The following is a 56,373-nucleotide window of genomic DNA, read 5'->3' on the forward strand; positions in this document are numbered from 1 at the left end:
GATCGCGAGCTGCTCGACGACATCCACGTACTCGCAGCCGCCGTAGTAGCGCTTGCCGGGATAGCCTTCGGCGTACTTGTTGGTGAGCTGCGAACCCTGCGCGGCCATCACGGCCGGCGACGTGTAGTTCTCCGACGCGATGAGCTCGATGTGCTCTTCCTGGCGGCGGTTCTCGAGTTCGATCGCCTTGAAGAGTTCGGGATCGACGTTGGCGATGGTGCTTTCGGCTCTGTCAAACATACGGGTTCCGTTAAGTGTGTTCAGGTTGACCGGGTCTCGCGCCGAACGCGTAGCGGGTACGCGGCGCTGCTGGCGAAGAGGCCAGCCTTGACGTGGCGGAAAAAGGTGCCGCACACGCGAGGCAGGACAGCCACGGCCCGTAAAGGCCCAGCAGCGCTTAGTGAAGCGCGCGATATCTGGCTGCCCAGGCGAACGGCAAAACGGCACCCTGCGCTTCACGGTGGGTCGTTCCACCTTGAGCCCCCGTTTGAACCGCGCTGCGTTCAACGCTGTGTCCAACACATGCAGCTTGAAGGGCAATTATTACAGCCGTTGCCATTCGGGGCCCCTATCGCCAGTCACGCAGGGATTGAGCGCGTTAGTGTATTGGATGCGCCCGGAATAGGCAACCTGGGAGGCGGCTGCAGCGCCCGCCGCGTGCCGCGCTGCGGGGGCCGGCGCGCGCCCTTCCAAACCCCCGCCGAGGCCCGGCTCGCCCGTGTTCTGACGCTTCCTTGCCGCAGCGCCGCATTACAAGTAGGCTCTCCCCTTTCTTCGCGTTCCACTGACTTGGGAGCAACCATGATCGTCTTCGTCACCGGCGCATCCGCGGGATTCGGCGCCGCCATCGCCCGGGCCTACGTCAAGGGCGGGCACCGCGTCGTCGCTACGGCGCGCCGCAAGGACCGACTCGACGCCCTCGCCACGGAACTGGGCGACGCCCTCCTGCCGTTCGAACTCGACGTGCGCGACCGCGCCGCCGTCGAGGCAGCGCCCGCTACGCTGCCGCCCGAATTCGCCGATGTCGACGTGCTTATCAACAACGCCGGCCTCGCGCTGGGCGTGGACCCCGCGCACAAAGCCGACCTCGACGACTGGGAGACCATGATCGACACCAACTGCACCGGTCTCGTGCGGGTCACCCACGCCTTTCTGCCGGGCATGATCGCGCGCAACCGCGGACACGTCGTCAATCTGGGATCGTCGGCGGGAAACTGGCCCTATGCTGGCGGCAATGTCTATGGCGCGACCAAGGCGTTCGTGCGCCAATTCAGCCTCAATCTGCGCGCGGATCTCGCCGGAACCGCGCTGCGTGTGACGAATATCGAGCCGGGCCTGTGCGGCGGCACCGAGTTCTCCAGCGTGCGCTATCGCGGCGACGACGCGAAAGCGGCCAACGTCTATAAGGATGTTCAGCCGCTCACCCCCGAGGACGTCGCCGACTCCATCTACTGGATCACCTCGCGTCCCGCGCACGTGAACATCAATACGATCGAGTTGATGCCGGTTGCACAGGCCTTTGCAGGCCTCAGCGTCCATCGCGGCTGAACGCTGCCTTTGCCTTCCGCCATCGGTCTTACGAACGGCGTGAGCGCAGCGCGTTCCGGTAGAATGCGCGGCATGGAAAGATCTACCCGCACCCCGGATGCGACCCCATCACAGGCCGCAGCCGGTTTTACCTGGCCGGTACGCGTCTATTACGAAGATACCGACGCCGGCGGCATCGTGTTTTACGCGAACTACCTGAAGTTCTTCGAACGCGCGCGCACCGAATGGCTGCGCGCGTGCGGCGTCGACCAGCGCAAGCTCGCCGAGGAGTCCGGTGAACTGTTTGTCGTGTGCAACACCACGCTCGACTACAAGTCACCCGCCCGCCTCGACGACGTCGTGACGATCGTGACCCGAGTTGCCAAATTGGGCCGCGTAGCCGTCGATTTCATGCAGACAGCGTGGCGCGGCGACACGTTGTTAGTCAGCGGAAAGATTCGCGTAGCCTGCGTGAATGGCGCAGAGATGCGCCCTGCAGCTATTCCTGACCACGTTTTTGAAGCTTTGGAGCGTGGTGTGAAGAAAGTCTTGCCGGCTGTGTCAACGGCGCCGCAGTAATTGCCGTTGATACGACGCCAGTGAACTCGCGTCGGTCGATTCAAGACCAGCCTGGGTTTGGATGCGACGGCGCGATGTCTTTCCATTGGCCTTCGGAAAGATTCGCGTTGCCTTGCAGCCGCTCGCCCCTTCCGGGACGTAATCAAGAACCTCTATGAACACTACACAAGATCTGTCGATCCTTTCTCTCGTTCTTAATGCGAGCGTACTGGCACAAGCGGTGATGGGATTGCTGCTGTTGATGTCCCTGATTTCCTGGACCTTCATCTTCCGCAAGTGGTTTGCCATTCGCCGCGCGCGCACGCAGACCGAAGTCTTCGAGCGCGAATTCTGGTCGGGCGGCGACCTGCAGGCGCTCTACCAGAGCGCGGCCAACAACCGTCACACGATCGGCGCGCTCGAGCGTATCTTTGAGTCGGGCATGCGTGAATTTCTCAAAGCCAAGGAGAAGCGCCTGAACGATCCGAGCCTCGTGCTCGACGGCGCGCGCCGCGCCATGCGCGCGGCTTTCCAGCGCGAAATGGATGCGCTCGAGGCCAACCTTTCGTTCCTCGCGTCGGTGGGCTCGGTGAGCCCGTACATTGGTCTCTTCGGCACGGTCTGGGGGATCATGAACGCGTTCCGCGGTCTCGCGAACGTGCAGCAGGCCACGCTCGCGAACGTCGCGCCCGGCATTGCCGAAGCGCTGACAGCCACCGCGATCGGTCTGTTCGCCGCCATCCCGGCGGTGGTTGCGTACAACAGCTACGCGCACGACATCGACCGCCTCGCGATCCGCTTCGAGACGTTCATCGAAGAATTTTCGAACATCCTGCAACGTCAGGCCCACTAATCTTCACCAGCTAGCAAGGAGTCGAAGATGGGAGGCTCAGTTCGTTCGAGCATGCGAGGCAGCCGCTCGCGCCGCGCGATGGCCGACATCAACGTCGTGCCGTATATCGACGTGATGCTGGTGTTGCTCGTGATCTTCATGGTGACGGCGCCGCTGGTCGCGCCGTCCATCGTCAATCTGCCCACTGTTGGCGGCGCAAGCCAGCAGCAGCAGACGCCGCCCGTCGTGGTCAATATTCGCCCCGACGGCAATCTGAGCGTACGCTACAAAGATGATTCCGGCGCGACGCAGCAGCAAAACATGTCGCGCGCCGACCTCAACGGCTTCGTCATGGAGCGCGAGCAAAGCCATCCCGACCAGCCCGTCGTGATCGCAGCCGATAAGTCCGTCAAGTATGAGACGGTGATGAACGTGATGTCCGACCTGAAGTCGCGCGGCGTCAAACGTGTCGGACTGCTCGTCAAATCGCAATGATCCGGAACAAAGATACGTATCCGCTGCAGCCTCCGCGCGAGCGGGGCACGGGACGTGCGCTTGCGCTCGCCGTGATCATGCATGTGCTGCTCGGTTTGTTCCTCTACCACGGCATCCGCTGGCAGAACAGCACGCCGGCGGGTGAAGAGGCGGAGCTCTGGACCGAGGTGCCCGATCTGTCGACGCCGCGGCCCGTGCCGCCGCCTCCCGCACCGGTCGCCCCTGCCCCGCCTCCGCCGCAAACGGAAGAAGCCGACATCGCGCTGCAACAGTTAAAGCGTAAGCAGCAGCAAGAGGCTGCGCGCGAAGCGCAACTGGCCGAGCAGCAGCGCCTGAAGGCGCAACAGGAAGCCGATGCGAAGCGCCAGCAGCAACTCGCGGCCCAGCAGGCAGCGCAGCTCGCCCTGCAGCAGAAGCAAGCGAAGCTCAAGCAACAGCAGCAGCAGGAGCAGCAGCAAGCCGCTGCCGAAAAGCTCAAGCAGCAGGAAGCGCTGAAGAAGCAGGCGCAGGAAGACGCGCAAAAGCAGGCGAAACTCGACGCACAGAAGAAGGCCGACGCCGAAAAGGCCGCCAAGGCCAAGGCGCAAGCCGACGCCCAGGCGAAGAAGCTCGACGCCGAGCGGCGCGCGCGCATCGCGCAGATGCAAGGCTCGATGGGCGGCGGCACGGGCACGAGCGGCAACGGTCTCGCGAAAAGCGGCACCGGCAGCGGCTCGGGCGGCAACGCAGCTTCGCCGGGTTATGCGGACAAGGTGCGGCGTCGCGTGCGCCCGAACATCATCTGGGCGGGCGAGACGGCAGGTCTGGAAACCGAGATTTCGGTGCACTGCTCGCCAAGCGGCACGCTGCTTTCGGCCACCATCTCGCGCAGCAGCGGTAATTCGCAGTGGGACGACGCCGCGTTGCGCGCCGTCCAGCGCTCGGATCCCATGCCGGTCGACACGGATGGCAAAACGCCGTCGAACTTTAAAATTACCTTGCGCCCGGCAAGTTAAGGGCGCCCATCGGGACACAGGGAAGCCGTCGCACGGCAGCAGATCACGGAACGATTGGAACGTTTCCCGGTCTGTCTGCTGTTGCACGGTGTGACAAAAATCGCTTTTTGAGGAAACAGCACAGCATGAGTTTGATGACGAAGCTTGGCCTGCGAACTCTCGTCGCGTCTTGCCTGATTGCAGTCGGCGGCGCAGCGAACGCACAACTCAACGTCCTCGTCACCGGCGTGGGCTCTACCCAGTTCCCCATCGCCACGGCTAATTTCGCTGGCGAAGCGAACTCGCCGCAGCAAGTCGCCGCCATCGTGCGCGCCGACCTCGCTCGCAGCGGCAAATTCACCAACATCGACGCCGGCAGCGCGCCGGTCTCGGAAGCCGACTCGGTCGACCTCGGCAGCTGGAAGGCCAAGGGCGCCAACGCGTTCGTGGCGGGCAGCGTCAACAAGCTCCCCAATGGCCAGTACGAAGTGCGCTTCAAGCTGTATGACACGGTGAAAGGCGACAGCCTCGGCGGCCTCGTGCTGCAGAGCCCGCCCAGCGGCCTGCGCATGAGCGCGCACAAGGTTGCTGACTACATCTATCAGAAGCTGTTTGGCGACCGCGGCGTGTTCGCCACGCGCCTGTCTTATGTGATCAAGACGGGCAACCGCTACCAGTTGCAGATTTCGGACTCCGACGGACAAGACGCGCACATCGCGCTGTCGAGCCCGGAGCCCATCATCTCGCCGGCCTGGTCGCCTGACGGCACCAAGGTGGCCTACGTTTCTTTCGAAAAGAAAAAGCCCATCGTCTACGTGCATGACCTGCCCACGGGGCGGCGCGTCATGGTCTCGGACCAGAAGGGCAACAACTCGGCGCCGGCCTGGTCGCCGGACGGCCGCACGCTCGCCGTTGCGCTGTCGCGCACGGGCAACACGCAAATCTTCGCCGTCAACGCCGACGGCTCGGGTCTGCGCCGCCTCACGCAAGGCACGACGATCGACACCGAACCCACCTTCTCTCCTGACGGGCGCTGGATTTACTTCACGAGCGACCGCGGCGGCCAGCCGCAGATCTACAAGATGCCGGCCCAGGGCGAAAGCGCCGGCGCCGCACAACGCGTGACGTTCACCGGCAACTACAACACGAGCCCGAAGGTCAGCCCGGACGGCAAGGAACTGGCGTACATCTCACGCACGGGTGGCGGATTTAAGTTGTACATTCAAGATCTGCAGTCCGGCGTCTCCACGGCGCTCACCGACACGACACATGACGAATCGCCAAGCTTCGCGGCGAACGGTCAGTACATTCTTTACGCCACTCAGGTGAACGGCCGTGGCGTGCTGGCTGCTGTATCGACCGATGGTCGGACGCGGCAAGTTCTGTCCGTTCAGGGCGGCGTCGTGCGCGAGCCGTCCTGGGGTCCTTTTATGCAATAACACTTCAGGAGAGAAAAAATGAAGTCGAATAAAGTCCGCCTGGCCTTGGCCGTCATGATGATCGGTGCGCTGGCCGCATGTAAGTCGGGCGTCAAGACCGAAGGCGAGAACGCCGGCGCAATGAACACTCAGCCGAACCCGAACGCCGTTGCCCAGGTGAACGTCGACGAGCTGAACAACCCGAACAGCCCGCTCGCCAAGCGCAGCGTGTACTTCGACTTCGACAGCTACAGCGTCAAGGACGACTACCAGTCGCTGCTGCAAGCTCACGCTCAGTACCTGAAGACGCATCCGCAGCGTCACGTCCTGATCCAGGGCAACACCGACGAGCGCGGCTCGAGCGAGTACAACCTGGCGCTGGGCCAAAAGCGTGCTGAAGCTGTCCGCCGCGTCCTCGCGCTCGACGGTGTGGGCGACTCACAGATGGAAGCTGTGAGCCTCGGTAAGGAAAAGCCGGTCGCGGCAGGCCACGACGAAGCATCGTGGTCGCAGAACCGCCGTGCTGACCTCGTGTACCAACAGTAATTGAGTATTGGATGAAGGGGCGTATGTCGCACCGTTTCTCCCTGCTGCGGGTAGCCGCAGCCGCCTGCGTAGCCGGAAGCGCCTTCGCGTCGCTGCCGGCTCACGCGGGTCTCTTCGATGACGATCAGGCGCGCCAGGCGATTCTCGACCTGCGCGCGAAGACGGACAATCTGACTAGCCAGCTGTCCGCAGCCCAGCGCACGATCCTCGATCAGTCCAACCACCTCGACCAGCTCAATCAGCAGGTCGCGACGTTGCGCGGACAGAACGAGGACATGGCGAACCAGCTGGCCACCCTGCAGAAGCAACAGAAGGACTACTACACGGACCTGGATACGCGCCTCAAGAAGTTCGAGCCGCAGCAGCAAACCGTGGATGGCCAGCAGGGCACCGTTCAACCCGGTGAGACGGAGGCGTTCAACGCCGCTTCGCAGCAGTTTCGCAACGGCGACTTCAAGCAGGCTGCAACGGCGTTCCGCAGCTTCATCTCGAAGTATCCGCAAAGCCCCTACCAGCCGACCGCGCAATACTGGCTCGGCAATGCGCTCTACGCGCTGAAGGACTACAAGGGGTCGACCGCGACGTGGCAGAACGTGGTCAAGAACTATCCGCAAAATCCGCGTGCGGCCGATTCGCTGCTGGCGATTGCGAACAATCAGATTGAGCAGGGGCAAAAGGCTGCGGCCAAGCGCACGCTCGAGCAGATCGTTTCGCAGTACAGCGGCACGGAAGTGGCGCAGACGGCGCAGAGCAAGCTGTCACAGCTCAAGTAATTGCTCCCCGCGCGAGCTTGGTTGACACGCGCGGAGAGCATCGCTATAATCTCGCTTCTCTTTTGGGTCGTTAGCTCAGCTGGTAGAGCAGCGGACTTTTAATCCGTTGGTCACAGGTTCGAATCCCGTACGGCCTACCAAAGAATAAAAAGCCCAGTCCTCGTGACTGGGCTTTTTGCTTTGATGTTGCCCCTCCCCGCAGTTCCTTCCCCCGTCGCACAGGCCACGTCATCATGAAGTTCTCGACTCTCGCCTGCGCCCTGCTCGCGCTGCTTCTGATCAGCCTGCGCGTCCAGGCGCAAATGCAAGCCCCGCCCGAAAACTACGAATATCTGCGCCGCATTAGCGTGCCCGACGTCGTCATCAACTGCGTCGCCGCGCTCGACGAGTGGGTGCGCCAGGGCCAGCGCTATGATTCGCTGCTCGTGCCGGACCGCCGCGCCCTCACCGCGCATGTCGAAACACCCGCGCCCGATGGCGCCATCATGCGCGTATCGACTTCGGGTGCCATGGCGCAGGCCTCGCCCATCGACACGCTCGTTCATCTGCGCGGCTTCGCCAAGGTACGCGGTAAGTACGCGTGGGAGCCCGTGAAGGCAACCTGCGGCGTCTGGCACTCGCACATCGTCGATGTCGCGCTGAAGCCGCGGCCGGCGCACACCGACTCGACCATCCAGTAAATTCAATTGCACGCGCGCATAAAAAAACCCGTGCGCACGACACGCACGGGTTTTCGCTTTAGCGCGGGTTTCGCCGCGCTTATTCCGCCTTGATGCCTTCGACCTGGATCTGCAGCGTCGTTGCCATCTTGAAGCCATAGGCCTTGCCGTAGGTCACGCCGTAGTCGGCGCGATCGAATTCGGCGCTGGCGTCGGCGCCGCACACTTCACGCTTGAGCATGGGGTTCTGGAAGCATTTGAACGAATCGATCTTGAGGTTCAGCGGCTTCGTGACACCGTGCAGCGTGAACGTGCCAATCACTTCAACCGGCTTGTCGCCGTCGAACTTGATCGACGTGCCCTTGTAGACGGCAGTCGGGTACTTGGCCGCGTCGAGCAGTTCCGCCGAGCTCACGTGCTTGTCGAGTGCCGAGTTGCCGGTGTCGATGGACGAGGCGTCGATGGTCACGTCGACCGTGCCGGTCTTCGCCGTGCGGTCGAGCACGACGGTGCCCGAGCTCTTCGTGAACTTGCCGCGCCAGACCGAGACGCCGCCGAAGTGGTCGGCTTCGAAGCTCGGGAACGTGTGCGACGGGTCAAGGTTGTACGTCGTGGGCGTTGCGAACGCGGGCGTGGCGATAGCGGCGGCCAGCGCGGCGGCGGCAAACAGAGTGGTCTTCATAAAAGCGTGGTTCCTGATACGAATGAGACGGCGAATAAAGTAGCCATAAACGCCGGATGAAACGAACAACCGGCGCGCGTCAGTGCGCGGCGGTCACGATATGAAACTTGATCTGCACGTCATCGGCGACGATCGACGTGTCCTTCCACTCGCCCGAGCCAATGCCGTAGGCGAGGCGCTTGATGGGCAATGCGCCGTCGAACACCTGGTTCGCGCCGTCCTTGCGGTACGTCACCGGCACGACCACATCGGTCGTCTTGCCCCGGATCGTGAGCTTGCCCGCGACCGTGAAGGCGCCGTTCGCGCCCGCCTTGATCTGCGTGGAAACGAAGGTGGCGTGCGGGAAGTGCGCAGCGTCGAACCATTCGTCGCCGGCGACTTCCTTGTTGTAGTCGGGCGAGCCAAGATCGAAGCTCGCCACGTCGACGTCGAGCTTCGCGCTCGATGCCGCGGCGTTGGCCGGGTCGAAATGCACGTCGGCGTTAAAGCGGCTGAAGCGCCCTTCCACTGGCACGTTCATCTGCTTGAACACGGCCGAGACGGAGCTTTTCGCGGCTTCGGCGGCGGCGTCCGCATTCGTTGCGAAGGAGGCGGTGAAAGCCGCGCCGGCGGCAAGCGCCACGCCAAGCGCGACGATGGAAACTTTGGAGGCGAAACGTTGGATCATGGACAGTCGGTTCGCTGTGAGCGGTGAAAAGACGATGAAGCGACGATGAAGCTGCGCACTGCGCTTAGTCGCGCGGCGTGCCGGGTTTACCGGATTTGCCAAAAGAAGGCAGCATGCGCGCGAGGATATTCTGGCGATCGAGCCATTGATGCTTCACGACCGCAAGCACGTGCAGCACCACGACCGCGAGCAACGTGTAGTTGAGCGCGACGTGAACGATCCGCAACGTGCCCTTGAGCGCTTTGTCGGGGCCGATGATCGTGGGCAGCGGCCAGATGCCGAGGTACACGACTTGGATGCCCGCCGCCGAGCTATAGAGATAGCCGGTCACGGGGATCGCGACCATCAGCACGTAAAGCACGAAGTGGCCTGCGTGCGCCGCGCCGCGCTCCCAGCCGTGCATGGAACCCGGCAGCGCGGGCGCGCGATGTGTCGCACGCCACAGGAGGCGCACCAGCACGAGCGCGAGCACGGTCACGCCAATCCACTTGTGCCACGAGAAATAGCGCAGCTTGGTGGGCGTGATGCCGGGGATATCGGTCATGATCCAGCCGAGCGCGAAGCCCCAGACGATCAGCGTGGCGACCAGCCAGTGCAGCAGCATGGCGACGCCGCTGTAGCGGCCAGTGGACTTAACGGAACGATTCATCGGCATGGACATCCTCAACAAGGAAGGCGCACTTTAACCGGCGTCAGCTATTCAAACAATCGTCTAGAATGGATCGTTATCATCTATTTTCTGGATAGGTCGATCCTGGAGCGCTCATGGACCGTTCGCCGAGTCTCGAACAGCTGCGCGCACTGATTGCCGTGGCGGAAACCGGCAGCTTTTCAGCGGCGGCGCGCCAGCTCGATCGCGCGCAGTCGGTGGTGAGCTACACGATCGCCAATCTGGAGGCGCTGCTCGGCGTCGCCCTGTTCGTACGCGGCAAGCGCAAGCCCGAGCTCACAGCCGCGGGGCGGGCGATTCTCGCCGATGCGCGCCGTCTCGATCTGCTGATGGGTCAGCTTAACGCCAAGGCGGCCGGTCTGCAGCGCGGGCTCGAAGGCGAGGTCTCGGTGGCCGTGGACGTGATGTTTCCGTCGCCACGGCTCGTGGAGGCCTTGCAGGCGTTCGCGCTGGCCTTTCCGACCGTGGCGCTGAACCTCACCATGGAGGCGCTCGGCGGCGTGCTCAAGCTCGTGCTCGACGGCGATTGCGCCATCGGCATCAGTGGGCCGAACCAGAACTGGCCGCATGTGATCGAAGCGCGCACGATCGGCACGGTCGAGCTCGTGCTGGTGGCCGCGCCGATTCATCCGCTCGCGCAGGCCGCGCAGCCCGTGCGCATCTCCGACGCGCGCGAGCACACCCAGCTCGTGCTGACCGACCGCAGCCGGCTCACGCTCGGCCAGACTTTCGGGGTGTACAGCAACCGCGCGTGGAAGCTGGGCGACCTCGGTGCGAAGCACCGCCTGTTGCTCGCGGGGCTCGGCTGGGGGTCGATGCCGCGCCATCTCGTCGAGGCCGACCTCGAAGCTGGGCGCCTCGTGCGCATCGCGCTCGCCGACCGCGGCTCGGTGAACTACAACATCTCGCTGATCCACCGCACGGACGCCGCCACCGGCCCCGCGTGCCAGTGGTTGAGCCACTATCTCGCGAGCGGCACGCCGCCCGGCACGCTAGTCGCCGACGCGTACTGAACGCGTCTCGAACGCCAACGGCGAAACCCTCGGCACGCATCCGGGATGCCACGCCCAGTTGCGCCGATACAACCCTCGCGCGACACCCATTTTTCGAGAAACATCGTCGTGCCATGATCGCGCCGCTTGCGCGCCGTCGACCAAGACTTCGGCCGCTCCTTTTGTGCGTTGTCCGGTACGTCTCATGTACACCTTCGTCTGCTGCCTGCTTTCCAATCTCGCTCTGCTCGCCGCCGTGCAACTGGCGTGCGCCATCGCTCGCGCCATGCGCCCCGATCTGCGTGTGCGCGGCACGCTTATGTTCGCCGGCATCATCGCCATTGCCCTGGTGTTCGACGCCGCGCTTACGTTTCTCGTGTTCGCCGACGCGGGCGGCCCGTGGCGCGCGCACAACCCGACCGAAACGTTCTACGCACGCGCGGCCGCCTACCTACTCGCGGTCGTGCTGGCGTTCGTCCTTGCGCGCGTCTGGCGCCGGCGCAGCGCGCGCCGCCAAGCGCCGCCCGATGCGCTTGTGATCGAAACCTCGCCGTACAGCAAGTCGACACTGCCGATGTAAGCACGCCGCCGCGCTCCGACCGCCCTCCTCCTCTTGCTCCGCGATCATGCATTGCGCATGAATCGACAGTGGCACAGCGCTGCGTCTCTCACACGCAGCCTGGTATCAATCCGTCGGCACCCGGGCACGTTCGTCGCACGCTCTCGCCACTTGGCCTATAAATGCACCTGCATGCATGCGACAGAGCGCCGCAGCTCATCGCGAGGCCATTCGCGTGCCTCTCACCTGACTCAATAACCATATCAACATCGTTTCAAGCGAGGACATCTTGGATCTCGAAACAATCCGCACATTCATCATGACCCGGGGCATGGACTTCGGGACCAAGGTCGTCGCGGCGATCGTCTTGTGGATCGTCGGACGCTGGGTCATCAACCTGATCACCGGCTTGCTGCGCAAAGTGCTCTCGCGCAACCAGCGCGTCGACCCCACGCTCGCGCATTACCTCGGCTCGATCCTCGGCGGCTTGCTGAATCTGCTGCTGGTCCTCGCGATCCTCCAGGTGTTCGGAGTGCAGACCACCTCGTTCGCAGCACTGCTCGCGGGCCTCGGTCTCGCCATCGGCACGGCTTGGGGCGGCCTGCTCGCGCACTTCGCGGCGGGCGTCTTCATGCAGGTGCTGCGTCCGTTCAAGGTCGGCGACTTTGTGACGGCCGGCGGCGTGACGGGCACCGTGAAAGAGCTCGGCATCTTCGGCACGACCATCATCTCGCCGGACAACGTCGTGAACATCGTGGGCAACAACAAGATCTTTTCGGACACCATCTCGAACTTCAGCGCCACGCCGGTGCGCCGCGTCGAACTGACCGCGAAGATCGCCAACGGCGTCGACCCCGTCGATGCAGCCAAGCGGCTGCGCGCCGTGGTCGCGGCCATTCCCAACGTGGCGCAGGAACCGGCGCCCGACGTCGAGGTGCTGTCGTTCACGCCCGAAGGTCCGCTCCTGTGCGTGCGGCCTTATACGAGCAACGATCACTACTGGCAGGTGTACTTCGACACCAACCGCGCGATCGTCGAGACCTTCCGTGACGCGGGCTATCCGACGCCGGAAACGCCATCGATCATTCGCCGCGTGGGCTAAAACGCACCACGCTGCACCGCGCCGTCTCGCGCAAAAACAAACGGCATCGTCCTCGCGGGCGATGCCGTTTTTTTCTTGGAGCAGCCGAACCGCCGGGCCACTCTCACGCGCGAACGCGTGCGTCAGTCGTGCTGCGGCGCTATGAGTTGCGGTTGCCGTTCGGCCCGCGCATGGTGCTGTCACGCCCGCTCTTGCGCGTCATCTTCCAGAGCCCGCCGATGAGCACCGGCACGATGGCCGCGCCAATGCCCACGAGCACGATCACGTTCAGATACTGGCGAATGAACGGAATGTTGCCGAAGAAGAAGCCGAGCAGCACGAGCAGCAGCACCCAGAACAGCGCACCCGTGATGTTGAAGAACTGGAAGCGCCGCATGCTCATCTGCGAGACGCCCGCGACGAACGGCGCGAAGGTGCGTACGACCGGAATGAAGCGTGCGAGCACAATGGTCTTGCCGCCGTGGCGTTCGTAGAAATCGTGGGTCTTTTGCAGTGCCGCGCGGTCGAGAAAGCGTTCGAGCACGGGAATGCGCGTATTGAACACCTTCGGTCCGATGGCATGGCCGATCAGATAGTTGACCGTGTTGCCCGAGACCGCCGCCACGATCAGCAAGACCAGCAGCAGGCCAAGATTCATCTCGTGCGTGGCCGCGAACGCGCCGCCGATGAACAGCAGCGAATCGCCGGGCAGGAACGGCAGGACCACGAGCCCGGTTTCGCAAAACACGATCAGGAAAAGGACCGCATAAACCCAGGCGCCGTACTGCTGGATGAAGACTCCGAGAAACTTGTCGATGTGCAAGACGAGATTGGCAAACTGCAGCAGCGTATCCAAAAGTATCCCTTATTGGTCGTGGCCCGGCGCCCGGTTAAAGTGCGCGAGGCCGATGTTGCGCGAGAAGCAAAATTGACCGCGCCATGATACCTAAAGTGCCCCTCGTCACGAAAAATTCCCCCGAAAATCCGCAAAAATCTATCGAAAGCGCACCGAAAGCACCTCGAACGTCGCCAAAACAGGGGACCTAAGCGTGCGCCGGCGCAGCCCGGGGACGCCCGCGCCGAATCGCTATAATTGCGCGCATGTCTTCGAATTCCGATCTTGCCGGCGCTGGCGCAATTCCCGGCAGTGCACCGAGCAGTGCATCCGTCAATGCGCCCGACTCTGCCGACAGCGCAGCCGCCCATGCGACCACCGCAACCGCCGCAGCGGCGGACCCCGCGCACGCCTCGCGCTCCCCACAGCCTGCGCGCGCGATCCAGGCGCTGCCCGACCAACTGATCAGCCAGATCGCGGCGGGCGAAGTGGTCGAGCGCCCTGCCTCGGTCGTGAAAGAGCTGCTCGAAAACGCGCTCGACGCGGGCGCGTCCACGCTGCGCATCCTGCTCGACGAAGGCGGCGTAAAGCGCATCTCGATCGCTGACGACGGCTGCGGCATCCCCGAAGCCGAATTGCCGCTCGCGCTGACGCGCCACGCAACCAGCAAGATCCGCTCGCTCGCCGAACTCGAAAGCGTCGCGACGCTCGGGTTTCGCGGCGAAGCGCTGGCCTCGATCGCCTCGGTGGCCGAGATGTCGATCACGAGCCGCCCCGCCAGCGCCGCGCACGCCGTGAAAATCGACGCCCACACGGGCGCGCTCTCGCCCGCCGCGGGCGGCCAGGGCACCACCATCGAAGTGCGCGAGCTGTACTTCAACACGCCTGCGCGCCGCAAGTTTCTGAAGAGCGAGCAGACCGAGCTCGGCCACTGTCTCGAGATGATCCGCCGCAGCGCGCTCGCACGGCCCGACGTGGCGATCTCGGTGCTGCACAACGGCCGCGCCGTCGAGCACTGGAACGCGAGCGATCCGGCCACGCGCGTCTCGAAGATTCTCGGCGAGACCTTCGCCACCGCGCACCTGCCGCTCGACGAGCGCGCCGGACCGCTCGCCGTCTACGGCTGCGCGGGCCTGCCTACCGCGAGCCGCAATCGCGCCGACCAGCAGTACTTTTTCGTGAACGGCCGCTACGTGCGCGACAAGCTGCTCACGCACGCCGTGCGCGCCGCCTACGAAGACGTGCTCCACGGCGACCGCTATCCGTCGTATGTGCTGTTTCTCGACTTGCCGCCCGAAGCAGTCGACGTGAACGTGCATCCGTCGAAGATCGAGGTGCGCTTTCGCGACTCGCGCTCGATTCACCAGTTCGTGTTCCATGCGGTGCAGCGCGCGCTTGCACGCCACGCGGGTGCATCGCCGGAAACCACCTCGGGCGGCCACGCCGCGCTGATCGAGCCGCGCGCCGCGCCGGGCGCCGGCGTGCTGGGCGGCTCCGTTGGGCTGGCTTCGGGGGCTTCGGGCGCCACCGGCAACGCCGGTGTTTCCGGTGCGCCGTCCGCTAGCTTTGGCACGCCTGGCAAGTTCGGCACCGCCAGCGTCGCGAGCAGCTTCGGCGGCGCGGGAAGCGGCTTTTCCGGTGGCGTGGGAGGCCGCGCTTCGGGATTCGGCTCTAGCAGCTCTAGCGGCAGCGCGAGCGGCAGCTCGGGCGCCAGCGGCAACACCTGGCTACGCCAGTCGCGCATGACGCAAGGCAGCCTGCCCGTCGCGCAGCCGCTTGCGCTCTACGACGCCCTGTTCGGCCGCAAGGACGTCGGCGCAGGCACAGCACAAGGCGCGACAGTGTCCCACGCGGAAGACGCCGGCGCGTCCTTCTCCGCGCAAGCGCCCCAGCCCGCCTTCGACGCTCGCGACGACCATCCGCTCGGCTTCGCGCTCGGCCAGGTGCATGGCATCTACGTGCTCGCGCAAAACGCGCGCGGCCTTGTAATCGTCGACATGCACGCCGCGCACGAACGCATCCTCTACGAGCAGTTCAAGCAGGCGCTCGCCGAGCGCTCGCTCGCGGTCCAGCCGCTGCTGATCCCTATCTCGATGACGGCCGACCCCGTGGAGACCGGCACCGTCGAGGAAGAAAAAGCCACGCTCGAAGCGCTCGGCTTCGATCTCGCGGTGCTCTCGCCCACGTCGATCGCCATCCGCGCGGTACCCGCGCTCCTGAAGGACTCGGACCTGCAAGCGCTCGCGCGCGCGGTGCTCGCCGATCTGCACGCCTATGGCGGCTCGCGCGTGCTGACCGAGCGCCAGCACGAGATGCTCGGCACGCTCGCCTGCCACCACGCGGTGCGCGCGAACCGGCGCCTCACGCTCGACGAGATGAACGCGCTCCTGCGCCAGATGGAAGCGACCGAGCGCGCCGACCAGTGCAATCACGGCCGGCCCACGTGGTATCAGCTCACGCTCGCCGATCTCGACCGGCTCTTCATGCGCGGGCAGTGACACAACACTCATGAAGCCATCCAGCGAAGCATTGCCCATCGCGTGTCTGCTCGGGCCCACGGCCTCGGGCAAGACGGCGGCCGCGCTCACCTATGCCGCCGCACAAGCCAGCGCGGCACACGCTCGCACCGTCGAGATCGTCAGCGTCGATTCGGCGCTCGTGTATCGCGGCATGGACATCGGCACGGCCAAGCCCAGCGCAGAAGAACGCGCGGCGGCCGCGCATCATCTGATCGACATCGTCGATCCCGCAGAGGCCTACTCGGCCGCCAACTTCCGCGCCGATGCCCTGCGCGTGGCCGGCGAGATCGTCGCGCGCGGCAACATTCCCTTGCTCGTGGGCGGCACGATGCTCTACTACAAGGCGCTCACGCAAGGGCTCAACGACCTGCCGGGCGCGGACCCCGCCGTGCGCGCGCAACTCGACGCCGAAGCCGCGCGCGATGGCTGGCCCGCGCTCCACGCGCGCCTGGCGCAAGTCGACCCTGCCACGGCCGCGCGCCTCGCGCCCAACGACTCGCAACGCATCCAGCGTGCGCTCGAAATCTTCATGCTCTCGGGCCAGCCGATGTCGGCGCTGCTCGCCGCTCCGCGCACGAACGCCACGCGCGAAGATGAAGCGGCGCGCTACTGTTTCGTGCCGATCGCGCTCGAACCGTCGGATCGCGGCGTGCTGCACAAGCGCATCGAGCAGCGCTTCGACGCCATGCTCGCCGCCGGCTTCCTCGACGAGGTAAAGGCGCTGCGCGCGCGCGGCGACCTCGATCCGAACCTGCCTTCGATGCGCTGCGTGGGCTATCGCCAGGCCTGGGAATACCTCGACGGCGCGATCGACTACGCCACGATGCGCGACAAGGGCGTGTTCGCCACGCGCCAGCTCTGCAAGCGCCAACTCACGTGGCTGCGCGCGATGCCCGAGCGCATCGTCGTCGACTGCTGCGCGGCCGATGCGACCGCGCAGGCTGTAGCCGCGATCTCGGCGGTCGCACACGCACAGGGCTGAACCCACGAGCGCGGGCGTTGCGCCTGCCCGCCCTCTTCCAGGCCCGCCGCCGCGTTTGTGCATCACAACATTGCCGCCACGCATTTTCCTCGGCGCACCCGCGCACGCGCCTGTGCGTCGTAAAGCACCCGCAGCACGCCACAAAAAACCCGCTGAAGCCGGCTTGACTTTCGCTCGGCCGAATACGATCATTCGTTCATCAATAGATCAATTGCTCGATATCACCGGGCAGCGCATGGATGCGCATCGACACACACCAAGCGCGCATGACGCTATCGGAGGAGACACAGATGGACAGCGAACGCAGCCACGCGAACGTGATCCTGCACATCGGCGCCGGGTCGTTTCATCGTGCGCATCAGGCGTGGTATCTGCATCGCGCGAATCTCGCGCGCCAGCCCGACGAGCCGACCTGGTCGCTCACCGTCGGCAACATCCGCGCCGACATGAACGCCGTCATGGACGCGCTCGCCGCGCAGCACGGCGTCTACACGCTCGAAACGGTCACGCCGCAGGGCGAGCGCGCCTACGAGACGATCCGCTCGATCACGCGCGTGCTGCCGTGGTCGGCCGACCTCGCGACGCTGATCGAGGCAGGCGCGGATCCCGCGTGCAAGATCATCGCGTTCACGGTGACCGAGGGCGGCTATTACCTCGATGAGCACGACCGCCTCGATACCGCGAATCCCGATCTCGCCGCCGACCTCAACGGCGCGCGCGGCACGATCTACGGCGCGCTGGCCGCGATTCTCGAAGCGCGCATGGCGCGCGGCGGCGATCCTGGCAAGTGCGCGGTCACGCTCCAGACCTGCGATAACCTGCGCAGCAACGGCAAGCGTTTTCACGCAGGCATGCGCGAATTCCTCGCGCTGCGCGGTGCAATGGCGCTGCGCGACTGGTTCGACGCCCACACCACCTGCCCCGATTCGATGGTCGACCGCATCACGCCGCGCCCCACGCCCGACGTGCGCGAGCGCGTGAAGGCCGCCACCGGCATCGACGACGCCTGCCCCGTGATGGGTGAGGCCTTCATCCAATGGGTGATCGAAGATCACTTCTGCGCAGGGCGTCCCGCGTGGGAGCGCGCGGGCGCGGAGATGGTCGAATCGGTGATGCCTTACGAGGAGGCCAAGATCCGCATCCTCAACGCGACGCATAGCTGCATCGCGTGGGCAGGCACGCTCGTCGGGCTCGACTACATTCACGAGGGCACCCATGACGCCGACATTCGCACGTTCGCGCGCGAGTACGTGAGCGAGGACGTGATCCCCTGCCTCACGCCGAGCCCGCTCGATCTCGCGAAATACCGCGACGTCGTGCTCGACCGCTTCAGCAATCCGTACATCCAGGACACGAATCAGCGCGTGGCCGCCGATGGATTTTCGAAGATTCCAGGCTTCATCGCGCCAACCATCGCGCAGCGCATCGCGGCCGGCGCCGTGCCAGCCGCCACCACCATCCTGCCCGCACTGTTCCTGCGCTTTCTGCAGCGCTGGAGCAAAGGCACGTTGCCGTACGCGTACCAGGACGGCGTGATGGACGGCCAGGCTGTGAAGCGCATGTTCGAGTCGCAAGACTCGAACGCCGCGCTCGCCGCGTTCAGCGCCGACAAGCTGCTCTGGGGCAGCCTCGCGGGCAGCGCGCCGCTCGCCAGCGCCCTGCGCGACGCGCTCGCGCGCGTGGATGCATGGCTCGCGCAGCGCGGATGCAGCGTCTGAGCATGCGCCGCGCCCCTGGGTCGGCGCGCATGGCGCGGCCCGGCGCGCGCGGCTAAAGTAGCCCCTCCACCCTCACGACCTGCGCGCGCGCCATATCCATGTACCTCGGCATCGACCTCGGCACCTCCGAAGTAAAAGTCCTGCTGCTCGCCCCCGACAGCCGCGTGATCGGCACCGCGGGCTCGCCGTTCACGGTCTCGCGCCCACAACCGCGCTGGGCCGAACAGGATCCCGCCGACTGGTGGGACGGCACGCGCCGTGCGCTCGCCGCGCTACGCGAGAAGCATCCGCGCGAATTTGCCGAGGTGCGCGGCATCGGCCTCTCGGGGCAGATGCACGGCGCGGTGCTGCTCGACAAGAACGACACCGTGCTGCGGCCCGCGATCCTCTGGAATGACATGCGCGCTGTCGACGAATGCGCCGAGCTCACCGCACGCGCGCCGCAACTGCATCGCGTGGCCGGCAATCTGGCGATGCCGGGCTTCACCGCGCCCAAACTGCTGTGGGTCGCGCGCCACGAGCCCGAGCACTTTCGCAGGATGGCCTGCGTGCTGCTGCCCAAGGACTGGCTGCGCCTGAAACTCACGGGCGGCAAAGTCTCCGATCCGTCCGACGCGGCGGGCACGCTGTGGCTCGACGTCGCCAGACGCGACTGGTCCGATGCGCTGCTCGACGCCTGCAACATGACGCGCGCGCAGATGCCAGCGCTCGCCGAGGGCAGCGCGCCTTCAGGCACGCTGCTGCCCGCGCTCGCGCGCGAGTTCGGCCTGCGCGAGGACGTGGTGGTCGCGGCGGGTGGCGGCGACAACGCCACGAGCGCGATCGGCATCGGCGCCGTGCAGCCCGGCGACGGCTTCGTCTCGCTCGGCACCTCGGGCGTGCTGTGCGTGATCGGCGATCGTTTCAGGCCGAATCCGGCCTCGGCCGTGCATGCGTTCTGCCATGCGATTCCCGAGCGCTGGCATCAGATGAGCGTCGTGCTCTCGGCGGCCAGTTGCCTGCGCTGGGTCTGCAAGCTCACCGGCACCGACGAGCCCACGCTGCTCGCCGAAGTCGAGCGCCTCGCGCCGCAAACGCTCGCGCAAGCGCCGCTCTTCTTGCCTTACCTCTCCGGCGAGCGCACGCCGCACAACGACCCCTATGCGCAAGGCGTGTTCTTCGGCATGACGCACGCGACCGACCGCGCGCTGCTTGGCTATGCCGTGCTCGAAGGCGTGACGCTCGCGCTCACCGACGGCCTCGACGCACTGCGCGCAGCGGGCACCGAAGTAGGCCCGCTCTCGATGCTCGGCGGCGGCGCGCGCAGCGCGTATTGGGCGCAGCTAGCAGCCGACGCGTTCGACACCCCCACGCGCCAGCACGGCGGCGGCGAAACGGGTGCGGCGCTTGGCGCGGCGCGCCTCGGCTGGCTCGCGGCGGGCGGCGCGTTCGACGAGGTGCTGGCGAAGGCCCCCGTTGCCGCCGAATACACGCCCGATGCCACGCGCCACGCCGCGCTGCGCGAGCGGCTAGAAGCGTACCGCGCGCTGTATCGGCACGTGCGCCCGCTCTTCGATCCCGCGCGAGAAAGGCTCGCCTGAGGGCGCCGAACGTTTCCAGTACACTTCGCCTCGCCCCAGACCAACCCGCTCACGCATTCGCTGCGAAGCCCGCCCCGATCACCACCGTGCCCAAGTCCACCGAAAAACTCGATCTCGCCACCCGCGCCGCCTGGCTCTACTACGTGGCCGGCAACACCCAGAACGAGATCGCCGAAAAGCTCCAGGTGTCGCGCCCGGTGGCACAGCGCCTCGTGGCGTTCGCGGTCGAGAAGAATCTGATTCGCGTGCGCGTCGATCATCGGCTGGCCGACTGCCTCGCGCTCGCGGACCAGCTCTCGAAACGCTACGGCCTGGCCATGTGCGAAGTGGTGCCCGTGGACGGCGACACGCAAGAAGCCATCGACCGCAAGCTCGCAGTGGCCGGTGCACAGGTCATGGAGCGCTATCTGGGCGAGGAGCGGCCAATGGTCGTGGCGGTGAGCAGCGGGCGCACGCTCAAGGCCGCCGTCGATCAGATCGCGCAGCTCGAACGGCCGCAGCATCGCCTCGTCTCGATGGTGGGTGCGATTGCGCAGGACGGCTCCTCGAACCGCTACGACGTGGCGCTGCATATCTCCGAGAAAACCGGCGGCAAGCATTTTCTGCTGCCCGCGCCGCTCATCGCCGACAACGAGGCCGAGCGCGCACAATGGTGCAATCACCGGCTCTACCGCATCGTCGAGTCACTGTCGGGCGAGGCCGATGTGGCGTTCGTCGGCATCGGCAATATCGGCGAGCATTGCCCGCTGCATGAAGACGGCTTCCTCACTACCGACGAAGTCCACGAGTTGATGCGTCTGGGGGCGATTGCGGAGATGCTCGGCCTGCCGATCGATGCGAACGGCCAGCGCGTGGATTCGCCCACGGGACGGCGCGTGACGAGCCTGCGCCTGGATGCGCCGCCGAAGCGCCCCACCATCGGCTTCGCGGGCGGCGCGCGCAAGCGCGACGCGGTCATCGCAGCGCTCAAGGGCGGCTGGCTCTCGGGGCTCGTGACGGATGAGGAATGTGCGCGGGCGGCGTTGGGGGATAGGGGCTGAGCGTCGCCGGGTTCGGGTTTCCGGGCGCCTGCGGTTGCGTGCCGCGCACAACGCCCCTTCGAGAGCGATCCGGCGCATGTAGGCGCATATCTCTCTCGGACCTCAATTCGATCACCCCCTATATATTGATGTCAAACAATACGTCTTGCGCTGTGGGCGGCTACGCTGCGGTGACCCTCGGCCCGGACTTGCGACGGCCGGAGCCTTCGGTTATCCCGCGGATTTAAACATGGAGAAAAATGGCAATCCCCGCATAGTTAGGGTTCAAAGATGACAGCAATACGAACGATAATTTAACGGAAAGCAAAATGCCGTGGACATACCATCAAGCGAGCGGCAGGCTCGAGCGCAACGGAACAGTGGTTATAGGTGGATACTCAGGTATCGGAGCCGGCAAGAACAATCCAACCATGCAGGCAACGCCAAATGTCGGGCCGATTCCACGAGGGGAATACCGAATAGGAGCGCCGTTCACCCATGCGCACTCCGGTGTCTATACCATGCGTTTAACACCGATCAACGGCACTATCACCTTTGGTCGCGACGGTTTCATGATTCATGGTGACAACGTCGCGCATCCAGGCCTGGCATCGAATGGTTGCGTTATTGAACGAATGGCGGTTCGTAGCCAAATTTGGAGCAGCGGCGATCACATTCTCAAGGTTGTCCAGTGATGCGAAAACTACTCGTGCTTTTATCGATGACGCCAGCAATGTGTTTCGCGAAATTGCCAGCCGGGTTACCTTGTGCCAGTTGGCCCACCAATGTGGCCGAGGTGAAATTGCAGAATGCTGGTGTTTTCAAGATCACCCAGCTGGACGAATCGAAAACAAAAGCGGTCCCGATCGCAATTCAAAGTATCGGAAAAGACCTGTATCGACAAGTTTTCGACATCACGCTTTACGCGCACTCTGGCGAAAAATTCCACGTTGTAACAGTCAACAACGCCTCCTCAACGGAGTGCTCAATGAGCGACGTGGATATCTATGTGGTTTCCCAGAAATTCGATGCGCAAGTTCCTTGATTTGTGCTGAATCCAAATACTGGCGGCTGACCCAAGCGAAAAAAAGCCCGCTCGAAAGCGGGCATATAAGGCCTTGATTCAGGCCCCCTCTGCGACAATCATCGCGGCGCCGCCTCGCTCCCGAAACGGCGCCTCTATCTCAAGCCGCCATCTGCTGCGCGAAGCGGCGCTCGAACGCAATGCCGTCGGCATCGAACAGATGGCAATGATCGGGCGACGCGCCCAGCTTCATCGCCTCGCCGCGTTCGTGCTGCTCAAGCGGCGGAATGCGCGCGATCAGGCCATCCGGAGCAACGGGCGACTCCGCGTAAAGGTACGCTGCGTCGCCGAGGGACTCCACCGTATTGGCCTTCGCGCTCACGCCGTATTCGCCCGTGGCGACATGCATATGCTCGGGGCGGATGCCCACTGTCACCTTGTTGCCTTCGCGCGCGCCTGATGCCGTATTCGGCTCCACCGCCACCTTCTGCGTCTCGCCCGTTTCGTAGCGCACCACAACGCCGTCGCTCGCGACCTGCTGCACGACGCCATCGAGAAAGTTCATCTTCGGCGAGCCGATGAAACCGGCCACGAACCGGTTCACCGGCGCGTGGTAGAGACGGTTCGGACTCCCTACTTGTTCCACATTGCCTGCCGAAAGCACCACGATCTTGTCCGCCAGCGTCATCGCCTCGACCTGGTCATGCGTCACGTAGATCATTGTTGTTTTCAGCTCGTCGTGCAGGCGCGCGAACTCCAGCCGCATCTTCACGCGCAGCGCCGCGTCGAGGTTCGAGAGCGGCTCGTCGAACAGGAACACCTTGGGCTTGCGCGTGATCGCACGCCCGATCGCCACGCGCTGGCGCTGACCGCCGGAAAGCTGCTTGGGCTTGCGGTCGAGCAGATGGTCGATGTGAAGTATCTTCGCGGCGTTCCTCACCGCCGCGTCGATCTCGTCCTTCTTCGTGCCCGCGAGCTTGAGCCCGAACGCCATGTTGTCGTAAAGCGTCATGTGCGGATAGAGCGCGTACGACTGAAATACCATCGCGATGCCGCGCTTGGCCGGCGGCACGTCGTTCATGCGTGCGCCGTCGATCATAAGGTCGCCGCCGCTGATGTCCTCGAGTCCCGCGATCATCCGCATGAGCGTGGTCTTGCCGCAGCCGCTCGGGCCCACGAACACGACGAACTCGCCGTCCGCAATATCGAGGTTCACGTCGCGCAGCACTTCGGTTTCGTCGTAGCGCTTGAGCACGTCTCTCAGGGTCACGCTTGCCATGATGTCTGTCTCCGTTCAATCACGAATCAATTCGCTGTGCAGTTTGCTGCGAAGTTGGCGAAAAGCCGCGCTCATTGCGCGCGAGCCTCCGCCTTCTGTATCCAGTCCGCCACGAGCGCGGGCAGCGCGCGCATGTCGTCGAAAATCTCCTGTGCGCCTACTTCGCGCAATTCGAGCGCGTGCGCGTCGCCGCCCACATGCGCGCCGCCCACGAAGCCCAGCACCGTCATGCCCGCCGCGCGCGCCGCGCTCACACCCGCCACGCTGTCTTCCACCACGAGGCATCCATCGGGCGCCACGCCCAGCCCCTGCGCCGCCGCGAGATAAACGTCCGGCGCGGGCTTCGGCCTTGCCACCATATCGGCGCAATAGATGCGCTCGTTAAAAAAGCGCGCGAGGCCGTTGCGCTCCAGCACGCGGCGCACTACCGCCGCGTAGCTGTTGCTCGCGCAGGCCTTGGTGAGCGTGACGGCCTCCAGTGCCGCGCTCACGCCGGGAAAGAGCGGCGCTTCGGCGGCCTCGGTTTCCGCCACGGCGCGAATCGCGTCGACGTCCTCGGGTGTCAGCCGCCGGCCGAGCGCCTCGCTTGCGCCGCCGAGCACGCGCTCGATGCGCTGCCCGAGCAGCGGCATCAGCACGGGCGCCACCGCAGCGCCTGGCCAGCGCGCTTCGAGCTCGCGCACCAGCACGCGCGCGGCCACGGCTTCACTGTCGATCAGCACGCCGTCGCAGTCGCAGATCAGGGCCTGAATGGGCATGAGTCGAGTCCTTGGGTTGCCTGTTTGCAATGGCTTACTTGACCGCGCCAAACGTAAGGCCGCGCACGAGCTGCTTCTGCGAGAGCCAGCCGACGATCAGCACCGGCGCGACCGCCAACAGCGAAGCCGCTGAGAGTTTCGCCCAGAACAAGCCCTCGGGGCTCGAATACGAGGCGATGAACACGGTAAGCGGCGCCGCGTTCGAGCTCGACAGATTGATACTCCAGAATGCTTCGTTCCACGAAAGAATGATCAGCAGCAGCGCGGTGGACGCGAGCCCCGGCACCGACATCGGCATGAGTAGATAAACGATCTCCTGCCAGGTGGCCGCGCCATCCATACGCCCGGCCTCGAGAATATCCTTGGGAATCTCGTTGAAGTACGTGTAGGCCATCCACACCGCGATCGGCAAATTGATGAGCGTGTAGACGATCACGAGCCCGCTCACCGTATCGAGCAGCCCGGTGTTTTTCCACAGCAGGTAGATCGGCACGAGCACACCCACCGAGGGCATCATCTTGGTGGACAGCATCCACAGCAGAATCCCCTGCGTGCGCCGGTTCGGGAAGAACGCCATCGCGTAGGCGGCCGGTACCGCGAAAATCAGGCAGACGACCGTCACGCCCGCTGAGATCAGCACCGAATTCCACGCGAACGCGAAGTAGTTGCTGCGCGCGAAGACCTCGCGGAAGCTGTCGAGCGTCGGCATGAAGAACAGCGACGGAACATAGGCCTGCTGCTCGGTCTTGAACGCCGTGATCGTCATCCAGAAGATCGGGAAGAACAGCGCGAGCGCGATGATCCATGCGAGCAGGCCCGGCACTACGCGTCCGATGAACTGGAGCGGTGAAGAACGCTTGACGGCATGCGGCGACTCATTTGACGACTTCGGCGCATGAACGGGTGAAGCAGTGACTTGGCTCATTTTTCGTACTCCCCTTTGAGGTTGCGCGCAAGCATGCGCACGAGGAAGAACGACACGATGTTCGCGAGCACGACGGCGAGAATGCCGCCCGCGGACGCAATGCCCACGTCGAACTGTTGCAGGCCCATCGAGTAGATCAGGTAGGTGAGATTGGTGGTCGCGTTGCCGGGGCCGCCGCTCGTGGTCGTGTAGATCTCCGCGAAGATCGAGAGCAAGAAGATGCTTTCCATCATCACCACCACGGCAATCGCGCGGCGCAGGTGCGGCAACGTGATGTAGAAGAACATCGCAATGGCGCCTGCGCCGTCGATGCGCGCGGCCTCCTTCTGCTCCTGGTCGAGCGACTGGATCGCCGTGAAGAGAATGAGGAACGCGAACGGCAACCATTGCCACGCCACGATCATGATGACCGCGGTGAGCGGATAGTCAGCGAACCAGTCGATTGGCGTCATGCCCAGCGCGCGCATCGCGATGGCCACGAGGCCGTACACCGGATGCAGGATCATGTTCTTCCAGATCAACGCGGAAACCGTCGGCATCACGAAAAACGGCGCGATCGCGAACAGGCGCGCCACGCCTTGCCCCACGAACTTGCGGTCGAACAGCACCGCCATCAGCACGCCGCCGACCACGGTGATCACGAGCACTGAAACGATGAGTTCGACCGTGTGGAAGATCGACGGCCAGAACGACGGATCGGTGACGAGGAAGGTGTAGTTGTCGAGGCCTGCAAAGCCCTTGAGATCGGGATTGAGCAGGTTGTAGCGCGTGAACGAATACCATATCGTCATCGCAAGCGGAATTGTCATCCACAGCAGCAGGACGGCGACGGAAGGCGAAACCAGCCAGCGCGACGCCGAGCGGCGCGTCTCTACGCGCTGCGGCTGGGGTACGCGCGCTCGATTGAACATGGGCATGGGAAGATGGAGATGACGCATGAGGACCACCCTTCTCTGTTGTGCGGCGGCTCAGGGCACGCCGCCGTATTGGCTTCGCGAAGGACGCTTCAAGCCGTGCGGCCCGGCGCGCCCTTCGCTTCTACCGCGCAGCGCCTAATGGCGGCGCTTACTTCTGATAGCCGGCCTGCTTCACGGCGCGGTCGGCGGCGGCATTGCCGGCGGCGAGCGCCTGATCGACACTCATCTGGCCCGCCACGGCGCCAGCGATGCTTTGTCCCACGACCGTGCCGAACGACTGAAACTCAGGAATCCCGACGAACTGGACACCCGTGTACGGTACCGGCTTGGCGCTCGGGTGAGTCGGGTCGGCGCTCTGGATCGCCTTCAGCACGAAGTCCGAAAACGGCGCGGCCTGCTTGTACTCGGGGCGCTGATAGGTCGAGACGCGCGTGCCCGACGGCACCGAGGCCCAGCCCTCGTCCTTCGCCACCATCTCGATGTATTGCTTCGAGGTGGACCACTCGATGAACTTCTTCGCGGCGTCCTGCGATTTCGACGATTTCGGCACCGCCAGCGCCCACGACCACAGCCAGTGCGAGCCGTTGGGCGTGACCTCGGTCGGCGCAGCCGCGAAGCCGATCTTGTCGGCCACCTGCGACTGCTGCTTGTTGTAGAGGATCCCCGCCGCAACCGTGGCGTCGATCCACATCGCGCACTTGCCCGACGACATCAGCGTGAGGTTCTCGTTGAAACCGTTCGAGCTCGCTCCCGGCGGGCCGTCCTTCTTCAGCAGATCGACGTAGAAGCTGACTGCCTTCTTCCACTCGGGCGAGGTCAGTTGCGCGTGCCATTTTTCGTCGAACCAGCGGCCGCCGAAGGTGTTCACCACCGTGGTCACATAAGCCATGTTCTCGCCCCAGCCGGCCTTGCCGCGCAAGCAAATGCCATAGGTGCCCTTGGACGGGTCGTTCAGCTTGTCGGCGAAGGTCTTGATCTGGTCGTAGGTCGGCTGCTCGGGCATCGTCAGGCCCTTCGCCGCGAACAGGTCCTTGCGGTAGTACGTCATCGAGCTTTCGACGTAGAACGGCAGCGCGTACAGCGTGCCGTTATACGAGAGACCGTCGCGCGCCGTCTTCACGACATCGTTGAGATCGTAGTCGGCGGGCAGGTTCGTCATGGGCGCGAGCCAGCCGCGCTTGCCCCATTGCGGCGCTTCATAGGTGCCGATCATCATCACGTCGAACTGGCCGCTATTGGTCGTGATGTCGGTCGTGGCTCGCTGGCGCAGCACGTTTTCCTCGAGGATCACCCAGTTCAGCTTGATGCCCGGATTGGCCTTCTCGAAGGCCGGCGAGAGCTTCTTCAACTCGAGCATGTCCGGGTTGTTCAACATCGCAATCGTGACGGTCTGTGCGTGCGCTGCGCCCGCTGCGGCAACGAGGGCGAGCGCGCTCGTCGCTCGCGCGAGGCGCCTGGCGGCGCTCCGTATGGCTGGTTTCATGGCGTTGTCTCCTTCCTTGTTGGCTGCGTGATGTTCGAAACCGCGTATCGTGCTGCATGGGTTGAAGCCGCCGGAACACACCGGAGCCGCTTTCAGCTCATCCAGTTTCCGCCGTCCACATTAAGCGTCTGGGCGGTGATGTAATCGGCGTCGGCCGAGGCGAGGAAAAGCGCGGCACCCGTGAGATCGCCGGGCACGCCCATGCGGCCGAGCGGCACTTCTTCGCCCACGAGCCGCTTCTTCTCGCCCAGCGGCCGGTGCTCGTAACGCGCGAAGAGGGCGTCCACCTGGTCCCACATCGGCGTGTCGACCACGCCCGGCGCAATGCCGTTCACGTTGATCTTGTGCGGCGCCAGCGCGAGCGCCGCCGACTGCGTGTAACTCAGCACTGCCGCCTTGGTTGCACAGTAGTGCGAAACGAGTGCTTCACCGCGTCGGCCCGCTTGCGACGACATATTGATGATCTTGCCGCCCTGCCCTTGCTCGACCATGCGGCGCGCCACTGCCTGCATCAGAAAGAACATGCCCTTCACGTTCACAGCGAAGAGGCGATCGTAAATGTCCCAGGATTCGTCGAGCAGCGGGCGCATATCGAATAGCGCCGCATTGTTGAAGAGGATGTCGATGCGGCCAAAGCGCTCGAGCGTGCCCGCGACAATGCACTCGATGTCCTCGCGACGCGTGACGTCCGCGGAAAGAGCCAGCATCCGTTCGGGAAATTCAGCTACCAGCGCGGGCGCGATGGCATCGGCAGGCTTCACGTCGACTAGCACGCAGCGCGCGCCTTCGTCCAGATAGCGCCGCGCGACCGCCTCGCCAATGCCGCTCGCCGCGCCGGTGAGCACGGCCACCTTGTCCTGCAAACGTCCTGCCGCCGGGTGCGCGGAATGTGCCACAGGGTTGTCTCCATTTGCGTCCGTCGAGCGGTCATGCGAACTATCGCCCGACAACTGATCATTTGCTCTGTTTGTGATCGAATGATCGGCGACGGACGCGTGCATGTCAAGGCAGACATACGCGATTCGCGTCAGATTTCGATGGTGCGGCGCGCAACGGGCTGCTCGGTGGCGTGAGCGCATTTGGCGCGCCTGCTCGATGGGACAAGGAGTCGGTGAATGACTGGCTAGCTGTCTCGCCAACCAATGTGATATGTTATATCATCGCGTCTTAACGGAAATTTGCATCTTCCGGGCGCGCCGCGATTTCGCTCGAACACCACTCAAGCCACGTTCTCACGCCTCGTTCAAGGAATAGGACCATGTCCGCTATCACCTCCGCAGCCCGCATCAGCACGCGCATCGGGCACGCCGTGCGGCGGCCCGGCCGGCTCGCCCAAGCCGCCGCCGCGCTCAAGCGCGGCGTCGTGCCGGCCGTGGCGGCATGCCTCGCGCTCGGCGCGCTGCTCGGGTCCAGCGCGGCCGCCCACGCGGCGGACGCCCCGGGCGCCGCGCTGCCCGTCGTGGCGGCGGAGAACTTCTACGGCGACGTCGTCAAGCAGATCGGCGGTGCATACGTGAACGTGACGAGCATCCTGAGCAACCCCGACCAGGATCCGCACCTCTTCGAGGCGAGCCCGAAGACCGCGCGCGCACTGCAGCACGCGCGTCTCGTGGTCTACAACGGCGCCGACTACGATCCCTGGATGACCAAACTGCTCGCCGCCGCATCCAGCAGTAGCAGCAGCCAGCGCGCAATCGTCGTGGCGGCGGATCTGGTCGGCAAGAAGGCCGGCGACAATCCGCATCTCTGGTATGACCCGCGCACGATGCCCGCCGTCGCGCGCGCCGTGAGCGCCGCACTCGGCGCGGCGGATCCGGCGCACAAGAGCGTGTACGATGCCAACCTTGCGGCTTTTCTCAGCTCGCTCAAGCCCATCGACGACAAGGTCGCCGCGCTGCGCGCGCAGTACAAGGGCCAGCCGGTGACGGCAACCGAGCCGGTGTTTGGCTACATGTCGGACGCCATCGGCCTCGACATGCGCAACCTGCGCTTCCAAATGGCGACGATGAACGACACCGAGGCCAGCGCATCGGATATCGCCGCCTTCGAACGCGATCTGCGCGAGCGCCGCGTGCGCGTGCTGATCTACAACAGCCAGGCGACGGAAGCGCTCACGCGGCGCATGCTGGGCATCGCGCAGCAATCGAAAGTGCCGGCGCTGAGCGTGACCGAAACGCAGCCCGCCGGCGTGAACTTCCAGCAATGGATGCTCGGGCAGCTCGACGCGCTGGCGAAGGCTCTCGCGCAAAAGTAAAGCCATCGCCACGCGGCCGTGACACAGCGGCCGCAATACAGTGGCGATGCACAAGCCACGACGTACAAGCCATACTGGCAGCGATCCCCATAACGCAATCGACAGCAGGGAACAGAAGCGATGACCGAGACCGCGCCCTCCCCCCACGTACACGCGTCGGCACACGCAGCGCCCGCCGCCGGGCATCACGCTCACCACGGACACCGTGCGGCGCAGCCGGTGCTCACGCTTGCGGGCGTGACGCTCACGCTCGGCGAGCGCACGATCCTGCGCGACGCCAATTTCGCGGTGAACCAGGGCGAATTCATCGGCGTGCTGGGACCGAACGGCGCGGGCAAGACCACGATGATGCGGGCGATTCTCGGCCTCGTGCCCGCCGCGCATGGCGCGATTCGCGTGCTCGGCGAACCCGTCGCGCGCGGTAATCCGAAGATCGGTTACATGCCGCAGACGCGCACCGCGCTGGCCAGCCGCCGCGTGCGCGGGCGCGATTTCGTGGCAATGGCCGCCGATGGTCACCGCTGGGGCCTGCCGCGCGCCGACGCGGCCACGCGCGCCGACGTCGCGCGCGTGCTCGAGCTGGTGGGCGCCGAGAAACTCGCCGACCGACCGCTCTCCGAGCTGTCCGGCGGCGAACGCCAGCGCCTGCTGCTCGCGCAATGCCTGCTCGGCGACCCGAAGCTGCTGCTGCTCGACGAGCCGCTCATCAGCCTCGACCCGCATCACCAGCGCGGCGTGGTTGAACTGGTGCGCCGTGTGCAGCGCGAACTCGGCATCGCGGTGCTGTTCTCGGCCCACGAACTCAACCCGCTCCTGAACTCGCTCGACCGCGTGCTCTATCTCGGCAACGGCGTGGCGGCGCTCGGCAGCGTGGACGAAGTGATCACCGCGCCCGTGCTCTCGCGGCTCTACGGCTCGCCCATCGAAGTCATGCGCATGAAGGGCCGCATCTTCGTGATGTCGGGCGACGTCGAGGTCGAGAAACACGACCACGAGCATGAGCACGACCACGACCACGCGCACGACCATGGCCATCACGGTCACGACAGCAACGACAACAACGCCCACGGCCATACCCACGATGCTTGAATACGATTTCATGGTGAACGCCTTCGCGGCGTCGGGCATTGTCGCGGTGCTCGCGGGCATCGTCGGCTACTTTCTGGTGATGCGCGGACAGACCTTCGCGGGCCATGCGCTCTCGCACGTCGGCTTCACCGGCGCCACGGGCGCAGTGCTGCTCGGCATCTCGCCGATCTGGGGCATGGTGGGTTTCACGCTCGCCGCGGGCGTGTCGATGGGCGCGCTCGGCGAAAAGCTCGCGGGCCGCGACGTGGCCATCGGCGTGGTCCTGTCGCTTGCGCTCGGCTTCGGCCTGCTGTTCTTGCACTACTTCACTTCGTTCGCGACTCAGGTCACGGCGCTGCTGTTCGGCAACGTGCTCGGCGTGGGCCGCGACACGCTCGGCGTGCTCGCAGCGCTGGCCGTGGCGAGCCTCGCCGCGCTCGCGGCCATCATGCGGCCGCTGCTGTTCGCCTCGCTGCAGCCGGAGCTGGCCGAGGCCAAGGGCGTTTCGCTGCGGCTCGTCTCGGTGCTGTTCCTCGCCATCGCGGCGCTGGCCGTAGCCGCGTGCACGCAGATCGTGGGCGTGCTGCTCGTCTTCACGCTGATGGTGGGGCCAGCCGCCGCCGCGCAGAATCTCACCACGCGTCTTTCAGCGGGCCTCGCGCTCGCCGCGCTGCTCGCGCTCGCGCAGGCGTGGATCGGCGTGACGCTCGCCTACTACACCGACTGGCCGACGAGTTTCTGGATCACCGCGCTCGCGGCGCTCGTCTACGGCGCGAGCCTGATCGGCCGGCGCTGAGCACTTTCGGCGCACGCATGCGAAAACGGCGTTGCTCCGCGCGGGGCAACGCCGTTTCGCTTTCCGGGTAACAGAGTCGTCGACGAACGCGACGCGCGCGTTACTTCAAGAGCACCCGCGCGTGATGCGCCAGATGGTCCTCGATAAAGCTCTGGATGAAGAAGTAGCCGTGATCGTAGCCTTCGTGACGGCGCAGCGTGAGCGGCTGCCCCGCTGCCTTGCACGCGGCTTCGAACACATCCGGGTTCAACTGGGTCGGCAAGAACGCGTCGGCCATGCCCTGATCGACGAGGATGCCGGCTTCGAACTTGTGTGCGGCCTTGCCCACCAGTTCGCTCGCGTCGTACTGCTTCCAGGCCTCGCGATCGTCGCCCAGATAGCCGGAGAACGCCTTCTCGCCCCACGGGCAGCGCGTAGGCGCCGCGATCGGCGCGAACGCCGACACCGAGCGATAGATATCCGGATTGCGCAGCGCGAGCATCAACGCGCCATGCCCGCCCATCGAATGACCGAAGACGCCGAGCCGCGCGCCGTCCACGGGCAGGTTTGCCGTCACGGCCTCGCGCAGTTCGTCGCGCACATACGAGTACATGCGCCAGTGCTTCGACCATGGCTCGCGCGTGGCGTCGACGTAGAAGCCCGCACCCACGCCGAAGTCCCAGGCCTCGGCTTCGCCGGGCGCGTTCGCGCCGCGCGGGCTGGTGTCGGGTGCGATCAGCGCGATGCCGTGCTGCGCGGCGAAGCGCTGCGCGCCCGCCTTGATCGGGAAAGTCTCTTCAGTGCAGGTCAGCCCTGCCAGATAAAACAGCCCCGGCACCTTGCGCTCGCGCGCCTGCGGCGGCAGGTACACCGAAAAGCGCATCGGCAGGCCGATCGTTTTCGAATCGTGTTTATAGATGCGCTGCACGCCACCATAACAAGCGTGCTCTTCAATCTGCTCCAGCATCTCTAGCCCTCGCTATTGGGAATGGACAACCGGGCGAATCGATTCGCCCTACTTCATCAGGTCGATGCCGATCTTACCTTTCCTGGGTCATTCGGCACGAGGGGAACCGCGCGGCTTGTCAGGGCATCGGCGCAAACCATGTGCGCACGCGGCCATACAGATCGATGAAACGCGCGTAGCGCTGCGCGAGCGCGGCGTCGGCGCGCGGCTGCGCCACGCATGTTGCAGCAGGCGCAAGCGCCGCGAGTTCGTCCATACGCCAATGTCCGCAGGCGACGCCGCCCAGCAGCGCCGCACCGCGCGCGGCGGCATTCGGACAATCGATCGCGTCGAGACGCGCGCCCAGCACGTCTGCGAGCAATTGTCGCCAGCGCGCGTCGACGGAGCCGCCGCCCGCGAGCTTGAGCACGGTAGTCGGCGCCTGCGGCGCGCTTTCGACATCGATGGCGCAGGCCGCGTTGTTCGCGTTGTTCGCGTTGTTCGCGTTGAGCGCACCCGGCGCGCCGCGCAACGCGTCCAGCCCCGAGCGCAACGCAAACGCCACACCTTCGAACGCGGCGCGCATGAGTACGCCGCGCGTATCGCCGAGGCCCGCGCCAAGCCAGCCGCCGCGCGCCTCGGGATCGAGCCACGGCGAGCGCTCGCCGCTCAGGTACGGCAGGAACGCGAGTGTCTGCGAGGGCGGCGCGGCGAAGGCCTCTGCATAAGCCTCGGCCCACTCGCAGGACAGCCAGCCGCGCGCCGCTTCGAGCGCCACGCCCACGTTCTGCATCGCGGCCATCGCATACCAGCCGCCGCTCGCCGACCGATAGCGATGCAGACCGCGCCTGGCAGGCGGCTCGACGCTAGAGGTAACGACGATCTGGCCGCCTGTGCCGGTGGTCAGCAATGCATCGCCGTCTTCGTGCAGGCCGCTGCCGAGCGCCGCGCACGGCGTGTCGCCGGCGCCTGTTGCAAGCACGATGCCCGCAGGCAGGCCGAGGGCGCGCGCGGCGTCCGCGCACAGCGTGCCGCTAGCCGCCGACGATGGCGCGAGCGGCGCAAACCAGCGCGGCGGCAAACCAAGCCGCTCGATCAGCGCGAAGTCCCACGCGCCGTCAGGCGCGGCAAGCGCGGTCGCGCAGGCATCGGACGGATCGGCCACGAAGGCCTCGGCCGCCGCATCCGCAGAACCCGCGAGCCGCACGCGCAGCCAGTCCTTCGGCTGCAAGGCCCAGCGCGTGGCGTCGGCCGTCGCGCGCTCGTGCAGCGTCAGCCAATAGAGCAGCGGTCCCGCCATGCCGGGGGCGACCGGATTCGACTGAGGTTTCTCTACGTTATCGAGCAACGTGCCGGGCCACGCGTCGAGTAATGCGCGCGCCCGCGTGTCGGGCCATAGCATGGCGCAACGCAGCGCACGGCCCGCCGCATCGGTCGGCACGACCCCATGCATCTGACCGGAGAAGCCGATCGCGCGCACCCTCGCGCGCTCAGCCTCCGGCAGCCGCTCGCACGCCAGCACGAGCGCACCCCACCAGCGCTCGACGTCGATCTCCGCCCAACCGGCCTGCGGCGTCTCCAGCGCGTAGGCGACGCTGGCCGCGGCAAGCTCGGCCCCAGCTTCATCGACGATGGCGACCTTGAGCGAACCGGTGCCGAGGTCGATACCGAGAAAGCGCGACTGCATTGCATTCATGCGAAATGGCCGGGAAACATAATCAAGATTGTGGCGCGCCGCTCATCGAACAAGACAAGCCGCGGCAGCGGCGAAAGACGATAAAAAGGTGCATGGTGACAGCGCGAAATTCACGCTCGGAGACCGGGTCGCGCACGACGCTGGAGAGGACAAATCGGTGGTCTCGCGGAGGGTCCCGCGGGCACCTCGAAATGATCCATTTCGCATGCATTCGCGGGTTAACCCGGGGAGCTTTTGCAGCATGCGAAATGTGTCACATGCTGAAAGCGAAATATAGATCATAAAGGCATGGACATATATTTAAGGGGCCGACCGACATCTGTTTCCTCTCGACATCGCCCCTTCATGTGCGACCGCGTGAACCCCGCACTCACTACGCCGGGGCGACGCAATACCAAATAACGCCTGAAATCCCCCGAAAACCGCGCTTAATGCTGCGTCAGAACGTCGCATGTGTGCTCATACGACGCGCCGCAGCATCGCCGCACAGGCTTGCACCGGCTTCCATATAGCTTGATCGCACCCTGATATAACGATCCGCGCGCTCCACGCGCATATCGCCCCCGGAAAGCACGGAATAGTCCCCAGTGGTCTTGCTGCTTCTTTTCGTCGCGAATACCTTGGAGGCCATATTTTGAAACGATAGACGGAGAGAGACGACATGCAATCCCAGGGTACTCAAAGCCAGGCTCGCAGCCAGGTTCACCCGGTAGACGAACGCTTGCCGTTCGGCCAGCTTCTCACGCTCGGAATCCAGCACGTTCTCGTAATGTATGCAGGTGCAGTGGCGGTGCCGCTCATCGTTGGCGGCGCAGTCGGACTGCCGAAAGATCAAGTGGCGTTCCTCATCAGCGCCGACTTGTTTGCCTGCGGTATCGCAACACTGATCCAGACGCTCGGCCTCTGGATCTTCGGTATTCGCCTGCCCGTCATCATGGGTTGTACGTTTGCCTCGGTCGGCCCGATGATCGCCATCGGCACGAATCCGTCGCTGGGCATTCTCGACATCTTCGGCTCGACTATTGCCGCGGGTGCGATAGGCATTGTGATTTCACCCATGATCGGCAAGCTGCTGCGATTCTTCCCGCCAGTCGTGGTGGGCACGGTGATCGCGGTGATCGGCCTCTCGCTCATGGAAGTGGGCATCAACTGGGCAGCAGGCGGCGTGGGCAACCCGAACTACGGTGACCCGGTCTACCTCGGCCTGTCGCTCCTCGTGCTGATGCTGATTCTCCTGATCAACAAGTTCGGCCGCGGCTTCATCGCCAACATCTCGGTGCTGCTCGGCATCGTGGCGGGCTTCGCGATCGCGATGTCGCTTGGCCGCGTGAACCTCGACGGTGTGGCGCACGCACAGTGGATGGGCTTCGTGATGCCGTTCCACTTCGGCCTGCCGAAGTTCCACATCCTGCCGATCGCAACGATGGTGATCGTGATGTTCGTGACCTTCATCGAATCGACGGGCATGTTCCTCGCCGTGGGCGACATGGTGGATCGTCCGGTCGACCAGGCAACGCTGGTGCGCGGTCTGCGCGTCGACGGTCTGGGCACGCTGATCGGCGGTATCTTCAACTCGTTCCCGCACACCTCGTTCTCGCAGAACGTCGGCCTCATCGGCGTGACGGGCGTGAAGAGCCGCTTTGTGTGTGCAACGGGTGGCGTGATTCTGGTGGCGCTCGGTCTGTTCCCGAAGATGGCGCAGGTGGTTGCTTCTGTGCCCCCGTTCGTGCTGGGCGGCGCAGGCCTCGTGATGTTCGGCATGGTGGCTGCGAACGGCATCAAGGTGCTCTCGAAGGTCGACTTCGTGAAGAACCACCACAACCTGTTCATCGTCGCTGTGAGCGTGGGCTTCGGTCTCGTGCCGGTAGTCTCGCCGAAGTTCTTCTCGCAACTGCCGCCGGCGCTCTCGCCGCTGCTGCATAGCGGTATTCTGCTCGCCTCGGTTTCGGCAGTGATCCTGAACCTGATTTTCAACGGCGCAAAGAGCGAAGCAGCTGCAGAACACGATATCCACCAAGTCGGCCACGACTTCGACGGCACCCAGTCGGAGGAAGAGCAAGGCTCGGAAGCAGGTCAAGGCATGCCGCGCACGGCAGCACACTGAGTCGACGCGAGAGGCGCCCCGGCCGGGTGATAGACACGCGTGCCGGGGCCTTTTGCTGGTTTGGCGTCATGGGAAACCATGACGCCTTTTTTGTTTTGGGCGGCGTTATTGCCCGATACGCGGGGCAGCGGCCGAACGGTATGGGGGCTACCCCTCACCCTACCGCCCGACCGCGTGCACGGCCTCACGGCCGCCCCAAAGACATCCCGAACGCGCTCGAAAAAAAAGCCACGGTCTCCCGTGGCTTTTGTCGTTTGAACCGCGCTAAACCGCGTTGAACGCGGTCCGTGTTCGCGTTGCTCAGCCCGCCGTTGCTGCCGGAGCCGAGGCCGCCACCGGCGCGCTGGCCGCACCGTAATCGACCGGCGCATCGGCCGGACGCGGCGTCTCGCCCGCGTGCTCGATCCAGCCGCCACCCAGCGCGCGATACAGATCGACGAGGTTGGTCTCCCGTGCGAGCCGTGCAGAGACAAGCGCACGCTGCGCCGAGTACAGGCTGGTCTGCGCGGCCAGCACCGGCAGATAGCTGTCCACGCCGTTCTTGTAGCGCAGCTCCGAAAGGTCGAGCCCGCGCTGGTTCGCGAAGGTGCTGCGCTGAAGCGCCTGGATCTGCTGATCATAGGTGCCGCGTGCAGCGAGACCATCGGCCACTTCGCGGAACGCCGACTGGATCGCCTTCTCGTAGTTGGCGATCTCGATGCGCTTCTGGACATGCGCGAGATCGAGGTTCGCCATGTTCGCGCCACCTTCGAAGATCGGCATCGTGATCTGCGGCGCGAAACTCCATGCCGCCGTGCCCGCCTTGAAGAGCCCGCCTAGCGAAAGGCTTTCGGTGCCGAACGCCGCCGTGAGCGAAACCTTCGGGAAGAACGCCGCACGCGCCGCACCGATATTGGCGTTAGCCGCCAGCAAGTTCTGCTCGGCCTCCATGATGTCCGGGCGCCGCGTGAGCAGGTCGGACGGCAGGCCTTCCGGAATGTCGGCCAGCAAGTTCTGGTTGTCGAGCGGCAGGCCTTGCGGCAGATCAGCCGGCAGCGGCTCGCCGATCAGCAGCACGAGCGCATTCTCGTCCTGCGCGCGAGCGCGCATTTGCGCCTGCAGGTCGGCCTGCGCGTTCTCCACCACGGTCTGCGCCTGGCGCACGTCGAGCTCGGTGCCGGTGCCTGTGTCGAACTGCGCCTTCGTGATGTTGTACGAATCCTGCGCCGTTTTCAGCGTGTCCTGCGTGACCTTCAGCAGATCGTCGTCGGAGAGCATCGTCAGGTACTGGTCGGCGACCTGCGAGACGAGCGAGATCTCCGCCGCCTTGCGCGCCTGCGCCGTCGACAGATACTGCGCCAACGCCTGATCCTTCAGACTGCGGATGCGCCCCCAGAAGTCGATTTCCCACGACGCCTGCAAGCCCACGTTGTAGACGCTAGACGGGTTCGGCTGCTGCGGCGAGGACAGCAGCGCGTTAGGCACGCGCGAGCGGTTCTCAGAGGCTACGCCGTCGATGGCGGGGAACAGCGCGGAGCGCGTGATCTGATACTGCGCGCGCGCCGCCTCGACGTTGAGCACCGAGACGCGCAGGTCGCGGTTGTTCTTCAGCGCGATCTCGACCAACTGCTGCAGGCGCGGATCGACGAAGAAGTCGCGCCAGCCGATGTCGGTGGCCACAACGCCGTTGGCGCTGCGGCCCGGTTGGCCGCTGTCGCCGGTCGCGCCGGGCTGCGTCGCGTAGACGCCGCCTTGCGGGAAGTCCTGCGACACCGGCGCGTCCGGCCGCTGATAGTGCGGCTCCATCGTGCAACCCGCCAGGACGATTGTGGCCACTGCGGCGGCCACCGCAATTACGGATAGTTTTTGCATCTCAATGTCCTTCCTTGCCCTGGCCGTTGCCGTTGCCACCACCATTCGCGCCGCCATTGCCGCCGTTACCACCATTGCCGCCGTTCTCGTCGTCATGGTCGTGCGCGTGGTGCTCTTCGTAGTGTGCAAGCGCCGTGTCGGCGTCTTCCTTCTCGCCGGCGAACTTCGCGCGGATCACCACGAAGAACATCGGGATCATGAAGATCGCGAGGAACGTCGCGGTGACCATCCCGCCGATCACGCCCGTGCCAATCGCGTGCTGCGATGCCGAGCCCGCGCCGTTACTGATCGCGAGCGGCAGCACGCCGAGAATGAACGCCATCGACGTCATCAGAATCGGCCGCAGACGCAGTCGCGAAGCTTCGAGCGCCGCCTCGATCGGTCCTATCTTCCCTTCGGCCTGCAGGTCCCGCGCGAACTCCACGATCAGAATCGCGTTCTTCGCGGATAGACCCACGGTGGTCAACAGACCCACCTGGAAGAACACGTCGTTTTCGAGGCCGCGCAGCGTCACCGCGAGCAGCGCGCCGAGCACGCCGAGCGGCACCACCATGATGACCGCGAACGGAATCGACCAGCTCTCGTAGAGCGCCGCGAGACACAGGAACACGACGAGGATCGAGATGCCGTAGAGGATCGGCGCCTGCGAACCCGACTGGATTTCCTGGAACGACAGGCCCGTCCACTCGTAGCCGATGCCCGCGGGCAGCTTCGCCGCGATTCTCTCCATGGCCGTCATGGCCTGGCCCGTCGACTTGCCCGGACCCGCCTGGCCCTGGATTTCCATCGACGAGATGCCGTTATAGCGCTCGAGCTTGGGCGACCCATAGGTCCAGTGGCCGGACGCGAACGCGCTGAACGGCACCATCCCGCCCGAGCCGTTGCGCACGTACCAGATGTTCATGTCGTTCGGCGTCATGCGGAACGGCGCGTCGGACTGCACGTACACCTTCTTGATACGACCGTCCGTATCGAGGAAGTTGTTCACGTACTGCGACGCCCACGCGATCGAGAACGTCTGGTCGATCGCAGCCGAGGTCACGCCAAGCGCGTTCGCCTTCTCGCGGTCGATGTCCACCTTGTACTGCGCCGTATCGTTCAGGCCGTTCGGACGCACGGCCGAGAGCGACGGATCCTTCGCGGCCATGCCAAGCAGCATGTTGCGCGCTTCCATCAGCTTCTCGTGGCCGAGGCCGCCCCGGTCCTGCAGTTCGAAGTCGAAGCCCGAGGCCGTGCCCAGTTCAGGAATCGAAGGCGGATTCACCGGGAACACCATCGCGTCCTTGTAGCCCGCGTAGTGCATGAACATGCGGCGCACCAGCGCCTGGACCTTCTGGTCCGCGTGCTGACGCTCCTTGTAGTCCTTCATCCTCACGAACGCGAGGCCCGAGTTCTGGCCGCGGCCCGCGAAGCTGAAGCCGTTCACCGTGAACACCGACTCGACGATGCTGCCTTCATCCTTGAGCAGGTAGTCCGTAATGTTGGCGAGCGTACGCGCCGTGGTTTCCTGGGTCGAGCCCGAGGGCGTCTGCACGATCACGAACATCGTGCCCTGGTCTTCATCGGGCAGGAACGACTTCGGCAGGCGCACGAACAACAGCCCGACCGCGACGATCAGCGCGAGATAGATGATGAGCCAGCGGCCCGAGCGCTTGATGACGTGATGCACGCCGCTGTGATACTTGTCGCGGCTCGTCTCGAAAGTGCGGTTGAACCAGCCGAAGAAACCCTTCTTCTCTTCGTGGTGGCCCTTCGGGATCGGCTTGAGAATGGTCGCGCACAGCGCCGGCGTAAGAATCAGCGCTACGAGCACGGACAGCACCATCGCCGCCACGATCGTGAGCGAGAACTGCCGGTAGATGGCGCCCACCGAGCCGCCCGAGAACGCCACCGGCACGAACACCGCGGAGAGCACGAGCGCCACGCCGACGAGTGCGCCGGTGATCTGGCCCATCGCCTTGCGGGTGGCTTCCTTCGGCCCCAGCCCCTCTTCCACCATCACCCGCTCGACGTTCTCCACCACCACGATCGCGTCGTCCACCAGCAGGCCGATGGCAAGCACGAGGCCGAACATCGAGAGCGTATTGATGGAGAAGCCCACCATTCCCATGATCGCGAACGTGCCCAGCAGCACCACCGGCACCGCGATCGTCGGAATCAACGTCGCGCGCAGGTTCTGCAGGAACAGGTACATCACGAGGAACACCAGCACGATGCCTTCGAGCAGTGTCTTGATCACTTCCTCGATCGACAGACGCACGAACGGCGTGGTGTCGTACGGGTACTGCACGACGAGGCCATGCGGGAAGTACTTCGAGAGGCTGTCGATCTTCTGGCGCACGAGCTTCGCGGTCTGCAGCGCGTTGGCGCCCGTCGCGAGCTGAATGCCGAGACCGGCCGTCGGCGCGCCGCTGTACTTCGTGTCGAAGTTGTAGTTCTCGCCGCCCAGACCGATGCGCGCGACGTCCTTCAGGCGCACCTGCGAGCCGTCCTGGTTCACTTTCAGCAGGATATTGCCGAACTCCTCGGGCGTGCGCAGCAGCGTCGATTCCGTGATGGTGGCCTGGAACGACTGCCCCGCCACCGACGGCGTGCCGCCTAGCTGACCGCCCGCGATCTGCACGTTCTGCGCGGTGATCGCCGCGGAAACATCGGATGGCGTGAGGTTGTAGTTCGTGAGCTTGTTCGGATCGAGCCAGATGCGCATCGCGTACTGCGAGCCGAACAGCGTGACCGTACCCACGCCGTCGATACGGCTGATCGGGTCCTTCACGTTCGACGCCACGTAGTTCGCGAGATCGTACTTGCTCATGCTGCCGTCTTCGGACACGAACGCGAGCACGAGCAGGAAGCTGCTGCTCGACTTCGTGACGCTGATGCCGAGCTGCTGCACCACCTGCGGCAGCACCGGCGTGGCGAGCTGCAGCTTGTTCTGCACCTGCACCTGCGCGATGTCCGGGTTGGTGCCCGCAGCGAAGGTCAGCGTGATGGTGGCCGTGCCCGAGTCATCGGAAGTCGACGAAAGATACAGCAAGTGGTCGAGACCGCTCATCTGCTGCTCGATCACCTGGGTGACCGTGTCTTCCACCGTCTTCGCCGATGCGCCCGGATAGTTCGCGCTGATCTGGATGGACGGCGGCGCGATAGTCGGATACTGCGCAACCGGCAGCGTAAACACCGACGCCACACCCGCCAGCATCAGGATGATGGCGATCACCCACGCAAAAATCGGGCGATCAATAAAGAACTTTGCCATGAAGCAGGCTCCCTGTTATTGCGCAGCGGAGGCGGCGGGTGCGGATGCAGCGTGAGCCGCCGATGCGGCGCTCGCGCCCGAGAGACCCGCAGCCGTCGCCTCGTCCGCCGAAGGCGCGCCTGGCGGCGGCGGCGGCGGCAGATGCGCGTCGACCGCCTTCACGGTTGCGCCCGGGCGGACCTTTTCGGTGCCCTGCACGATCACGCGGTCGCCCGCATTCAGGCCGCTTTCGACGACCCAGTCCTGACCCTGCGTACCCGACGTGACGATGATGTGCGGCACGACCTTGTTGTCCTTGTCGACGAGCAGCACGGTGGCCTGGCCCTTCTGGTCGTGCTGCACGCCCACCTGCGGCACGAGGAACGCGTTCTCGTTGGTGCCTTCGTCGATGCGCGCGCGCACGAACATGCCGGGCAGCAGCACGCGGTCGGGGTTCGGGAACAGCGCGCGGATCGTGACCGAGCCGGTGGTCTGGTCGACCGTGACGTCGGTGAACTGGAGCTTGCCCTGCTGCGAATAGGTACGGCCGTCTTCGAGCACGAGCGAGACCTTGGCCGCGTCCGGGCCATTGGTCTTCAGGCGCCCCGCTTCGACGGCGCGGCGCAGCTTCAGGCCGTCAAGGCTCGACTGCGTGAGGTCCACGTACACCGGGTCCATTTGCTGCACGGTGGACATCAGCGTCGCCTGGCTCGCCTGCACGTAGGCGCCCGGCGTGACCTGCGAGATGCCGACCTTGCCGGTGATCGGCGAGACCACGTCGGTGTAGCCGAGGTTGATCTGCGCGGTGTCGACTGCGGCTTTGCCCGAATCGACGTCGGCTTGCGCCTGGCCTTGCGCGGCTACGGCGTTGTCGTAGTCCTGCTTGCTGACCGCGTTGGCCGCGACGAGCACCTTGTAGCGCGCGACGAGTGCGTTCTGCGTGACGAGATTCGCCTTCGCCTTCGCGAGCGCGGCCTTGGCATTATTGAGGGCGGCGATGTACGGCGCCGGATCGATCTTGTACAGGCGCTGGCCCGCCTTCACGACCGAACCCTCGGTGAATTCGCGGCGCAGCACGATACCGTCGACCCGCGCGCGCACCTGCGCGACGAGGAAGGCGTTAGTGCGGCCCGGCAGTTCGGTCACGACCGGAACGGACGTAGGCTGGACGGCGACCACGCCGACTTCGGGGGTTTGCGGCGGCGGCGCGGAATTTTTTTGCCCGCACGCTGCGAGCACTACGGCAGCCGTCGCGAAGGTGATTAGGCGGAATGGAACCCGTTCGACGCGCATGGAGCAACCTCTGTCTATAACTGACAATAAAAGCGTGTGGCGCTCTTCCTTCGTGAGGGAGAGCGGCGACACACGCGAGCATCTGCAATACCTGACGGATAACCCGGTGCTTCAGGAATGGCGCGATACCGGTTTGCAACATCCGTCCGGGCGACTTCTTTTTGGCGCGCAACGTAAGCAAACAGCGCGCACTGGGGTTTCTACGACTCTTGACCAGTGACGGATATTAACCGGACATCAATTCTTGAGGTATCCAGGTGGTGGGGTGGTATTATAGATACATTCGCGAATGAATGTATAAGAACAAATCGTTCCGATTTCGGGACTGCACAAGAGCGTTCGGCACACGACGTACATATTACAAATTAATACGTTGCTGATCCGGCTCTTAAATGCTTTCTTGCCCTGATAACCCACATATTGAGCAGTAGCCTTCCATGGTCCGACGCACGAAAGAGGAAGCGCTGGAGACGCGCAACCGCATTCTCGACGCCGCCGAACACGTCTTTTTCGAAAAGGGCGTGTCGCGCAGCTCGCTTGCCGACATCGCTCAGGCAGCGGGCGTCACGCGCGGGGCGATCTACTGGCATTTCGAGAACAAAGGCGATCTGTTTACCGCCATGTTCGATCGCGTGGTCCTGCCGCTCGACGAGATGAAGGCGGCCACGGTCGACCCGGACGAACCCAACCCGCTCGGGCGCATCAAGGACCTCTGCGTGCTATGCCTGCGCGACACCGCCACCGACGCGAAGCGTCGGCGCGTGTTCGAGATCCTGTTTCTGAAGTGCGAGTTCGTGGAGGAAATGGGCCCGGTCATGGCGCGCCATCAGGGCAATATGCGCGAGGGCCTCGTGCGCATCGAGGAAGGCTTGCGCAACGCGATGTCCAAGGGGCAACTGCCCGCCAATCTCGACGCGCCACGCGCGACGCGCGTGCTGCACTCGTTCATCACCGGCGCGTTGCGCGACATGGCGATCCTGCCCGACATGTTCGACGTGGCGCACAACGCGGAGCGGCACGTCGAGGCCATGCTCGACGCGCTGCGTTACAGCCCGGCGCTGCGCGTCGAGCCGGCGGCGAAGGAATAGCGGGCCGCCCAGGCGCGGCGGCCCGCGAGGGCGGTCTGCGCCCGCCCCGTCTGCATCAAACCCGCATCAAACCCTCATCAGATCCGCATCAAGCCGCGACTTGGCTGGCCCGCGCGCGCTGATTCGAGGCGTAAATGTTGTCGCGCTCCAGCGGCACGCCCGCATCGAGCGCGGCAATCCAGGCATCAGTGCTCGCAACTGCAGCGAAGCGCGAATGCATCACGACCTTGAACACGCGATGGATCTCCTCGGCGCTCGCCGCGCCCGCTGCGTTCTCGTAGGGCACCGAGCCCGAGGCGTCCTCGATAAACTCGACCGCGAGACCCGCGTGCGTCGCATCGAACACCGTCGACGCGTCGCAGTTATGCGTCATGTAGCCGGCGACGGCCAGCGTGTCGATGTTGTGCGCGGTAAGCCACGCGGCGAGATCGGTGCCCGCGAAGGCGCTCGGCAAGGCCTTTTCCACGTAATGATCGCGCTGACGCGAAGCCACCACGGGGTGCAGCTCGGCGCCGACACTGCCGCGCGCGAACAGCGGCGACTCGGCGGGCGCGAAGTTCTGCACCACCACGACCGGCACGCCGGCGGCGCGCGCGGCGTCGATCGCACGGCCCACGTTGGCGAGCGACGTCTGCACGTCCGGGTATGCGATCGGCAGGTCGCCGGTGACGTATTCGTTTTGCACGTCGATGACGAGCAGCGCACGGCGGGGAGTTGCGGACATGGCGATATCTCCTTCTTCGATATGAACCTGGTGAGAAAACCGGGGAAATCCGGGTGGAATCTCGATGGAATCCGCGGCCGGCCAGGCGCCCCGGCTGCGATGGAGGCATTGTCGGCTGGCGCATCGCACGCGCACAGTGGCCCAAATGACAATTTTAGATAGAATTGGGCCAAACACGGCGAGCCTTATATGCCCACGCGTTCACGCCCCCCCTCTCGACTCGCGAGGCCATCGATGCCCACCGCTCCCCGTACCCTGACGCCGGCTGCCGCCCCCGCCGCACTGGCAGCGCCAATGACTACCGCAACGCCCGCCGCGCGCCGCATTGCCGTGGTCGCGTTCGATCGCGTCATCCCGTTTCATCTCTCGGTGCCGTGCATCGTGTTCGGCGAACCACGCCCCGAAGGCGGCGTGCCGCCGTTCGAGCTGATCGTCTGCGCGGCCGAACCGGGGCCGCTCGCCACGACCGCCGGTTTTACGATCGGCGCGTCCTGCGGCCTCGAAGCGCTCGAACAAGCCGATGTGGTTGTTGTGCCCAGTTGGCGCGACGCCGAAGAAATGCCACCCGCAGCACTGTGCGAAGCGCTACGCGCGGCGCACGCACGCGGCGCGGTGCTCGTGGGTCTATGCTTTGGCGCCTTCGTGCTCGCGCACGCGGGCCTGCTCGACGGCCGCCCGGCTACCACACACTGGGCCGCCGCAGACACTTTCGCGCGCCAGTTCCCGCAAGTGCGCTTCGATCCCGACGTCCTCTACGTCGACGATGGCGATATCCTCACTTCGGCGGGCACGGCGGCGGGACTCGACTGCTGCCTGCACCTGCTGCGGCGCCTCGCCGGCACGCAGGCGGCCAACTACGTGGCGCGGCGGCTAGTCGTGCCGCCGCATCGCCAGGGCAGCCAGGCGCAGTACGTGCAGCAGCCGGTAGCGGCGCGCGGGCGCGGCGACCGGCTCTCGAGTCTGCTTGACTGGATCCGCGCCCATCTCGACGCGCCGCATACGCTCGACTCGCTCGCGCAGCGCGCGCTCATGAGCCGCCGCACCTTCACTCGCCAGTTCCGCCTGACGACGGGCGCCACCGTAAGCGCGTGGTTGCTCGGCGAGCGACTCGCCCGTGCGCAGCAACTGCTCGAAACCACCGACCAGCCGATCGACGCCATCGCGCAGGGCGCGGGCTTCGGCTCGGCCGCGTCGCTGCGCCAGCATTTTGTGGAAGCGTTCAGGACCTCGCCGTCGGCATGGCGACGGGAGTTTCGGGGGACGTGAAAGTCATGTGGAGCCGCGCGGCCTCAGCCTTCCGCAAGATGCCGCGCCACGTAAAACAGCAACGCAACGAAGAAGATCATCGCGGCCCAGACCCAGTTCGGCATCACGTGCGGTGAAGGCTCGTGATGGAGCGTGCTCGCGGCGCGGCCCGACAACGTGCCGCCCGCGTGAGGGAGCAGATGCGCGCGCCGCGCGACCGCTGCGAGATTAATCGGCCGCAAGAACACATGCTGGCGCCGGGGCGCCTCTCCGCGCGCGCGGTTCGGCGCCCGTCCGTGCTTGGCTTCAACCACGGCGCAAAACTCGGTGAAGAACTCGTCGGCGAGTTCGTGCAGCGCGTTTTCGATCTGGCGCGGCGGCAGTTCGCCCAGCGGCCCGGTCAGCGTGGCCCACACCGAATAGTCGATGCGCGTGCTCGCGCCCTGGCCCATCGAGGAAGGCTCCTCCTCGCGCAGCGCAACGTCGATCTGGCCGCGCAGCGAGCCGATGCCGTCGGCGCGCGCGCGAAAGCTCAACACACGGCGCGGCGTGAGCGGCACCGTCGCAACGTCGCTAGCAATGTGAGCGCGCACTTCGTAACGCGCACGCAGCGGCCCGAGCGGCACGGTCAGCGTGATTGCGTACTCGCCGGGGCCGAGCCGCCTGAACGACTCGCAATGCTCCAGACTCGCCCGTACGAGCGCGGCCTCCTGCAACGCCTGCCAGACGGCAGACGGCTCAAGTGGAATCCTCAACGCATCGTTCAGTTCCATGGCGGCTCCCCGGTAGCGGTTCGAGAAGTTCCTTCAGGTCGTTCAGCTGGTTGGTTAGTGCATCGGCATCAATCGGCGGTCAGTATTCGAGCGCTCGAGCGCTTTCTCAGGATGTCTGATCGATGCGGTCCACGCGCTCGGCGTGAAACGCCAGATACGCTTTGATGCCGCGCACCGCGTCGAGCGGCGCCTCGTAGCTCCATGCGGCGTCCTCGATGCGGCCGTCCTCGGTGCGCAGGTGGTAAAAGGACGCCTCGCCCTTGTGCGGACAGGCTTCGGTGCGTGTGGAGCGTTCGAGCCGTGCCATGTTCACGTCGGCGCGCGGGAAGTAAAAGACGTCGGGGTTGCCGGTCTCGACGAGCGTGAGCGCCGCGAGCGTATCGGCAATCGTGATGCCACCGTGGATCACGCGCACACGGTGACGGTTCACGACGAGATCGATGCGATGACCGGCATCCGGTTCGACCGTCATTGTCTGCTCCCTGAGCGATGGGCGCCGCTGCCTGGGAAGTCACGGCCAGCCCGTGACTTCATTATCGACGAAACGCCGACGGCTTGCGCGAATTCGGCTACCGCGCGCCGCCCGGGGCTCACCAGACGAAAGCCGCACGGGCGCTACCATTCGAACCCACCGTCACGGCGCTGGTCTTGTCGACGCCGTCATGGCTCACGTGCACCGTATAGCGTCCCGGGCGCACGCGCACGAGCATGTACGGTCCGCGCGAAGTCGCATCGAGCACGCTCGCGCCATGGGCGTCGACGATCCGCACGCGCACGTCGGCGAGGAATTCGGCGCCGCGGCCCGTGAAGCGCAGGGAAAGCGGCCACTGCGACCGCGCGGCTTGCAGCGCCTTCGACTCGTCGAGGCCGACACCGCCCGAGACGAATTCCACGCCGCCTTGCTGCTGCACTTGCGGCATGCCGCCGCCGTTGGTGTTGCCGGCGCTCGACATATCGGTGCTCGAACCGCCCACCGTGCCATTCTTGGGATTCATGCCGTTCACCGCGCCGGTGGCGCTACCTCGCTGCACCGGCATCTGCTGCACCGGCATCTGCTGCACCGGCATCTGCTGCACCGGCATCTGCTGCGCCGGCGCGCTCTCTTGCGGCATCGGCACCTGCTGCACCGGCGCGCTGCCTTGCTGCGCTGCCGCGATGCCCGCGAAACCAAGGGTCAGGGTCGCCGCGATCGCGGCGCTCGAAAGGACTGGACGCGTTTTATGAAACTTCTTCATCGTGACTGCTCCTTACAAGTTGCCTCGGTATCAAACCGGCGCAAAATGCATGCCCATTGCATCAGGCACGAACAGCACGCTGAAAAGAAAACTGCCGCCGGGGCGCGAAGCCCACAGCGGCAGTGAAAAAAGCGGCCCGGAAATCCCGGTATGCGTTGTACGCCAGGCCGCTGGAGCGAACCGGAACCGCGCTCAGCCGAGATCGACCGGCACGAAGATCTGCGCGTCGTCGCGCTGAATCAGGAGTGCGATGCTGTTGCCCGCTTGCGCGATCATCTGCTTGAGCTGGTCTGGGCTAGTCACCGCGCGGCCGTTCACCGCGAGAATCACGTCGCCCGGCTGAATGCCGGCATTTTCCGCCGCGCCCGACGACTGTTCGACGAGCAAACCGTGATCGATCGAACCGTTACTCTTCTCTTCCGGAGAAAGCGGGCGCACCGCAACGCCCAGGCGTCCTTGCATTTGCGACTGCGACGTGTCGTTCGAGGCGAGCTTGCTGTCGGTCAGCGCGCCGATGGTCGCCGTGAAGTCCTTGGTCGACTTGTCGCGCCACACCTGAACGTCGGCCTTCGTGCCCGGCTTCATGCCCGCGATCAGCGAAGGCAGGTCGACCGAGTCGCCCACCGCCTGGCCATTCACGGCAAGAATCACGTCGCCGGGCTTGAGCCCCGCCTTCGCGGCCGGACCACTCGCGTCCACCGAGCTCACCAGCGCGCCGTGCGGCTTGTCCATGCCGAACGAGTTGGCGAGCGTCTGGTTCATCGACTGCACCGCGACGCCGAGGCGCCCGCGGCTCACATGGCCGGTCTTGACGAGCTCGTCCTTGACCTTCATGGCTTCATTGATCGGGATTGCGAACGAAAGGCCCTGGAAGCCGCCCGTCTGCGAGTAGATCATCGAGTTGATGCCAATGACTTCGCCCTGCAGATTGAACAGCGGGCCGCCCGAGTTGCCGGGGTTCACCGGCACGTCGGTCTGGATGAACGGCGTGTAGTTCTCGTCGGGCAGCGAGCGCGACTTCGCGCTGATGATGCCCGAGGTCACCGTGTTGTCGAAGCCGTACGGCGATCCGATCGCGACCACCCACTGGCCGACCTTGCTCTGACGCGGGTCGCCGATCTTCACCGTGGGCAGATCCTTCGCGTCGATCTTGAGCACGGCGACATCGGACTGCTTGTCGGCGCCCACGACCTTGGCCTTGAATTCGCGCTTGTCGGTGAGCTTCACGGTCACGACGTTCGCGCCGTCCACGACGTGCGCGTTCGTGAGAATGTAGCCGTCCGGGCTAATGATGAAGCCCGAGCCGAGACTCGAACTCGGCGTGTCGGGCTGCGTGCCGCCGTCGCCGCCCATGCCGGGCACGCCGCCGTAGAAGTGCTTGAAGAACTGGTAGAACGGGTCGCCCGGATCGATCGGCAGTTGCTGCGCCCCGCCGCGCAGGGACGCCTGCTTCACCACGTGCTTCGCACTGATGTTGACGACGGCCGGGCCGTAGGTTTCCACGAGGCCCGAGAAGTCAGGAATGCCGGTCTTGGCCGCGGCTTCGGCGGGCATCAACGCAGCGGCCTGCGCCGGGGTGATCACCTGCGGCGGCGGCACGTCGCGGCGCCCGGCCACGTAGCCCGCCGACAACGCGACGGCAACCGCGATAGCCACGGCACTGCGGGTAATGACTTTGGTATTCATAGCGGACTCCTTGCGCGGGATACTGTCACGACGTAACGAAGATTAAGCGCTATCGCTTAAAGGAGTCTTAAGCGGGGAACTTCGCCGCAAACGCCCGCGCACCGGGCGTTTGCGGGGCTTTCGAAATGAGTCGCGATATCAAAACCGCACGTCCACGCGCAACCCGCCAGCCTGCGAATCGCCGAGCGTGATGGTGGCCTCGTGCTGGTCGGCAATGCGGCGCACGATCGCCAGACCGAGCCCCGTGCCCGACACGTCCGTGCGCGCGCGGCCCGCGCTCGCACCCACGCGATAAAAGCGATCGAACACACGCGCGCGTTCGTCGACGGGAATGCCCGGTCCGCTATCGTCGATGCGCACGAGCGGATGGCCATCGTCCACGATCAGGCTCACGTCCACGCGGCCACCCGCGGGCGTGTATTTCGTCGCGTTGTCGAGCAGGTTATTGAACATCACGCGCAAAGCATCGGCGTCGCCGTGCACGTGCGCGTCGACACTCTCCTCGATGCCGAGGTCCACGCCGCGCTGTTGCGCGAGTGGCGCATAGTTGAGCACGCAATCATCGAGCAGCGCATGCATGTCGACGCTTTGCGCACGCGCGTGGCCATCGGGCTCCGAGCGCGCGAGCGCGAGCAGTTGTTCAGCGAGGCGCGTGGCGCGCGTCACGCCCGCCTGCAGATCGCCGAGCGCTTCGCGGCGCGTTTCGTCATCCCTTGCGCGCGCAACGAGTTGCGCCTGGATCTGCACGGCCGCGAGCGGCGTGCGCAATTCGTGCGCGGCGTCGGCCACAAAGGCCTTTTGTGTATCGAGCGCCTGGGCAAGACGTTCGAGCAGTGCATTGAGCGCATGCACGAGCGGCATCACTTCGCGCGGCAGTCGCTCTTCGGGCAGCGGTTCGAGCGCCTCGGGGTGGCGCGTGTCGAGCGCGCGCGCCACGCGCGAAAGCGGCTTGAGCCCGCGCCCCACCACCTGCCACACGGCGAGCCCGAGAAACGGCAGCAGCACGATCAGCGGCCAGAGCGTGCGCAGTGCGACATTCGCGGCGAGCCGGTTGCGCACCGTCGTCGGCTGGGCGAGCTGCACGACGTTGTCGCCGACGATCGCGCCATAGACGCGCCAGTCGCCGCGGTCGGTGCGCTCGGTTGAAAAGCCGAGTTCCGCGCGCGGCGCGAGCGGCGCGCGCGGATGCGAGTAGTACATCAACTCGCCGTTGCGGTTCCAGATCTGCAGGACGATGCCCTCGGTGCCGGTGTCCCGCGAGCTGAGAATCTCGTTGAACGGCTCGGAAGGCAGTGCCGCGGCAATCTCCTGCAACTGGTAATCGAACAGCTCGTTGGCTTCGGCGAGCGCCTGGCGGTAGATCAGCCAACCCGCGAGGCTCACGCCCGCGACCACGATCGCGAGCAGCCAGAACAGCAGTTGTCGTCGAATCGAACTCATTCAGAACTCATAGGGCGGCGCTCGTCCTCACGCGTCTTTCGCGATCATGTAGCCGAGGCCGCGCACGTTGCGGATCAGCTCGGCGCCGAGCTTCTTGCGCAGCGCGTGGATATAGACCTCGACCGTGTTGCTGCCGATCTCCTCGCCCCAGCCGTACATCTTCTCTTCGAGCTGGGTCTTGGAGAGCACCGCGCCGGGGCGCGCGAGCAGCGCCTCCAGCAAGGCGAACTCGCGCGCGGAGAGCGCGACGGGCGCGCCGTCCTGGGTCACCTGGTGCGAGGCGGGATCAAGCGTGATCGAGCCGTGGCGGATCGTGGACTCGCTGCGGCCCGACTGGCGGCGGATCAGCGCGCGCATGCGTGCGCCCAGTTCGTCGAGATCGAAGGGCTTGATGAGGTAGTCGTCGGCGCCGGCATCGAGACCTTTCACGCGGTCGGCGATGGCGTCGCGCGCGGTGAGGATCAGCACCGGCAGCGCCACGCCGCGCGCGCGCAAGGTGCGCAGCACGTCGAGGCCGTCGCGCTTGGGCAGCCCGAGATCGAGCAGGATCAGATCGTAGGAGTCGGCGCTCGCGACCGAGAGCGCGGCCTCGCCGTCCTCGACCCAGTCGACCGCGAAGCCCTCGCCGCGCAGCGCCTTGCGCACGCCCTCGGCGATCATGCGGTCATCTTCGACTAGCAGTATGCGCATCGTAATGAATTGGCAAGGCGGCGCACGCGGCGCCGCACTTGAAGCTCGAAATGAATGAGATGAGTGCATTCTAGCGCCTCGCCCCGCGCGAACGACGCAAGCGCACACGTGTACCCTGCCCTGCGCCCGAGCGACCTTTTCCGACATTTCTCGCCGCCAATGCGCGCACGCCACGCGAGGTCTTTACAATGGGCGCTTTTGCGGCGCGCGGCGCCGCGATGCGAACGCCCCCTTTCTCGTCCCACGTTCTTCATGCCGCCCGTTTCGCTGTCCCGTCTACGTACCCTGTTCTGCCCGAACACTCCAAGTCTGCTTGCACGTCGATTTGCTCGCCCGCTTGCACGTCCTCTGGCGCTCGCCCTTGCCTGCGCCGCGCTCGCCACGTCCCTTGCCGGCACGCCGGCCCAGGCACAAGGCCAGAGTGAACCACTGCCCGCCGGCGCACGCGTGCCGACGGTCAACGTCAGCACCGTCCTGCCGCCCAGTGTGATGGCGGGGCTCGAGCGCGCACACGTGCCCCTTTCTTCGGTGAGCGTGGTAATCGAGAAAGTGGGCGACCGCCAGCCGAGCGTCGCCGTCAACGCGGGGCAGCCGATGATGCCCGCCTCGACGATGAAGCTCGTCACCACGTGGAGCGGTCTCTCGATGCTCGGGCCCGACTACCGCTGGAAGACCAGCGCCTACACCGACGGCGACGTGGACGCGAGCGGCACGCTGCACGGCAACCTCTATATCAAGGGCACGGGCGACCCGAAGCTCGTCCCCGAGGAACTGATCGACCTCGTGCAGAAGATTCGCGCGACCGGCATCGTACGCATCGAAGGCGCGCTCGTGCTCGACAAGAGCGAGTTCGACGTGTCCACACGCGACCTGCCCTCGTTCGACGGCGACGACAGCGCGCCGTACAACGTCGGCCCCGATCCGCTGATGTACGCGTTCAAGGCGGTCTCGTTCACGTTCGCACCGTCGCCCGATGGCGTGTCGGTCAACGTGGTGCCGCCCGTCGCGCAATGGCAGATCGACAACCAGATCCGCGAGCGCGGCGGCAAATGCGGCGGCCTGCTGCCGACCCCGCAAGTCACGCCGGGCGCGAACGGCGTGGTCACGGCGAGCTTCGAGGGCAACTACGCGACGCACTGCGGCGAACGCACGCTCAACATGGCTGCGCCCGTCGATCACAGCACCTTCTTCGCCGACGGTTTTCTCGCGCTCTGGCAACAGGCCGGCGGCAGCTTTGCTGGAACGACGCGCGAAGGCGTCGTGCCGCCACGCTCGCGTCCGATCGCCGTGCATCAAAGCCCGCCGCTCTCGGACGTCGTGCACGACATCAACAAGTTCAGCAACAACGTGATGGCGCGCAACCTGTTCCTCACGCTCGGCGCGGTCGCCGGCAAGCCGCCCGCGACCACGGCGAAGGCCTCCGCCGCCGTCACCGCGTTCCTGCGCAAGAGCGGCCTCAACATGCCCGAACTCGTGCTCGACAACGGCTGCGGCCTTTCGCGCGAAGAGCACATCAGCGCGCTGTCGCTCGCGAATCTGCTGCAAGCCGCCAATGCGAGCCCGGTGGCGCAGCCGTTCATCGACTCGCTGCCGATCGCGGGCGTGGACGGCACCATGCGCCATCGCCTGAACAACGCGGGCGTCGACGGCAATGCGCACATCAAGACCGGCACGCTGCGCGACGTGCGCGCGATCGCGGGTTATGTGGCCGCCCAGAACGGCGAGAGCTGGATCGTCGTGAGCCTCATCAACGATCCGCGCGCCGAAGCCGCGCGCGCCGCGCACGATGCGCTGCTCGAATGGGTCTATCAGGGCATGCCTGAGGAAAAGCCCGTGTACGTCGATCCGCATCCGAAGCGTGCGTCGAAGGCGGCTCACTCCAGCAAGTCCGCCAGCCACGCAACCAAAGCAGAAAAAACCGGCAAGACCGCGAAGCGGGCGCGCGGCGCGCACTGATCGCCTGGGCGCGCCGGCCCGTCCTGGCGCGCCCGCTTGCTGAACAAACTCGATGCGCTAATTCGACCTGCGCATCGCCCCTTCTTGCTCCCCCATACCCGCCCCCATACCCTCCCCCACCGGGCGCTCCGCTCGAAGTTTTCCTCTAGCAAAGCCCCGAGCGCCGCACGCGTCGGGCGTGTACCCTGACGGGCAAAGTCGGTTGGCGCGTCGGAATATGCCGCTCGACACAACACAACAACGCCGCGCTGACTCGCCAGCGCCGCTCAAGGGACAAGGAGGACGGGATTCGTGCAGTTCGACGTTGACTGGCTGCTGCTCGCCCTCGCGCCTGTTTTTCTCGCCTGCATCGGCTGGGAGGCCTGGCACCTCGCCCGCACGCGCCCCGGCGCTACGCTCTATAGCTGGCCCGACACACTCTGCAACGCCGCGCTCGCGCTCATGCACCAAGGTGCCGACAAGCTCGCCTGGCTCGTCGCCATTCCCGTCTACGCGTACGTCTACCGGCATTGGCGCCTCGTCTCGTGGCAGCCGGGCATCGGTGCGTGGCTCGCGCTGTTCGTCGCGCAGGATCTGCTCTATTACGTGTTCCACCGCGCGAGCCATCGCGTGCGGTGGCTATGGGCCGCGCACGTCGTCCACCACTCGTCGGAGCGGCTCAACTTCTCCACCGCGTTTCGCCAGAGCCTCATGTACCCCGTCGCGGGCATGTGGGTCTTCTGGATTCCGCTCGCCGTGCTCGGCTTTCCGCCGATGCAGATCGTCGGCATCGTGCTCGTCAATCTCGCGTTCCAGTTCTTCGTGCATACACAAACCGTCGGCAAACTCGGCTGGCTCGAGTACATGTTCAACACGCCGTCGATGCATCGCGTTCATCACGCGCGCAATGCGCAGTACATCGATCGCAATTACGCAGGCGTGCTTGCGATCTGGGATCGCCTGTTCGGCAGCTACGTCGAGGAAGACGCGCACGAGCCGCCCGTCTACGGCATCGTCAAGCCGCTCGACACCTACAACCCGCTTAAGGCGAGCTTTCACGAATGGCTGGCGATGGCGCGCGACTGCTCGCGCATGCCCGACTGGCGCTCGCGTCTGGCCGCGCTGTTCGCCCCGCCCGACTGGTGCGCGCGCCGGGACGCCGCGCACGCGGAAACAGGTTTGGCTGCGATACGCACATACGTGTCGGAAAACAACACCGAGGGTGACATCGGATCGCGCAAAACCTGACACATTGCGTAGTCTGATGATTAAAAGCTGGCAGCAGGAAATGGCAACACATGCCACAACAGAGGAGATGAAGTGAATATGAAGCAACAAGGACCGAAACACCGTACGCTCGTGCGCGCCACCCAGATCGCTGTCGCGAGCGCGGCTTTCGCGCTCCTCGCCGCGTGCGGCGGCGGTGGCGGCAGCAGCAGCAACACGAGCACGCCGCCGCCGTCGGGCGTGAGCCTGCAGGTCGTGGCCTTCGGCACGAGCCTCACCGACGCCGGCACGTACTCGCCGCAAATCCTGCCGGGCTTCGGCGGCGGCCAGTTCACGACCAACCCGGGCGAAGTCTGGGCGCAGAAGGTGTCCGAGTATTTCGGCAATCCGCTGACGCCGGCCTTCGAAGGCGGCTTCGGCCTGCCGCTGACGGCCTCGGGCGGCCTCGACTACGCACAGGGCGGCGCAATGGTCTCCACCGGCGGCGTGGCCAATACCAGCGCCCCGATCGCCACCGCGAGCCAGCAGCCCTTGACCTGGCAGGTCGGCCAGTACCTGGCGCAGCACGGCAGCTTCAACGCGAACCAGCTCGTGCTCGTCGAAGGCGGCTCGAACGAAATCCTGGCGCTGCTCGACAACGGCGGCGCCGGGCTCACGGCGTTCGGCAAGGCCCTTGCTGCCACGCCGTTCTCGACGCTCGTTACCGATCCCGCGACGCAGGCGAAAACGGTCCAGTCGCTGGTCGCGCAAGGCTTCACGCAGGCTCAGGCCGAAGCGCTGGTGCCGGCCGCCATCGCGCTGCAGATCATCACGACGGATCCGAACGCCGCCACCGACTTCGCATCGGTTCTGCCGATCGTCACGGCGGCCACGACGCTGGCCACCATCGTCAACACGCAGATCGCGGGCACGCCCAAGGTCGCGGTCATGACGGTGCCCGACATCGGCAAGACGCCGGCCGCGGTAATGGCCGATCAGGCCGTCGGCGCGACGCCGGGCTCGGCGAACGCGCCCGACCAGGCGCTCTCGCTCATTTCCGCCGTCTACAACCTCACTCTGCTGAAGGGGCTCCAGCCCTCGATTGCGTCCAAGAAGGTCTTGCCGGTCGACACGTTCTCGTGGCTCGATCAGTCGATCCAGAACGCGGCGAGTCTCGGCTTCACCGTGACGAACACGGGGACCGGCTGCGACATCACGAAGATGGCGGCCAGCGCCACGAACTATGCACTGGCCCATCCGCAGGCGACGCTCGGTCTGGACCCGGCGACGACGCCGCCAGCGGTCCTCAACGCCGCCGCGCAGCAATACGGCCAAGCCTTCGGCGACTCGCTGTTCTGCTCGCCGCAGACATACACGACCCCCAACGCGCCCACGACCTACATGTTCGCGGATCTCTTTCACCCGACCACCTCGCTGCACGCGCAGTTCGCCACTTTCGTCGAAAAGCAGCTGGCTGCCGCGGGCGTCGGCAAGGCGCCGCAGTAACAGACCGTACGCGCCGGATCTCCCGGCGTAAAAAAACACCCCACGGCCCGCCAGGGTCGTGGGGTGTTTGCATTTTCATAGAGCGCGGAAGATCGCGCTTTAGTCCTGCTGCGCCTCGAATGCCGCAGCCGCGCGCCCAAGGCGATCGTTC

General features: G+C 65.3%; 52 protein-coding genes, 1 tRNA gene, 1 pseudogene and 1 riboswitch (1 of these 55 only partly in view). Of the genes and pseudogenes, 29 read left to right on the top strand and 25 right to left on the bottom strand.

The window, feature by feature from the left end:
• Window positions 1-240: pseudogene (gene glyA, locus HV773_RS21845) on the bottom strand (serine hydroxymethyltransferase); the annotation flags it as partial.
• A gap of 175 nt (window positions 241-415) precedes the next feature.
• A riboswitch (ZMP/ZTP riboswitch) is annotated at window positions 416-592 on the bottom strand.
• 209 nt (window positions 593-801) lie between these two features.
• Here glyA and ydfG point away from each other — a divergent pair.
• The 10 genes from ydfG (at window position 802) to HV773_RS21895 (ending at window position 7,803) form a co-directional block, all read left to right on the top strand.
• Complete coding sequence (gene ydfG, locus HV773_RS21850; RefSeq protein ID WP_129562707.1) at window positions 802-1,548, top strand: bifunctional NADP-dependent 3-hydroxy acid dehydrogenase/3-hydroxypropionate dehydrogenase YdfG; 747 nt, start codon at window positions 802-804, stop codon at window positions 1,546-1,548.
• A 63-nt stretch (window positions 1,549-1,611) separates the two neighbouring features.
• Entirely contained in the window at window positions 1,612-2,106 is a 495-nt protein-coding gene (gene ybgC / locus HV773_RS21855; RefSeq protein ID WP_129562708.1) for a tol-pal system-associated acyl-CoA thioesterase, read from the top strand.
• A gap of 154 nt (window positions 2,107-2,260) precedes the next feature.
• Window positions 2,261-2,938 (top strand): protein TolQ, encoded by a 678-nt coding sequence (gene tolQ / locus HV773_RS21860; RefSeq protein ID WP_129562709.1) that lies wholly within the window; start codon window positions 2,261-2,263, stop codon window positions 2,936-2,938.
• Between the two features lie 27 nt (window positions 2,939-2,965).
• Entirely contained in the window at window positions 2,966-3,412 is a 447-nt protein-coding gene (gene tolR, locus HV773_RS21865; RefSeq protein WP_129562710.1) for a protein TolR, read from the top strand.
• Window positions 3,409-4,407 (top strand): cell envelope integrity protein TolA, encoded by a 999-nt coding sequence (gene tolA, locus HV773_RS21870; RefSeq protein WP_129562711.1) that lies wholly within the window; start codon window positions 3,409-3,411, stop codon window positions 4,405-4,407. Before tolR ends, tolA begins: the two co-directional genes overlap by 4 nt.
• Window positions 4,408-4,532: 125 nt before the next feature.
• Window positions 4,533-5,825, top strand: coding sequence for a Tol-Pal system beta propeller repeat protein TolB (tolB, locus tag HV773_RS21875; protein WP_129562712.1), 1,293 nt, complete (start codon window positions 4,533-4,535; stop codon window positions 5,823-5,825).
• A gap of 18 nt (window positions 5,826-5,843) precedes the next feature.
• Window positions 5,844-6,350 carry a peptidoglycan-associated lipoprotein Pal gene (gene pal / locus HV773_RS21880; RefSeq protein WP_129562713.1) on the top strand — a complete coding sequence of 169 codons (507 nt, stop codon included), beginning with the start codon at window positions 5,844-5,846 and terminating at the stop codon, window positions 6,348-6,350.
• A gap of 23 nt (window positions 6,351-6,373) precedes the next feature.
• Complete coding sequence (ybgF, locus tag HV773_RS21885; protein WP_129562714.1) at window positions 6,374-7,123, top strand: tol-pal system protein YbgF; 750 nt, start codon at window positions 6,374-6,376, stop codon at window positions 7,121-7,123.
• Window positions 7,124-7,187: 64 nt separating this feature from the next.
• Window positions 7,188-7,263: transfer RNA gene (locus HV773_RS21890), tRNA-Lys, on the top strand.
• 93 nt (window positions 7,264-7,356) lie between these two features.
• The gene (locus tag HV773_RS21895; protein ID WP_129562715.1) at window positions 7,357-7,803 is read left to right on the top strand and encodes a BspC domain-containing protein; all 447 of its coding nucleotides are present in this window, start codon (window positions 7,357-7,359) and stop codon (window positions 7,801-7,803) included.
• Window positions 7,804-7,882: 79 nt separating this feature from the next.
• On the opposite strand, the gene HV773_RS21900 is transcribed toward HV773_RS21895, so the two are convergent.
• The 3 genes from HV773_RS21900 to HV773_RS21910 form a co-directional block, all read right to left on the bottom strand.
• Window positions 7,883-8,464 (bottom strand): YceI family protein, encoded by a 582-nt coding sequence (locus tag HV773_RS21900; RefSeq protein ID WP_129562716.1) that lies wholly within the window; start codon window positions 8,462-8,464, stop codon window positions 7,883-7,885.
• A 79-nt stretch (window positions 8,465-8,543) separates the two neighbouring features.
• Window positions 8,544-9,131: a YceI family protein gene (locus tag HV773_RS21905; protein ID WP_129562717.1), complete on the bottom strand. Its 588-nt coding sequence runs from the start codon at window positions 9,129-9,131 to the stop codon at window positions 8,544-8,546.
• Between the two features lie 64 nt (window positions 9,132-9,195).
• Window positions 9,196-9,780, bottom strand: a complete 585-nt coding sequence (locus HV773_RS21910) for a cytochrome b (RefSeq protein WP_174220062.1) — start codon at window positions 9,778-9,780, stop codon at window positions 9,196-9,198.
• A 116-nt stretch (window positions 9,781-9,896) separates the two neighbouring features.
• On the opposite strand from HV773_RS21910, the gene HV773_RS21915 reads away from it, so the two are divergent.
• The 3 genes from HV773_RS21915 to HV773_RS21925 all read left to right on the top strand — a co-directional run bounded on the left by HV773_RS21915 (window position 9,897) and on the right by HV773_RS21925 (window position 12,454).
• A complete protein-coding gene (locus HV773_RS21915) occupies window positions 9,897-10,814 on the top strand; it encodes a LysR family transcriptional regulator (protein WP_129562718.1) in 918 nt (305 codons plus the stop codon).
• 184 nt (window positions 10,815-10,998) lie between these two features.
• A complete protein-coding gene (locus HV773_RS21920) occupies window positions 10,999-11,373 on the top strand; it encodes a hypothetical protein (RefSeq protein WP_129562719.1) in 375 nt (124 codons plus the stop codon).
• A 268-nt stretch (window positions 11,374-11,641) separates the two neighbouring features.
• On the top strand, window positions 11,642-12,454 hold the full coding sequence (locus HV773_RS21925; protein WP_129562720.1) for a mechanosensitive ion channel family protein: 813 nt from the start codon (window positions 11,642-11,644) through the stop codon (window positions 12,452-12,454).
• A 139-nt stretch (window positions 12,455-12,593) separates the two neighbouring features.
• Here HV773_RS21925 and HV773_RS21930 read toward each other — a convergent pair whose 3' ends face one another.
• Entirely contained in the window at window positions 12,594-13,289 is a 696-nt protein-coding gene (locus tag HV773_RS21930; protein WP_129562721.1) for a DedA family protein, read from the bottom strand.
• Between the two features lie 245 nt (window positions 13,290-13,534).
• Between HV773_RS21930 and mutL the strand changes: the two genes are divergently transcribed.
• The 7 genes from mutL to HV773_RS21965 all read left to right on the top strand — a co-directional run bounded on the left by mutL (window position 13,535) and on the right by HV773_RS21965 (window position 22,131).
• Window positions 13,535-15,766: a DNA mismatch repair endonuclease MutL gene (mutL, locus tag HV773_RS21935; RefSeq protein WP_129562722.1), complete on the top strand. Its 2,232-nt coding sequence runs from the start codon at window positions 13,535-13,537 to the stop codon at window positions 15,764-15,766.
• 10 nt (window positions 15,767-15,776) lie between these two features.
• Window positions 15,777-16,769: a tRNA (adenosine(37)-N6)-dimethylallyltransferase MiaA gene (gene miaA, locus HV773_RS21940; protein ID WP_129562723.1), complete on the top strand. Its 993-nt coding sequence runs from the start codon at window positions 15,777-15,779 to the stop codon at window positions 16,767-16,769.
• Window positions 16,770-17,059: 290 nt separating this feature from the next.
• Window positions 17,060-18,487: a D-arabinitol 4-dehydrogenase gene (gene dalD, locus HV773_RS21945; RefSeq protein WP_129562724.1), complete on the top strand. Its 1,428-nt coding sequence runs from the start codon at window positions 17,060-17,062 to the stop codon at window positions 18,485-18,487.
• Between the two features lie 98 nt (window positions 18,488-18,585).
• Window positions 18,586-20,067 (top strand): xylulokinase, encoded by a 1,482-nt coding sequence (gene xylB, locus HV773_RS21950; RefSeq protein ID WP_129562725.1) that lies wholly within the window; start codon window positions 18,586-18,588, stop codon window positions 20,065-20,067.
• Between the two features lie 86 nt (window positions 20,068-20,153).
• Window positions 20,154-21,107 (top strand): sugar-binding transcriptional regulator, encoded by a 954-nt coding sequence (locus HV773_RS21955; RefSeq protein ID WP_129562726.1) that lies wholly within the window; start codon window positions 20,154-20,156, stop codon window positions 21,105-21,107.
• 308 nt (window positions 21,108-21,415) lie between these two features.
• On the top strand, window positions 21,416-21,781 hold the full coding sequence (locus HV773_RS21960; RefSeq protein WP_129562727.1) for a tlde1 domain-containing protein: 366 nt from the start codon (window positions 21,416-21,418) through the stop codon (window positions 21,779-21,781).
• Window positions 21,781-22,131, top strand: coding sequence for a hypothetical protein (locus HV773_RS21965; RefSeq protein WP_129562728.1), 351 nt, complete (start codon window positions 21,781-21,783; stop codon window positions 22,129-22,131). The genes HV773_RS21960 and HV773_RS21965 overlap by 1 nt, the downstream gene beginning before the upstream one ends.
• Before the next feature lie 139 nt (window positions 22,132-22,270).
• Here HV773_RS21965 and HV773_RS21970 read toward each other — a convergent pair whose 3' ends face one another.
• From HV773_RS21970 to HV773_RS21995, 6 genes are all read right to left on the bottom strand, one after another.
• A complete protein-coding gene (locus HV773_RS21970) occupies window positions 22,271-23,389 on the bottom strand; it encodes an ABC transporter ATP-binding protein (protein ID WP_129562729.1) in 1,119 nt (372 codons plus the stop codon).
• A gap of 71 nt (window positions 23,390-23,460) precedes the next feature.
• Complete coding sequence (locus HV773_RS21975) at window positions 23,461-24,147, bottom strand: HAD family hydrolase (protein ID WP_129562730.1); 687 nt, start codon at window positions 24,145-24,147, stop codon at window positions 23,461-23,463.
• 34 nt (window positions 24,148-24,181) lie between these two features.
• Window positions 24,182-25,072 carry a carbohydrate ABC transporter permease gene (locus HV773_RS21980; RefSeq protein WP_227875319.1) on the bottom strand — a complete coding sequence of 297 codons (891 nt, stop codon included), beginning with the start codon at window positions 25,070-25,072 and terminating at the stop codon, window positions 24,182-24,184.
• A complete protein-coding gene (locus HV773_RS21985) occupies window positions 25,069-25,983 on the bottom strand; it encodes a carbohydrate ABC transporter permease (RefSeq protein WP_227875417.1) in 915 nt (304 codons plus the stop codon). The genes HV773_RS21980 and HV773_RS21985 overlap by 4 nt, the downstream gene beginning before the upstream one ends.
• Window positions 25,984-26,137: 154 nt before the next feature.
• The gene (locus tag HV773_RS21990) at window positions 26,138-27,472 is read right to left on the bottom strand and encodes an ABC transporter substrate-binding protein (protein WP_129562732.1); all 1,335 of its coding nucleotides are present in this window, start codon (window positions 27,470-27,472) and stop codon (window positions 26,138-26,140) included.
• 92 nt (window positions 27,473-27,564) lie between these two features.
• Entirely contained in the window at window positions 27,565-28,368 is an 804-nt protein-coding gene (locus HV773_RS21995; protein WP_129562733.1) for an L-iditol 2-dehydrogenase, read from the bottom strand.
• A 362-nt stretch (window positions 28,369-28,730) separates the two neighbouring features.
• On the opposite strand from HV773_RS21995, the gene HV773_RS22000 reads away from it, so the two are divergent.
• The 3 genes from HV773_RS22000 to HV773_RS22010 all read left to right on the top strand — a co-directional run bounded on the left by HV773_RS22000 (window position 28,731) and on the right by HV773_RS22010 (window position 31,590).
• Window positions 28,731-29,726 carry a metal ABC transporter solute-binding protein gene (locus HV773_RS22000; RefSeq protein ID WP_129562734.1) on the top strand — a complete coding sequence of 332 codons (996 nt, stop codon included), beginning with the start codon at window positions 28,731-28,733 and terminating at the stop codon, window positions 29,724-29,726.
• Between the two features lie 120 nt (window positions 29,727-29,846).
• On the top strand, window positions 29,847-30,815 hold the full coding sequence (locus HV773_RS22005) for an ABC transporter ATP-binding protein (protein WP_129562735.1): 969 nt from the start codon (window positions 29,847-29,849) through the stop codon (window positions 30,813-30,815).
• Window positions 30,808-31,590 carry a metal ABC transporter permease gene (locus HV773_RS22010; RefSeq protein ID WP_129563389.1) on the top strand — a complete coding sequence of 261 codons (783 nt, stop codon included), beginning with the start codon at window positions 30,808-30,810 and terminating at the stop codon, window positions 31,588-31,590. The genes HV773_RS22005 and HV773_RS22010 overlap by 8 nt, the downstream gene beginning before the upstream one ends.
• A 100-nt stretch (window positions 31,591-31,690) precedes the next feature.
• Here HV773_RS22010 and fghA read toward each other — a convergent pair whose 3' ends face one another.
• The 3 genes from fghA to HV773_RS22025 form a co-directional block, all read right to left on the bottom strand.
• On the bottom strand, window positions 31,691-32,536 hold the full coding sequence (gene fghA, locus HV773_RS22015) for an S-formylglutathione hydrolase (protein ID WP_129562736.1): 846 nt from the start codon (window positions 32,534-32,536) through the stop codon (window positions 31,691-31,693).
• Between the two features lie 118 nt (window positions 32,537-32,654).
• Entirely contained in the window at window positions 32,655-34,211 is a 1,557-nt protein-coding gene (locus HV773_RS22020; protein WP_227875320.1) for a xylulokinase, read from the bottom strand.
• Between the two features lie 439 nt (window positions 34,212-34,650).
• Window positions 34,651-34,971, bottom strand: coding sequence for a hypothetical protein (locus tag HV773_RS22025; protein ID WP_162497799.1), 321 nt, complete (start codon window positions 34,969-34,971; stop codon window positions 34,651-34,653).
• Here HV773_RS22025 and HV773_RS22030 point away from each other — a divergent pair.
• Window positions 34,873-36,315 carry a nucleobase:cation symporter-2 family protein gene (locus tag HV773_RS22030; RefSeq protein WP_129562737.1) on the top strand — a complete coding sequence of 481 codons (1,443 nt, stop codon included), beginning with the start codon at window positions 34,873-34,875 and terminating at the stop codon, window positions 36,313-36,315. The two genes, HV773_RS22025 and HV773_RS22030, sit on opposite strands and share 99 nt — an antisense overlap.
• A 300-nt stretch (window positions 36,316-36,615) precedes the next feature.
• On the opposite strand, the gene HV773_RS22035 is transcribed toward HV773_RS22030, so the two are convergent.
• From HV773_RS22035 to HV773_RS22045, 3 genes are read right to left on the bottom strand one after another with little or no spacing between them, the layout of a single operon-like run.
• Entirely contained in the window at window positions 36,616-38,166 is a 1,551-nt protein-coding gene (locus HV773_RS22035; RefSeq protein WP_129562738.1) for an efflux transporter outer membrane subunit, read from the bottom strand.
• Window position 38,167: 1 nt separating this feature from the next.
• Entirely contained in the window at window positions 38,168-41,422 is a 3,255-nt protein-coding gene (locus HV773_RS22040) for an efflux RND transporter permease subunit (protein WP_129562739.1), read from the bottom strand.
• A 15-nt stretch (window positions 41,423-41,437) separates the two neighbouring features.
• Window positions 41,438-42,694 carry an efflux RND transporter periplasmic adaptor subunit gene (locus tag HV773_RS22045; protein ID WP_129562740.1) on the bottom strand — a complete coding sequence of 419 codons (1,257 nt, stop codon included), beginning with the start codon at window positions 42,692-42,694 and terminating at the stop codon, window positions 41,438-41,440.
• A 437-nt stretch (window positions 42,695-43,131) separates the two neighbouring features.
• Between HV773_RS22045 and HV773_RS22050 the strand changes: the two genes are divergently transcribed.
• Window positions 43,132-43,782, top strand: coding sequence for a TetR family transcriptional regulator (locus HV773_RS22050; protein WP_129562741.1), 651 nt, complete (start codon window positions 43,132-43,134; stop codon window positions 43,780-43,782).
• Between the two features lie 88 nt (window positions 43,783-43,870).
• On the opposite strand, the gene HV773_RS22055 is transcribed toward HV773_RS22050, so the two are convergent.
• A complete protein-coding gene (locus HV773_RS22055) occupies window positions 43,871-44,506 on the bottom strand; it encodes a cysteine hydrolase family protein (RefSeq protein ID WP_129562742.1) in 636 nt (211 codons plus the stop codon).
• Between the two features lie 294 nt (window positions 44,507-44,800).
• Here HV773_RS22055 and HV773_RS22060 point away from each other — a divergent pair, with 294 nt between their 5' ends.
• On the top strand, window positions 44,801-45,772 hold the full coding sequence (locus HV773_RS22060) for a helix-turn-helix domain-containing protein (RefSeq protein WP_174220063.1): 972 nt from the start codon (window positions 44,801-44,803) through the stop codon (window positions 45,770-45,772).
• A 23-nt stretch (window positions 45,773-45,795) separates the two neighbouring features.
• Here HV773_RS22060 and HV773_RS22065 read toward each other — a convergent pair whose 3' ends face one another.
• The 6 genes from HV773_RS22065 to HV773_RS22095 all read right to left on the bottom strand — a co-directional run bounded on the left by HV773_RS22065 (window position 45,796) and on the right by HV773_RS22095 (window position 51,575).
• The gene (locus HV773_RS22065) at window positions 45,796-46,524 is read right to left on the bottom strand and encodes an SRPBCC family protein (protein ID WP_129562744.1); all 729 of its coding nucleotides are present in this window, start codon (window positions 46,522-46,524) and stop codon (window positions 45,796-45,798) included.
• A 106-nt stretch (window positions 46,525-46,630) separates the two neighbouring features.
• On the bottom strand, window positions 46,631-46,996 hold the full coding sequence (locus tag HV773_RS22070; protein WP_129562745.1) for a DUF427 domain-containing protein: 366 nt from the start codon (window positions 46,994-46,996) through the stop codon (window positions 46,631-46,633).
• Window positions 46,997-47,114: 118 nt separating this feature from the next.
• Window positions 47,115-47,519 carry a carboxypeptidase regulatory-like domain-containing protein gene (locus HV773_RS22075; RefSeq protein ID WP_129563391.1) on the bottom strand — a complete coding sequence of 135 codons (405 nt, stop codon included), beginning with the start codon at window positions 47,517-47,519 and terminating at the stop codon, window positions 47,115-47,117.
• A 432-nt stretch (window positions 47,520-47,951) separates the two neighbouring features.
• A complete protein-coding gene (locus HV773_RS22085) occupies window positions 47,952-49,445 on the bottom strand; it encodes a DegQ family serine endoprotease (RefSeq protein ID WP_129562746.1) in 1,494 nt (497 codons plus the stop codon).
• A gap of 138 nt (window positions 49,446-49,583) precedes the next feature.
• On the bottom strand, window positions 49,584-50,885 hold the full coding sequence (locus tag HV773_RS22090) for an ATP-binding protein (RefSeq protein WP_129562747.1): 1,302 nt from the start codon (window positions 50,883-50,885) through the stop codon (window positions 49,584-49,586).
• Window positions 50,886-50,912: 27 nt separating this feature from the next.
• Window positions 50,913-51,575, bottom strand: a complete 663-nt coding sequence (locus tag HV773_RS22095) for a response regulator (protein ID WP_129562748.1) — start codon at window positions 51,573-51,575, stop codon at window positions 50,913-50,915.
• Window positions 51,576-51,827: 252 nt separating this feature from the next.
• Here HV773_RS22095 and dacB point away from each other — a divergent pair, with 252 nt between their 5' ends.
• From dacB to HV773_RS22110, 3 genes are all read left to right on the top strand, one after another.
• Window positions 51,828-53,531 (top strand): D-alanyl-D-alanine carboxypeptidase/D-alanyl-D-alanine endopeptidase, encoded by a 1,704-nt coding sequence (gene dacB / locus HV773_RS22100; protein ID WP_129562749.1) that lies wholly within the window; start codon window positions 51,828-51,830, stop codon window positions 53,529-53,531.
• Between the two features lie 291 nt (window positions 53,532-53,822).
• Entirely contained in the window at window positions 53,823-54,758 is a 936-nt protein-coding gene (locus HV773_RS22105; protein ID WP_175196720.1) for a sterol desaturase family protein, read from the top strand.
• Window positions 54,759-54,836: 78 nt separating this feature from the next.
• A complete protein-coding gene (locus HV773_RS22110; protein WP_129562751.1) occupies window positions 54,837-56,222 on the top strand; it encodes an SGNH/GDSL hydrolase family protein in 1,386 nt (461 codons plus the stop codon).
• Between the two features lie 99 nt (window positions 56,223-56,321).
• Here HV773_RS22110 and HV773_RS22115 read toward each other — a convergent pair whose 3' ends face one another.
• A protein-coding gene (locus HV773_RS22115; protein ID WP_129562752.1) for an L-threonylcarbamoyladenylate synthase crosses the window boundary here: on the bottom strand, window positions 56,322-56,373 show its 3' portion. Its footprint extends 1,001 nt past the window's final position; the window shows 52 of its 1,053 coding nt (coding positions 1,002-1,053); the start codon falls outside the window, past its right edge — the gene reads right to left on this strand; its stop codon occupies window positions 56,322-56,324.

The sequence above is a fragment of the Paraburkholderia caffeinitolerans genome (assembly GCF_902859945.1).
Lineage (GTDB): Bacteria > Pseudomonadota > Gammaproteobacteria > Burkholderiales > Burkholderiaceae > Paraburkholderia > Paraburkholderia caffeinitolerans.

What these genes read in the sequence shown, in the direction of transcription:
- ydfG (WP_129562707.1), top strand. Translation starts at nt 802, where the DNA reads ATGATCGTCTTCGTCACCGGCGCATCCGCGGGATTCGGCGCCGCCATC.
- ybgC (WP_129562708.1), top strand. Translation starts at nt 1,612, where the DNA reads ATGCGCGGCATGGAAAGATCTACCCGCACCCCGGATGCGACCCCATCA.
- tolQ (WP_129562709.1), top strand. Translation starts at nt 2,261, where the DNA reads ATGAACACTACACAAGATCTGTCGATCCTTTCTCTCGTTCTTAATGCG.
- tolR (WP_129562710.1), top strand. Translation starts at nt 2,966, where the DNA reads ATGGGAGGCTCAGTTCGTTCGAGCATGCGAGGCAGCCGCTCGCGCCGC.
- tolA (WP_129562711.1), top strand. Translation starts at nt 3,409, where the DNA reads ATGATCCGGAACAAAGATACGTATCCGCTGCAGCCTCCGCGCGAGCGG.
- tolB (WP_129562712.1), top strand. Translation starts at nt 4,533, where the DNA reads ATGAGTTTGATGACGAAGCTTGGCCTGCGAACTCTCGTCGCGTCTTGC.
- pal (WP_129562713.1), top strand. Translation starts at nt 5,844, where the DNA reads ATGAAGTCGAATAAAGTCCGCCTGGCCTTGGCCGTCATGATGATCGGT.
- ybgF (WP_129562714.1), top strand. Translation starts at nt 6,374, where the DNA reads ATGTCGCACCGTTTCTCCCTGCTGCGGGTAGCCGCAGCCGCCTGCGTA.
- HV773_RS21895 (WP_129562715.1), top strand. Translation starts at nt 7,357, where the DNA reads ATGAAGTTCTCGACTCTCGCCTGCGCCCTGCTCGCGCTGCTTCTGATC.
- HV773_RS21900 (WP_129562716.1), bottom strand. Translation starts at nt 8,464, where the DNA reads ATGAAGACCACTCTGTTTGCCGCCGCCGCGCTGGCCGCCGCTATCGCC.
- HV773_RS21905 (WP_129562717.1), bottom strand. Translation starts at nt 9,131, where the DNA reads ATGATCCAACGTTTCGCCTCCAAAGTTTCCATCGTCGCGCTTGGCGTG.
- HV773_RS21910 (WP_174220062.1), bottom strand. Translation starts at nt 9,780, where the DNA reads ATGAATCGTTCCGTTAAGTCCACTGGCCGCTACAGCGGCGTCGCCATG.
- HV773_RS21915 (WP_129562718.1), top strand. Translation starts at nt 9,897, where the DNA reads ATGGACCGTTCGCCGAGTCTCGAACAGCTGCGCGCACTGATTGCCGTG.
- HV773_RS21920 (WP_129562719.1), top strand. Translation starts at nt 10,999, where the DNA reads ATGTACACCTTCGTCTGCTGCCTGCTTTCCAATCTCGCTCTGCTCGCC.
- mutL (WP_129562722.1), top strand. Translation starts at nt 13,535, where the DNA reads ATGTCTTCGAATTCCGATCTTGCCGGCGCTGGCGCAATTCCCGGCAGT.
- miaA (WP_129562723.1), top strand. Translation starts at nt 15,777, where the DNA reads ATGAAGCCATCCAGCGAAGCATTGCCCATCGCGTGTCTGCTCGGGCCC.
- dalD (WP_129562724.1), top strand. Translation starts at nt 17,060, where the DNA reads ATGGACAGCGAACGCAGCCACGCGAACGTGATCCTGCACATCGGCGCC.
- xylB (WP_129562725.1), top strand. Translation starts at nt 18,586, where the DNA reads ATGTACCTCGGCATCGACCTCGGCACCTCCGAAGTAAAAGTCCTGCTG.
- HV773_RS21960 (WP_129562727.1), top strand. Translation starts at nt 21,416, where the DNA reads ATGCCGTGGACATACCATCAAGCGAGCGGCAGGCTCGAGCGCAACGGA.
- HV773_RS21965 (WP_129562728.1), top strand. Translation starts at nt 21,781, where the DNA reads ATGCGAAAACTACTCGTGCTTTTATCGATGACGCCAGCAATGTGTTTC.
- HV773_RS21970 (WP_129562729.1), bottom strand. Translation starts at nt 23,389, where the DNA reads ATGGCAAGCGTGACCCTGAGAGACGTGCTCAAGCGCTACGACGAAACC.
- HV773_RS21975 (WP_129562730.1), bottom strand. Translation starts at nt 24,147, where the DNA reads ATGCCCATTCAGGCCCTGATCTGCGACTGCGACGGCGTGCTGATCGAC.
- HV773_RS21980 (WP_227875319.1), bottom strand. Translation starts at nt 25,072, where the DNA reads ATGAGCCAAGTCACTGCTTCACCCGTTCATGCGCCGAAGTCGTCAAAT.
- HV773_RS21985 (WP_227875417.1), bottom strand. Translation starts at nt 25,983, where the DNA reads ATGTTCAATCGAGCGCGCGTACCCCAGCCGCAGCGCGTAGAGACGCGC.
- HV773_RS21990 (WP_129562732.1), bottom strand. Translation starts at nt 27,472, where the DNA reads ATGAAACCAGCCATACGGAGCGCCGCCAGGCGCCTCGCGCGAGCGACG.
- HV773_RS22000 (WP_129562734.1), top strand. Translation starts at nt 28,731, where the DNA reads ATGTCCGCTATCACCTCCGCAGCCCGCATCAGCACGCGCATCGGGCAC.
- HV773_RS22005 (WP_129562735.1), top strand. Translation starts at nt 29,847, where the DNA reads ATGACCGAGACCGCGCCCTCCCCCCACGTACACGCGTCGGCACACGCA.
- HV773_RS22010 (WP_129563389.1), top strand. Translation starts at nt 30,808, where the DNA reads ATGCTTGAATACGATTTCATGGTGAACGCCTTCGCGGCGTCGGGCATT.
- fghA (WP_129562736.1), bottom strand. Translation starts at nt 32,536, where the DNA reads ATGCTGGAGCAGATTGAAGAGCACGCTTGTTATGGTGGCGTGCAGCGC.
- HV773_RS22020 (WP_227875320.1), bottom strand. Translation starts at nt 34,211, where the DNA reads ATGAATGCAATGCAGTCGCGCTTTCTCGGTATCGACCTCGGCACCGGT.
- HV773_RS22030 (WP_129562737.1), top strand. Translation starts at nt 34,873, where the DNA reads ATGCAATCCCAGGGTACTCAAAGCCAGGCTCGCAGCCAGGTTCACCCG.
- HV773_RS22035 (WP_129562738.1), bottom strand. Translation starts at nt 38,166, where the DNA reads ATGCAAAAACTATCCGTAATTGCGGTGGCCGCCGCAGTGGCCACAATC.
- HV773_RS22040 (WP_129562739.1), bottom strand. Translation starts at nt 41,422, where the DNA reads ATGGCAAAGTTCTTTATTGATCGCCCGATTTTTGCGTGGGTGATCGCC.
- HV773_RS22045 (WP_129562740.1), bottom strand. Translation starts at nt 42,694, where the DNA reads ATGCGCGTCGAACGGGTTCCATTCCGCCTAATCACCTTCGCGACGGCT.
- HV773_RS22050 (WP_129562741.1), top strand. Translation starts at nt 43,132, where the DNA reads ATGGTCCGACGCACGAAAGAGGAAGCGCTGGAGACGCGCAACCGCATT.
- HV773_RS22055 (WP_129562742.1), bottom strand. Translation starts at nt 44,506, where the DNA reads ATGTCCGCAACTCCCCGCCGTGCGCTGCTCGTCATCGACGTGCAAAAC.
- HV773_RS22060 (WP_174220063.1), top strand. Translation starts at nt 44,801, where the DNA reads ATGACTACCGCAACGCCCGCCGCGCGCCGCATTGCCGTGGTCGCGTTC.
- HV773_RS22065 (WP_129562744.1), bottom strand. Translation starts at nt 46,524, where the DNA reads ATGGAACTGAACGATGCGTTGAGGATTCCACTTGAGCCGTCTGCCGTC.
- HV773_RS22070 (WP_129562745.1), bottom strand. Translation starts at nt 46,996, where the DNA reads ATGACGGTCGAACCGGATGCCGGTCATCGCATCGATCTCGTCGTGAAC.
- HV773_RS22075 (WP_129563391.1), bottom strand. Translation starts at nt 47,519, where the DNA reads ATGAATCCCAAGAATGGCACGGTGGGCGGTTCGAGCACCGATATGTCG.
- HV773_RS22085 (WP_129562746.1), bottom strand. Translation starts at nt 49,445, where the DNA reads ATGAATACCAAAGTCATTACCCGCAGTGCCGTGGCTATCGCGGTTGCC.
- HV773_RS22090 (WP_129562747.1), bottom strand. Translation starts at nt 50,885, where the DNA reads ATGAGTTCGATTCGACGACAACTGCTGTTCTGGCTGCTCGCGATCGTG.
- HV773_RS22095 (WP_129562748.1), bottom strand. Translation starts at nt 51,575, where the DNA reads ATGCGCATACTGCTAGTCGAAGATGACCGCATGATCGCCGAGGGCGTG.
- dacB (WP_129562749.1), top strand. Translation starts at nt 51,828, where the DNA reads ATGCCGCCCGTTTCGCTGTCCCGTCTACGTACCCTGTTCTGCCCGAAC.
- HV773_RS22110 (WP_129562751.1), top strand. Translation starts at nt 54,837, where the DNA reads ATGAAGCAACAAGGACCGAAACACCGTACGCTCGTGCGCGCCACCCAG.